This window comes from Streptomyces sp. NPDC048473 (genome assembly GCF_043200155.1).
In the GTDB taxonomy this organism is placed as follows: domain Bacteria; phylum Actinomycetota; class Actinomycetes; order Streptomycetales; family Streptomycetaceae; genus Streptomyces.
Genome location: NZ_JBICXE010000022.1, coordinates 111,308 through 157,625, shown reverse-complemented (window position 1 = coordinate 157,625; position 46,318 = coordinate 111,308). Strand labels below are relative to the sequence as shown.

The window sequence follows — 46,318 nt, the reverse complement described above, 5'->3', positions numbered from 1 at the left end:
TACTGCAGGGGGGACCCTGTGGGAGAGTAGGACGCCGCCGAACTCCTTTTACGGGAAAGCCCCGTGCCCTTGTGGCACGGGGCTTTTCTGCGTTCTGAGCGTCTAGGCTCGAACCATGCGCTACGAACTGGTCATCTTCGACAACGACGGTGTGCTCGTGGACAGCGAGCCGATCTCCAACACCATCCTGGCCGAGTACCTCACAGAGCTCGGTCACCCCACCTCGTACCAGGAGTGTCTTCGCGACTACATGGGGGCTGCCGTGCACCGGGTGCACGATCTCGTCGAGGAGAGGACCGGGGAGAAGCTGCCCGCGGACTTCGACGAGACGCTTCACTCGCGGATCTTCGCCGCGTTCCAGCGGGAGCTGGAGCCGGTGGCGGGTGTCGACGATGTGCTGGGGAAGCTTGTCGCCGACGGGGTCGCCTACTGCGTCGCGTCCTCCAGCAGCCATGAGCGGATCCGGGTCGGGCATCGCAAGACCGGGCTCGACCAGTGGTTCGAGGAGGAGTGGATCTTCAGCGCGGAGGATGTGGGGCAGGGAAAGCCGGCGCCCGATCTGTTCCTGCATGCCGCCGAGCGGATGGGCGTACCTCCCGAGCGGTGCGTCGTCATCGAGGACAGCCCGCTCGGAGTGGAGGCGGCCAGGGCCGCGGGGATGGATGTGTACGGGTTTGCGTCGATGATGCCGGCGGACCGGCTCGCCGGGGTGACCGGGCACTTCTCCGACATGAGCCAACTACGGGAATTGCTCGCCTGATCCATCTACCCACGGGTAGAGACTGGCCCTACGCTCGCGGCCATGACAGATGCTCGTTTGCGGCACGGCAGGGCCTCCCTCGCGTTGAGCTTCTTCGTACAGGGAGTCACCTTTGCTCTGCTCGTGACGCGGATTCCCGCCATCCAGGACCGGTACGGGATATCCGACGGGCTGCTGCCGGCGTTCCTGGCCGCGGTGCCGATCCTGGCCGGGGTGGGCAGCGTGGTCACCGAGAAGGTGGTCGCGCGGGTGCGGCCCGGGCTCGTACTGAGGTGGGCGCAGCCCGTTGTGCTGCTTGCGCTGCTCGGTGTCGGGGCCGGGAGCGCGCTGTGGGAGGCGGCCCTGGCGCTCGGCGTGTTCGGGCTGGCCGTCGGGGCGCTCGATGCCTCCATGAACATGATGGGGGTCAGTCTTCAGCGGGCGTACGGGCGTTCCATCATGCTCGGGTTCCATGCCGCGTACAGCCTGGGCGGGATCGCCGGGGCGTCCATGGCGTGGGCCGGGGCGCACTGGGATCTTTCGCTGCTGGTCTCGTACCTGCCGGCGGTTGTCGTGCTGTTGCCCGTCGCGTTCATCGGGAGCCGGTGGTACGCCGAGGGCGTGTCGGTGGACGAGGGGCCGGGGGAGCCGCAGGGGAAGGGGGCCGCCTCGGTCTCCTTCAAGTTGCTGATGCCGCTCTGTCTGGTGATGAGCTTCGCCTACATCGGGGACTCGACGGTCTCCAACTGGAGTGCCAAGTATCTGCAGGATGTGCTGGGGAGCTCGGAGCAGCTGTCGACCGTTCCTTACAACGTCTACATGGTGACGACGCTGCTGGGGCGTGCCGTCGGGGACTTCGGGGTGCGGCGGTTCGGGGCTGTGGCCGTGGTGCGGTCCGGGAGTGTGCTGGCTGCTGCCGGGTTCGGTGTGGTGGCGGTGGCCGGTGGGGCGTGGGTCGGGATGCTCGGGTTCACCCTGCTGGGGCTCGGCCTGTGTGTGATCGTGCCGCAGACGTTCGCCGCCGCCGGGCGGATGTTCCCCGGGGCGAGTGATACGGCCATCGCGCGGCTGAACATTTTCAACTACGTGGGATTCCTGGTGGGGTCGCCGCTGGTGGGGGCGCTCGGGGATGCCTGGAGCTATCGGGGGGCGATGCTGGTGCCGATGGTGTTGGTGCTGGCGACGCTCGTGTACGCCAAGTCGTTCGGTGCGGAGCCTGCCCGATACGGTGGCGGGCATGAGCGGCCGCACACAGTTGATGTGGGATGACGCAGTAACGGGATACGACTTCGGGGAAAGCCATCCGATGGATCCCGTCAGACTCGCCCTGACGATGGGGCTGGTGCGGGCGTTCGGGCTCGACGGTGCGGTGGATGTGGTGGCGGCCAAGCCCGTCGGGGACTCCACGCTGCGGCTGGTGCACCGCGAGGACTATGTGGCCGCCGTGCGCGCCGCCTCGGCGGATCCGAAGCACGCCGATCAGAACTACGGTCTCGGGACGGTGGACGATCCCGCGTTCGCGGGGATGCATGAGGTGTCTGCGCTGATCGCCGGGCAGTCGGTGGCGGCGGCCGAGGCGGTGTGGCGCGGTGACACCGCGCATGCCGTGAACTTCGCGGGCGGGCTGCACCACGCCATGCCGGGCGGTGCGGCGGGGTTCTGCATCTACAACGATCCGGCGCTCGCCATTGCGAGGCTGCTGGAGCTGGGTGCCGAGCGGGTCGCGTACATCGATGTGGATGTCCATCACGGTGACGGGGTGCAGGCGGCCTTCTGGGAGGATCCGCGGGTCCTGACCGTGTCGCTGCACGAGCACCCGCGCACGCTCTTCCCGCAGACCGGCTGGCCGGAGGAGACCGGCTCGGGTGCGGGTGAGGGCAGTGCGGTGAATGTGGCGCTGCCGGCCGGTACGGGGGATGCGGGGTGGCTGCGGGCGTTCCATGCGGTGGTGCCGGAGCTGCTGGCGGACTTCAGGCCGCAGGTGCTGGTGAGTCAGCACGGGGCCGATACGCATTTCGAGGATCCCCTCGCTCATTTCGCGGTGTCGCTGGACGCGCAGCGGGCGGTGATGGCGGCCTGTCACGATCTCGCCCATGAGTACGTGGAGGGCGGGCGCTGGGTGGCGCTCGGCGGGGGCGGTTATGCGGTGGTCGATGTGGTGCCGCGGTCCTGGACGCATCTGGTGGGGATCGCCGCGCATGCGCCGATCGCCCCGGAGGCGGTGATTCCGTCCTCGTGGCGGGACGAGGTCTATGCCCGGACCCGACAGTTGGGGCCGGCCCGGATGACGGACGGGCGTACTCCTTCCTGGAAGTCGTGGGAGGAGGGGTACGACCCCGCGGACCGGCTGGATCAGGCGGTGCTGGCGACCAGGCGGGCGGCGTTCCCGTTGCGGGGGCTGCTGACCTGAGGCGCGCGGGGGACGGTTGCGGTGCGGCCGTTTCCGTGCGGTGGTGAGGAAGGGTTACGCCAACTGTGGGGTGTATCCGGGCTTCTGGCCCCCCGTCTGGGTGATTGGGGGAGCATCGGTGGGGTGTTGAGCACCGGAGCGCTGCGTGCGCATCTGCTGGCGGCCCGGCTGGCCGGGCCCGTGGCCACATCGAGGGAAGTGAGTCTGCGGAGCTATCGGCTCTTCGCGGCCCGCGACCCGCGGGTGATGCTCGGCCTCGACCCCGAATGGGGCTGGAAGGAGCCCGATCTTCTTCGCCTCATGGCCGACAAATGCGGGGTTTCGGACAATCCTGCGCATGTCTCGGGCCCTGATGTGATCGATCCGGAGCGGACCCTGGCAGGTCTTGATGCCTTTGCCGTGCGGCTGTCGTATGCCGCGGTCCGGCGGGCGCCGGTGCTGTTCGGGACCGGTCATCCGCACCGGCTGCTCGGTTTCTACGCAGAGCTGGCAGACGCCATGTCGGCGGCCGGGTGCCCCGTACTCACCCCCGCGCAGGGGCAATGTATCGACATAACGACCCGGTTCGGCGTACGCACGCACAGCCTCGACTACGTACGAGGAGTCGCGATGGTGCGCGAACCCGGCGTGCGGGCTCCCGGTGGTGACACCGGCGCACATACCCATTCGCCGTTGCCGGTCCGGGTCGCTCTGGAGGCGGTCGCGGAAGGCTGCGGGCGGCTGCCGGAACTGGTCGTCGGGGACCACGGATGGGTCTGCGGGGCAGGTCAGCTGGGCATCGAGGCGATCGGTCTTGCGGATACGGACGATCCGGCGCTGTTCGTCGGGGAGGCCGAGGGGCGGGTGTCGGTCGCCGTTCCGCTCGACGACGGCGTGCGGGCCGCCTACTACCGGCCGCTCACTCGCTATGTACTCAATCGGGCGTGTCTGTCACAGTAGGCGGCCGATCGTCTCTCCTCTTCCCCACTCGCATCACACGCCCCTAACCTGGGGAGTGAGCGCACAACGACGAAGAGTCACCGGAGGGGAAGCCGGTGCGCGTCTCGTGCGGAAGGTACAGGTGGGTCATGGCTGCTGGCAGCGAGAGGCCTCTCAACGAGGTCAAGTTTCTGACTGTGGCGGAAGTCGCCTCGGTCATGCGGGTGTCGAAGATGACCGTGTACCGCTTGGTGCACAGCGGTCATCTGCCGGCGATCCGGGTGGGAAGGTCCTTCCGGGTTCCGGAGCAAGCGGTTCACGAGTATCTCCGCGAGTCCTTTGTGGGGGTGGAGTCCGCCTGAGGTTCACCTCGGATTACGCCCCTCACGCGGTGGCGGGTAGGCTAGGCCGACGTAGGTCGTGTGGGCCCAGACGCCCCGCACCAGTGAAGAAGAAGTGAGCGAGGGTAGTCGTGGGCTCTGTTATCAAGAAGCGGCGCAAGCGGATGGCCAAGAAGAAGCACCGCAAGCTGCTCAAGCGCACGCGCGTTCAGCGTCGCAACAAGAAGTAAGCGAACGCAGTTCGTGAATCCGCAGCCCTCCCGCCGACATGGCGGGAGGGCTGCGGTGCGTTGTGGGGCGGTACGTACGCACATTCGGGCCAAAGACTCGGCAGAAGGCCGCCGCGCGGTCATCACAGGGCAACATCCACCCGCTACGGTGACGGCCAGGGGAAACCTTTCGACGGAAGGCGCTGATCTTGGGGAAGGTCGTGCTGGTCACGGGAGCGGCCCGGCAGCTGGGCGGCCGCTTCGTGCGGCGCATCCAGCGTGATCCGGAAGTGGACCGGGTGATCGCTGTCGACGCGGTCGCGCCCGGACACCAGTTGGGCGATGCCGACTTTGTGACGGCGGACATCCGTCAGCCCGCGATCGCCAGAGTCCTCGCCGAGCACTCCGTCGACACGGTGGTCCATCTGGACGTCTCCGCCAAGGCGGTCGGCACGGGTGGCCGGACCACCGTCAAGGAGACCAACGTCATCGGCACCATGCAGCTGCTCGGCGCCTGCCAGAAGGCGCCGAGCGTGCGGCGGCTGGTGATCAAGTCCAGTACGAATGTGTACGGCTCCGCGCCCCGCGATCCCGCGGTCTTCACCGAGACCACCCCGCCCAAGTCCCTGCCGAGCGGGGGCTTCGCCAAGGACGTGGTGGAGGTCGAGGGGTACGTACGGGGCTTCGCGCGCCGTCGGCCGGACGTCGCCGTGTGCGTGCTCAGGTTCGCGAACATCCTGGGGCCGCAGGCGGATTCGCCGCTCGCCGACTACCTTTCGCTGCCCGTACTGCCGACAGTGTTCGGATACGACCCGAGGCTCCAGTTCGTGCACGAGGACGATGTCGTCGACGTACTGGGAATCGCCTCGCGCGAGCCGAGGCGCGGGACGCTGAACAGCGGCACCTTCAACATCGCCGGGGACGGCGTGCTGCTGCTCTCACAGTGCTCGCGACGGCTGGGGCGGCCGACGATGCCGTTGCTGCTGCCCGCCGTCACCTGGGTCGGCCAGGCGCTGCGTACGGTCGGCATGACGGACTTCTCGCCCGAGCAGATCCGGCTGCTCACCCACGGCCGGGTGGTCTCCACCGTCCAGATGCGCGAGACCCTGGGTTTCCACCCGCAGTTCAGTACCGCGGAGACGTTCGCGGAGTTCGCGCGCAGCCAGGGGCCGGGACTGCTGCCGCCGGAGGCGGTGGGCAGGGCGGTCGACCGGCTGGCCGCCATGCCGTTCGCCGGGGCGGCCGGCGATGTTCCGGGGATCACCGGGGCGGGCGACACACACCCGACCCCCAGCGCCAGGTAGAGGAGCGCACCGACGATGGCGGATGCCAAGGTCATTCCGTTCGACGACGACCGTTCGCGGCCGGGCGGCTCACCGCGCTCCGCGCGACGCCGGTCCGCAGGGGGCGCCAGCCGGGGCCAGGGGCCCTCGGCGGCCTCTGTGTTCGGGACTGCGGCCGTCAGTGCCCTGCCGGGGCAGCAGGACGCCTCGCTGCCGCAGCAGGAGCCCCAGCAGGCCGGACAGCCCCTGGAGGGGGCCGGGCGCGGTGGCTGGGACCGGCGGATCGCCGGCGGGCTCGCGTTTCTGCGGCGGCGGGTCACCGGTGAGTACGACGTCGACGAGTTCGGGTACGACAAGGAACTGACCGATCAGGTCCTGATGTCGATGCTGCGGCCGGTGTACGAGAAGTACTTCCGGGTCGAGGTGAAGGGCATCGAGAACATCCCGTCCGACGGCGGGGCGCTCATCGTGTCCAACCATTCGGGGACGCTGCCGCTCGACGGGCTGATGCTCCAGGTCGCCGTGCACGACAACCATCCGGCGGGGCGGCATCTGCGGCTGCTCGCCGCCGACCTCGTCTTCATGCTGCCGGTGGTCAACGAGCTTGCCCGCAAGGCCGGGCACACGCTGGCCTGTGCGGAGGACGCGGAGCGGCTGTTGCGTCGGGGCGAGGTCGTCGGGGTGATGCCGGAGGGCTTCAAGGGCATCGGCAAGCCGTTCGGCGAGCGGTACAAGCTGCAGCGCTTCGGGCGGGGCGGCTTTGTCTCCACGGCGCTGCGGGCCGGGGTGCCGATCGTTCCGTGCTCGATCGTGGGGGCGGAGGAGATCTACCCGATGATCGGCAACTCGAAGACGCTGGCGCGACTGCTGGGCTTTCCGTACTTCCCGATCACGCCGACGTTTCCCTGGCTGGGGCCGCTCGGGGCGGTGCCGTTGCCGACGAAGTGGACGATCCAATTCGGGGAGCCGATTTCCACGAGTGGGTATCCGGTGGAGGCGGCGGAGGATCCGATGCTGATGTTCAATCTGACGGATCAGGTGCGGGAGCAGATTCAGCACACGCTGTACAAGTTGTTGGTGCAGCGGAGGTCGGTGTTCTTCTGAGGGGCGTACCGGGGCGCCCGGGGGCGCTTTTGTCCTCAATCGCCGGACGGGCTTGGTTTTGCCGCCCGTCGGACTTGATCCGCGGCAGTGAGTGGGCTTGGAGGGCCCGTCCGGCGATTTGAGGGGTTGCGCTAGTCGTTCAGGTCCTCGCCGTTGATTCCCAGGCCGGGGAGCAGGCCGGGGAGGAGCGGGGGCAGGGTGACGTCCGGGGTGGGCGGGGGGCTGATCCGGCCGTCGGCGGACGGGGTGGTCCCCGGGGGTGGGGTGCCGAAGAGGCCGTCCGTGCCGCCGGTGATCAGGCCGCCGGCCGGGGTGCTGCCGGATCCGGACGGGTGGGGCGAGGCGCTGTCGCCCGTACGGCCCTGTGAGGCCCCCGGTGACGAGGGCGAGGACTGGTCCGTACGGGACGGTCCCGTGCCCTGCTCCGTTTCGTCCGACTGCTGCGAGCCGCTGCTCCTGCCCGGGGTGCGGGGCAGCAGCGACTGCAGCGGTTCGACCTCTTCGTCTATGGCGTCGAAGACCGAGCTGACCTGGTCGCCGACATCGGTCAGCTGTACGGGCAGCCGGTCGCGCAGGCTGCTCCAGCTGTCGCGGTGCGAGCGGGAGAAGGACTCCAGGGTCTGGATCGGGCCGATGGCGCCGTTCTGTTGATAGGCGGAGTGGAGCAGGCGGTGGCCCTCGGTGGCGTCGTGCGTCATGCCGTTGAGCGTGCGCCTGACCTCGCCGAGCTGTTCGTGGTCCAGATCGCCGGAGCGGGCGCGCTCCATCAGGCGGCGGGCTTCGCTGAGCCGGGTCGATGCCTGGTCGAGGTAGACCTCGCCGCGGTCGGCGTCGCCGCTGGCCATGCCGAGGTGGATGTCCTCCATGCCGCGCTTGAGTCCGTACAGCGAATCACCCGGCAGGGCGTCGGAACTGGCAGCGGCCACTCCGCCGAAGGCTCCCGCCGCCACACCGACGGTGAGTCCGCCGGCCGCGAGGCCCTTTGTCCAGCGTGAGCGCGGACGCAATTTCCGGAGCGGGGAGGCCCGGTGGGCCCCCTTGGTCCGCTGTTCGGGCACCGTAGGGCCCGCGGACGCACCGCCCTCGGCGAACATGGCTTCCATGGCGGCGACGAGCTGGGCTCGCTGCACCACTTTGACTTCGGGATCCAACTCCGGCCGCGGTAGCTCACCGAGGCCGTTCGCCAGGGCCAACAGCGTTCCGTGGTCGGCCGGTTCGGCCGGTTCCTCGGGCTGTACGGCCGCCGCACCGTGGAGTGACTGCTCCTCCAGGGCCTGGGCGAAGGCGTTCGCCCGCCGGTGTGCCGAAACGTTTGCGATCACTGGCGGCACCTCCTCTCGTCATGACGGTCGACTCCCCTGGGGGTCCGGAAGGTTGCACACCTTGAGCGCTTCCACACGAATGAGTGAGTGTCGGCGGACATGGGGTGACGACAGGGGGCCTGCAACCGGCACAACGAGGGATGCGGCACATGGGTTACGCACGAAGGATGATCGGACCAGTGCGTGATGAACATATTGCCGAGAGTGATTCGGCCTGGGGTGGGGTCAGCGGGCATCGTCCGGAAGGAGCCGTGCCAGGGTGCGGACGGCGCGGTACTGCAGGGTCTTGATCGCGCCCTCGTTCTTGCCCATGACCCGGGCGGTCTCGGCGACCGAGAGGCCCTGCAGGAAGCGCAGGGTCACGCACTCCTGCTGCTGGGGGTTGAGTCGGCGCACGGCCTGCAGCAGTGCGGCGTTGGAGAGGGACTCCAGGACGGAGTCCTCCGGGCTGCGCTCGACCTCGTTGGCGTCGAGCATTTCGCCGGTGGTCACCTCCAGCCGGAAGCGGCTGGACTTGAAGTGGTCGGCTACCAGGTTGCGGGCGATCGTGACCAGCCAGGCGCCGAAGTCGCGGCCCTGCCAGGTGAACGTGGAGATACGGCGCAGGGCGCGCAGGAAGGTCTCACTGGTGAGGTCCTCCGCTGTGGCCTTGCCGCCCACGCGGTAGTAGATGTAGCGGTAGACGGTGTCGCTGTACTGGTCGTAGAGGCGGCCGAAGGCGTCAGCCTCGCCGGCCTGTGCGCGCTCGACGAGATCCATCATGCGCGCGCTGTCGCTGTCGGCGGTGGGCCGGCGAACGGTGGACGTAGTAGTTGCGCCGCGGTTGCTGCGTCTTCCGACCGCTGCACCGCGTTCGGCCAGGGCGTAGCAAGGGCCGACAGGTGCAGGGGTGGCAAATGCGGGTACGGCGTACGCGGTGGGGACGAAGCCGCGCAAGCGGTCGGCGACCGTTGCGCGCAGCGTAGCCAGGCCCGAGGCGTCAACCCCGACGTGTGGGTACACGGGACTCCCAGAGGCAGAGCTTCCATCACGTGCAGTTCGAAACCGTCACTCGTCGTAGTGAGTGGTGGGTTCCGGAATGCGTCTGAGGAGAATAACGCTTCGTACAGGCAGTGCTACACCCAGTTGCGCAAATCATCGATTACGTCGTTTCTGTAGCGACTAATCGATGCATCAAGTAGCACATCGTGACCGATTATTGATCGGATTACTTCGCGATCTGCCTACGGGCGCGACGGGTTGTGGTCGGGTGCGAGCAATCCGACTGGCGGGCGCGGCCGGCGGGTAAGGGGTCCCGATTGGCGGCAGGCGTTCGGGCGTGGCTCGGCGGCCCCCGGCGGCCCCCGGCGGGACCGGGCGGGGCGCGAACGGATGTGCGTCAGCGTCAGCGGCGGCGGCGGTGCAGGGCGACGGCGGCCGCGGTGCCGCCCGCGAGGGCGCCGACGCCGGCCGCGGCCGGGATGCCGACCTTGGCCGCCTTGCGGCCCGTCCGGTAGTCCCGCAGTCGCCAGTCGAGCGCGCGGGCGTGCTTGCGGAGCTTGGAGTCCGGGTTGATCGCGTACGGGTGTCCGACCAGGGACAGCATCGGGATGTCGTTGTGCGAATCGCTGTACGCCGCACAGCGGTCGAGGTCCAGGCCCTCGGCCGCGGCCAGGGCGCGGACCGCCTCGGCCTTCGCGGGGCCGTGCAGCGGCTCGCCGACCAGGCGGCCGGTGTAGACGCCGTCGACGGACTCGGCGACCGTGCCGAGCGCGCCGGTCAGGCCGAGACGGCGGGCGATGATCGTGGCGGTTTCCACCGGGGCGGCGGTGACCAGCCAGACGCGCTGTCCGGCGTCGAGATGGGCCTGGGCGAGGGCGCGGGTGCCGGGCCAGATGCGGTCGGCCATGTACTCGTCGTAGATCTCCTCGCCGATGGACATCAGCTCGGAGACGCGGTGGCCCTTGACGATGGACAGGGCGCTGTCGCGGGCGTCCTGCATGTGCTCCGGGTCCTCGACGCCGGCCAGCCGGAACCAGGCCTGCTGCCAGGCGAACCGGGTCAGCTCGCGGCGCTGGAAGAACTTCCGCTTGTACAGGCCGCGGCCGAAGTGGAAGATCGCCGCGCCCTGCATCACGGTGTTGTCCAGGTCGAAGAAGGCGGCGGCCCGGTCGTCGCCGACGACGGGGAAGGGCGGTTCCTCGGTCGCGGTGAGGACAGAGGTGCCCTGGTCGGTGGCGGAGGACTGGTCGTCGGGGAGTTCGGAGGGGAGGGAGGACTTCCGCGCTGCCTCAGCTGCGGCCTCGCCTGCCAGCACGCTCCGTGCTGTCGCGGGGCGCCTGCGGGGTGTGAGCCATCCAAGAGCGGCCATGTCGTGAGCATAGCCAGTCTGTTCGGCCCTTCCCGACCTGCCGGGATGCCGTGCCGTGAACTCTCGGCTGCCGATTTGTTAAAAGGGCGATTCGGGGCGTATCGGATCAAGGGTGGAAGCATTCCCCTTCCGGCTCGGAGTGCCGGTCCCCTTCAGGCTCGGAGGGGCGGCCTTTTCCGGCGCAGAATGAAGGCATGAGTGCCCTGCTGCGACGTACGAAGAAGAAGCCCGCGGACCGGGTGGTGACCCTGGTCGGGAAGCCCGGATGTCACCTCTGTGACGACGCGAGGGCGGTGGTGCGGGAGGTCTGTGCGGAGACCGGTGTGTCCTGGGAGGAGAAGGACATCACCCAGGACGAGGAGCTGCACCGGGAGTACTGGGAGCAGATCCCGGTTGTCCTGATCGATAACGAACAGCACACGTTCTGGCGGGTGGACCCGGCGAGGCTGCGCAACGCGCTGCGTTCGTGAGGAAAACGCGGTTACCATCGTGGGCGTTTTGAGTGGTCTCGGGGGAGTGGCTGTGAGGAGTGTGTACCGCTTTGCCCCCTTCGGGCCTGCAACGGGCTGATGCGATCCTTGGTTCCGGGATCGCGCAACGAATGTGCGTGACCCCGGTCACTTTGACCGGACAAAACGGACACTATCTTTGTGCACGCGTTCACAAAGACATAGCCTGCATTCGACGGGGCGGCCTTGGGACATACGGCCGCCTGCAGCCCCGCTCATCCCGCAGGAGCACCGTGGCAACTGGCCGAAATCACCGACCGGCGACCCGTAGCCGAGGAATTCCCGAGGCCACCGTCGCCCGACTTCCGCTGTACCTGCGCGCACTGACCGCGCTCTCCGAGCGCTCGGTCCCCACGGTTTCGTCCGAGGAGCTCGCTGCGGCGGCGGGGGTCAACTCTGCCAAGTTGCGCAAGGACTTCAGCTACCTCGGGTCCTACGGGACGCGTGGTGTCGGGTACGACGTCGAGTATCTCGTCTACCAGATCTCCCGCGAGCTCGGGCTCACCCAGGACTGGCCGGTCGTGATCGTCGGTATCGGTAACCTCGGCGCCGCGCTCGCCAACTACGGCGGCTTCGCCTCCCGTGGTTTCCGGGTCGCCGCACTGATCGACGCCGACCCCGCGATGGCCGGAACGCCCGTCGCCGGGATTCCCGTGCAGCACGCCGACGAGCTGGAGAAGATCGTCGGCGACAACGGTGTGTCGATCGGCGTCATCTCGACCCCGGCCGGTGCCGCGCAGCAGGTCTGCGACCGGCTCGTCGCCGCGGGTGTCACCTCCATCCTGAACTTCGCGCCGACGGTGCTGTCCGTGCCCGACGGCGTCGACGTCCGCAAGGTCGACCTCTCCATCGAGCTTCAGATCCTCGCCTTCCACGAGCAGCGCAAGGCCGGCGAGGACGGGGCAGAGAGCAGCCCGGACCCGGCCGCACCGCCCGTGCGCGCCGCCACCGGCAGCCGGAAGGGACCCGACGGGGACATGCCCGCCGTGATGCCGGCATGAGTCTTCTTGTCGTAGGGCTGAGCCACCGCAGCGCCCCCGTCTCCGTACTGGAGCGGGCCTCGCTGGCTGCCGAGACGCAGGCCAAGCTCCTCCAGGACACCCTTGCCGCGGAGCCCGCGGTCGAGGCCGCCGTGCTGGCCACCTGCAACCGCATCGAGCTGTACGCCGACGTGGACAAGTTCCACGCGGGCGTCGCCGAGCTGTCCACGCTCCTCGCCCAGCACAGTGGCGTCGGACTGGACGAGCTCACTCCGTATCTCTATGTGCACTACGAGGACCGGGCCGTCCACCACCTCTTCTCGGTGGCCTGCGGGCTGGACTCGATGGTCGTCGGCGAGGGCCAGATCCTCGGCCAGATCAAGGACGCGCTGGCGCTGGGGCAGGAGATCCACACCGCCGGCCGGCTGCTGAACGACCTGTTCCAGCAGGCCCTGCGGGTCGGCAAGCGTGCCCACAGCGAGACCGGGATCGACCGGGCCGGGCAGTCGCTCGTCACCTTCGGTCTCGAACAGCTCGCGGCCGGTGCGGACGTCGCCGACTGGGCCAGGGGCAAGCGCGCCCTGGTGATCGGCGCCGGTTCGATGTCCTCGCTGGCCGCCGCCACCCTGGCCCGTACCGGTGTCGCCGAGATCGTCGTCGCCAACCGGACCCGGGCCCGCGCCGACCGGCTCGTCGAGATCCTGGGCCAGCCCGGCGGTACGGGAGTGGCCGCTCACGCCGTGGAGATGGCCGCGGTCTCCGACGAACTGACACGTGCCGATGTCGTCGTCTCGTGCACCGGCGCGACGGGTCTCGTGCTGACCGCCGAGGCCGTCGCCGGAGCGCTCGGCCTGGCCTTCGACCCCGCGTACGAGGCGCCCGCCGCGTCCGTCCCCGCGCCGCCCGCCGACCCCGACCGGCACGCCGCCTGGGTGGAGAACGGCACCGCCGGCACGGTGCGCCAGGCCGTCCGCCGGGCCACCGTGCCCGCCCAGGGCACCGGCCCCGTCCGCCTCGCCCTGCTCGACCTCGCCATGCCGCGCGACATCGACGGAGCCACCGCGCGCCTCGACGGTGTGCGCCTCGTCGACATCGAGTCGCTCGCCGAGGCGTCCGCGGACGCCCCGATGGCCGCCGATGTGGACCAGGTGCGCACCATCGTCGCCGACGAGGTCGCCGCCTTCGGTGCCGCTCAGCGCGCCGCCCACATCACCCCGACCGTCGTCGCCCTGCGCACGATGGCCGCCGGAGTGGTCGCGGGCGAGATCGCGCGGCTCGACGGACGCCTCCCCGACCTGGACGAGAAGCAGCGCGCCGAGATCACGCAGACCGTGCGCCGCGTCGTCGACAAGCTCCTGCACGCGCCCACCGTGCGGGTCAAGCAGCTCGCCAGCGAGCCCGGCGGCGCCGGGTACGCCGATGCGCTGCGGGAACTCTTCGACCTCGACCCGCAGACGGTCGCCGCCGTCTCCCGGGCAGACCTGAACGACCCGAATCGAGGGCGGTCATGACCGACAACTCACCCCTGGGCGCGGGGGCCACCACGCCGCTGCGGCTGGGGACCCGGCGCAGCAAGCTCGCCATGGCGCAGTCCGGCCTCGTCGCCGACGCGGTCAGCGAGGTGACCGGGCGCGCCGTCGAGCTCGTCGAGATCACCACGTACGGCGACACCTCCCGGGAGCACCTGGCGCAGATCGGCGGCACCGGCGTGTTCGTCGCCGCGCTGCGCGACGCGCTGCTGCGCGGCGAGGTGGACTTCGCCGTCCACTCGCTCAAGGACCTGCCGACCGCCCAGCCCGAGGGCCTCGTCCTGGCCGCCGTACCGGTGCGCGAGGACCCGCGCGACGTACTGGTGGCGCGGGACGGGCTGACCTTCGAGCAGCTGCCGTCCGGTGCCCGCATCGGCACCGGCTCGCCGCGCCGCATGGCGCAGCTCAACGCGTACGCCCGCAACCACGGCCTCGACATCGAGACCGTGCCGATCCGGGGGAACGTCGATACGCGTATCGGATTTGTACGAAGCGGGGAGCTGGACGCGGTGGTACTCGCCGCGGCCGGACTCAGCCGCCTCGGCCGGACCGGTGAGGTGACCGATTTCCTGTCGGTCGACACCGTCCTGCCCGCTCCCGGCCAGGGAGCACTGGCGATCGAATGCGCTGCGACCAGCGCAGACCTCGCCGCCGCGCTCGCCGAGCTCGACGACCCGTACACCCGGGCCGCCGTGACCGCCGAGCGTGCCCTGCTCGCCGCCCTGGAGGCCGGCTGCTCCGCACCTGTGGGTGCGCTGGCCGACCTCCTGGTCGACGGGCAGGTTGTCAACGAACTGCGCCTGCGCGGTGTCGTCGGTTCCACCGACGGTTCCTCGCTGGTACAGATGTCCACCACCGGTCCCGTCCCCACGTCGCACGACGACGCGGCGGCCCTCGGTCGCGAACTCGCGGCCGAGATGCTTGCCAAGGGTGCGGCCGGTCTTATGGGGGAGCGAGCACTTTGAGCCCCACCGGCCCCGCCGCATCCGACTTTCCTGTCCTGTCCGCAGGGCACGTCACCTTCCTCGGCGCCGGTCCCGGCGACCCGGGACTGCTGACTCTGCGCGCCGTCGAGGCGCTCGCGAGCGCGGACGTCCTTGTCGCCGAACCGGACGTTCTCGGCGTCGTTCGCTGCCATGCGCGGGCAGGCGTAAGCACGCCTGAGCTGGCGATTGTTGACGCGCAGTCAACAGCCGCCGGTGTTCCCGTTCTCAGGGATGCGGCCAATCTTGTCATGGAGGCAGCGAAGGGCGGCAGGCGGGTCGTCCGTGCCGTCTCGGGCGACCCGGGACTGGACGGGAACGCCGGCGCCGAGATGCTCGCCTGCGCCACCGCCGGTATCCCCTTCGAGGTCGTGCCGGGTGTCGCCAACGTCGTGGGCGTGCCCGCGTACGCCGGTGTGCCGCTGCGTGACGCGCAGGGCGCCGACGTCCGGTTCGTCGACGCCCGTACCGCCTCGGACCGCTGCTGGTCCGAGGTCGGCGCGAGCGATGCCACGGCCGTCATCTCGACGACCCTCGACTCGGTGGCCTCGGCCGCCGGTGAGCTGGTCTCGGCGGGCCGCAAGCCCGATACCCCGCTGACCGTGACGGTGGCCGGTACGACCACCCGCCAGCGCACCTGGACGGCGACCCTCGGGACGATCGCCCAGGTCCTGAAGCAGGCGAAGGTCCTCCCGTCGCCGGACGGGCACCAGCCCGTCATAGCCGTGGTCGGTGAGCGCAGCTCCGCCGCCCAGCGCGACCAGCTCGCGTGGTTCGAGTCCAAGCCGCTGTTCGGCTGGAAGGTGCTCGTCCCGCGTACCAAGGAGCAGGCGGCGTCGCTTTCCGACCAGCTTCGTTCGTACGGTGCCGTGCCGCACGAGGTCCCGACGATCGCCGTCGAGCCGCCTCGGACGCCCCAGCAGATGGAGCGCGCGGTCAAGGGCCTGGTCACGGGCCGCTACGAGTGGATCGCCTTCACCAGCGTCAACGCCGTGAAGGCCGTCCGGGAGAAGTTCGAGGAGTACGGGCTCGACGCCCGTGCCTTCGCCGGGATCAAGGTCGCGGCCGTCGGCGAGCAGACCGCCGCCGCGCTCGTCGACTTCGGTGTGAAGCCGGACCTGGTGCCGTCCGGTGAGCAGTCCGCCGCCGGTCTGCTGGAGGACTGGCCGCCGTACGACCCGGTCTTCGACCCGATCGACCGTGTCTTCCTGCCGCGCGCCGACATCGCCACCGAGACGCTGGTGGCCGGGCTCATCGAGCTGGGCTGGGAGGTCGACGACGTCACCGCGTACCGCACGGTCCGCGCCTCGCCGCCGCCTGCCGACACGCGTGAGGCCATCAAGGGCGGCGGCTTCGACGCGGTGCTCTTCACCTCGTCGTCGACCGTACGGAACCTGGTCGGCATCGCTGGCAAGCCGCACAACGTGACGGTCATCGCGTGTATCGGCCCGGCGACGGCGAAGACCGCGGAGGAGCACGGCCTGCGCGTCGACGTCCTGTCCCCGGAGCCTTCGGTGCACAAGCTGGCCGAGGCCCTCGCCGAGTTCGGCGCGCAGCGCCGGGAGGCGGCGAAGGAGGCCGGTGACCCGGTGACGCGGCCGAGCGAGCGGCGTCCGGGTGCGCGGCGGCGTCGTACGACGACCTGACCCGAGTGACGTGTGAGGACCGGGCGGTCCGGCTGCTTCGGCGGCCGGGCCGCCCGCCCGTTTTTCCGGCACGGGTGTCGGTAAGACGGTGATGTGTACGGGTCTAGTCTCGAAGCATGACTGTGTACGGAAACTTCCCCGGCTCCCGCCCCCGGCGGCTGCGGACGACCCCGGCGATGCGGCGCATGGTCGCCGAGACACGGCTCGACCCGGCGAACCTGATCCTGCCCGCGTTCGTACGCGAGGGCATCGACGCGCCCGTCGCCATCTCGGCCATGCCCGGCGTTCAGCAGCACACCCTGGACACCCTGCGGAAGGCCGCCGTCGAGGCGGTGTCGGCCGGGGTCTCCGGGATCATGCTCTTCGGCGTTCCCCTGGACGAGAAGAAGGACGCCCGGGGCACGGCGGGCACCGACCCGGACGGCATCCTCCAGGTCGGTCTGCGCGCGGTGCGCGAGGAGGTCGGTGACGATCTCGTCGTCATGTCGGACCTGTGCCTGGACGAGTCCACCGACCACGGCCATTGCGGTGTCCTGACCGCCGACGGCCGCGTCGACAACGATGCGACGCTGGAGCGGTACGCCGAGATGGCCCAGGTCCAGGCTGATGCGGGCGCCCATGTGGTCGGCCCCAGCGGCATGATGGACGGCCAGGTCGGCGTCGTCCGTGACGCGCTCGACCAGACGGGCCACGAGGACGTCTCGATCCTCGCCTACACGGTCAAGTACTCGTCGGCGTTCTACGGGCCGTTCCGCGAGGCCGTCGGCTCCGCGCTGAAGGGCGACCGCAAGACGTACCAGCAGGACCCGGCGAACGCCCGTGAGTCCCTGCGCGAGCTGGCGCTCGACCTCGAAGAGGGCGCCGACATGGTCATGGTCAAGCCGGCCGGACCGTACCTCGACATCCTCGCCAAGGTCGCCGAGTCGGTGGACGTGCCGGTCGCCGCGTACCAGATCAGCGGTGAGTACGCGATGATCGAGGCCGCCGCCGAGCGGGGCTGGATCGACCGGGACGCGGCGATCATGGAGAGCCTGACCGGGATCCGGCGGGCCGGTGCGCAGATGATCCTGACGTACTGGGCGACGGAGGTCGCGCAGCGGCTGGGGCGGCGCTGAGCGGCTGCCCCTTGGTGACGCCGGACCGATGAGTCCCCGTCTGTCCCGATGCTGGGGCGGGCGGGGACTCTTTTTGGTTCAATCTCTTGACGGTCATCCGATGTATTTATAGCTTTCGGCGCGGTAATCCCCGTACAACTCGCAGAAGTTGGGCGCAGACATTGGATGCCTGACTTTCGTGGAAGCCAACCCGATGTGACCGTCGATGAGGAGTGCCCGTGCGCGCCGTCCCAGGTTCCCGCCCCCGCCGCCGAAACCCGGCCTCAGCACTGACTGCCGTCGTGGCCACCGCCGCGCTGGGCGTCGGGCTGGCCGTGCTGCCCGTCGTGCCGGCCGCCGCCGGCGGCAGGAGCGGTGAGGCCGTCACCTTTCATGTCTCGCCCCACGGCAATGACCGGGCCAACGGCTCGGCCGCCAAGCCGTTCCGGACGCTGGAGCGGGCCCAGAAGGCGGTCCGTGCTTCGTTGCGCAAGGGGGTGCGGGAGCAGAGACCGGTCGACGTCGTGGTGCACGGGGGTACGTACCGGCTGCGGTCCTCCCTGAAGTTCAGCGCCGCCGATTCCGGTACCGCCAAGGCTCCGGTCCGGTACGCCGCGGCGCCCGGCGAGCGCGTCGTCATCAGTGGCGGCCGTTCGCTCGCACCTCGCTGGCAGTCCTATTCCGGCACGATCAAGGTCGCGGACATCGGAGCCGGCCTCGACTTCGACGGGCTCTTCGTCGACGGACAGCGGCAGACGCTCGCCCGCTACCCCGACTACGACCCGGATACGGCGATCCTCGGCGGGTACGCGTCGGACGCCATCTCCGCCGAGCGCGTGGCCCGTTGGAAGAATCCGACGACGGCGCTCGTACGCGGACTGCACGACGGGATGTGGGGCGGGAACTCCTTCAAGGTCACCGGTGTGAAGGCGGACGGCACACCTGAGCTGGCCTGGGTCGGCGACAACAACCGGGGCAGCGGCCTGCACGCCACGTACCGCATGGTCGAGAACGTCTTCGAAGAGCTCGACGCACCCGGCGAGTGGTTCTACGACAAGCCCGCCGGAAAGCTGTACTTCTATCCCCCGGCGGGCGTCGATCCCGCGCGGGCCCGTGTCGAGACGGCCGAACAGAACGAACTGATCCGGGTGGAGGGCAACGGGCCGGGCGACGCAGTCCGCCATCTGACCTTCTCCGGCTTCACGTTCACCCAGACCCACCGCACCCTGTTCAACCAGCCGTACGAGAAGCTCCAGCTCGGCGACTGGGCTCTGGCGCGGGTGGCCGCCGTCCATCTGAAGAACACCGAGGACGTCTCCGTACGCGACTCACGCTTCGATCAGCTCGGCGGCAACGCGCTCCTGATCGACGGGTACAACAGCCACGACGTCGTCTCGGGCAACGAGTTCAGCCACTCGGGGGCCTCCGATGTCGCTGTCATCGGCAACCCGGACGCGGTCCGCGAGCCCTCCACCTGGGACAACATGCGCAGAACCATCAGCGACACCACGCCCGGACCGAAGAGCGAGAACTACCCTCGCGACATCAGCATTCGCGACAACTACATGCACGACAACGGACAGTTCGAGAAGCAGACCTCCGGCGTGCAGATATCGATGAGCCGCCGCGTCACCGTCGACGGCAACACCCTCCACGACGGTCCCCGCGCCTGCATCGACATCAACGACGGCACCTGGGGCGGCCACCTCATCGAGAACAACGACATCTTCAACTGCGTCAAGGAGACATCCGACCACGGGCCGATCAACTCCTGGGGCCGCGACCGCTTCTGGCCGCTGACCGCCGACGACGCAACGAAGAAGTCGTACGCCGAGCTCGACGCGATGGAGACCACCGTCATCCGCCACAACCGGATCCGGCACTCCTCGCACTGGGACATCGACCTCGACGACGGCAGCTCGAACTACCTCATCGAAGACAATCTGCTGCTCAACGGCGGGGTCAAGCTCCGCGAAGGCTTCCACCGGACCGTACGCAACAACGTCTTCGTCAACGGCGGCGCGCACTTCCACGTCTGGTTCGCGGACAGTGACGATGTCGTCGAGAAGAACGTCTTCGTCACCGACACCCCCTACAGCCTGATCCAGGCCGACATGGCCAGGAGCAAGCCCGTCATCAACGACAACCTGTTCTGGAACAACGGCAAAGCCGTCCAGGGCCTCGACGACGCCTGGCGGGCGAACGGGCTGGACACCCGCTCGGTGATCGCCGACCCGAAGTTCACGGGTGCGTCCCCCTTCGCCGACCCGGCAAAGCTCGACTACACCGTCCAGTCCGACTCGCCCGCCCTGGCCCTCGGCTTCCACAACATCGCGATGGACGGCTTCGGCAAGGCGGGCTCACCCACCCCGCCGCCGCTCACCTGGCCCACGGAGACGCCTGGCACCGACACCCTCGACGCCCTTCCGGAACCGCTGCTGGGTGTGCCGGTGACCCGGATCTACTCCGACGAGATCAAGTCCGCCACGGGGCTGACCGACACCAACGGTCTGCATCTGGCCTCCGTGCCGAGCACCTCGGAGGCGTACCGGCAGGGGCTGCGTGCCAATGACGTCATCCGGGAGATCGACGGCCGGCCGGTCACCGACCGCAACAGCTTCTGGCTCGCGTACAACCAGGCCGCTCCTGGTGCCGATGTCCCGCTGAAGGTCTGGCGCAATCAGGCGTCCGCCGACGTGACCCTGCGCAAGCCCGTCGGCGGCGAGCAGATCAACAACACCTCCGGTGTCGTCTACAGCGGCACCGGCTGGGACTGGAAGAACAAGGGCCGGGGCGGCGCGGGCGGCTGGGTCGACGATGTGCACGCCACCCAGGCCGTTGGGGACTCCTTCGAGCTCGCCTTCAACGGGACCGCGATCGATCTCATCACCCAGGTCAATACCGATGAGGGCGAGATCGAGCTCTTCATCGACGGCCGGTCCGTCGGCACGATCGACAACTACAACGCCACGCGCGTGCATCAGAAGACCGTCTTCAGCAGCACCGGGCTGGCGCCGGGGGCGCACACCCTCAGAGGTGTCATGAAGACGGGCGACTACATGATCGTGGACAGTTTCCGGATTCAGTAGCCGGACAGAGGGGGGTGGGCCACCATGCCGGGGTGTCCGGGTCAGGGGGCTTGGGCCACCTATGCCGGGGTGTCCGGGCTTCGGCCCCACGCCGTCAGGATGCGGGCCGCCGCCCGGCCGAGGCCGGGGTCCTGGGTGAGGTCGCGCAGTACGTCGGTACGGGCATCGCTCGGGCCCGCCTCCGCGACGGCGGCCAGGGCGTTGTCCCGTACGAGGGGGTCCTCGTCCGGCTCCAGGGAGGCGGCGAGGGCCTCGTGGACCGCCGGGTCGTCGGCGTAGGGACCGAGCGCCTCGGCCGCGTACTGGCGGACCAGGTCCTCCGCGGGGTCGTTCAGGGCAGCCAGCAGGGCGTGGGCGGCGGTGTGGGCGGTGGCCGGGTCGGACGGGGGCCACAGGCGCAGGATCGTGGCGGCCTCGACGCGGGCGAGGTCGTACTCTTGCGGGTCTGCGACGACCGCGATCAGGAAGGGCAGCGCGTCGGGGGCATCGTCCAGTTCCGCGACGATCTCGCGCTTGCGGTCACTGGTGGCGGGCAGGGCGCGGAACTCCTGGATGAGGCGGTTGAGGCGGTCCGGCGACGGGTTCATGCGGGGTTCCTCTCGGGGCCGGTCGACCAGAGCCATGAATGTTACGTATGCGGTGAACGCCGTGCCGGGAGGCCCCCGTCGCCCGGAACCCGGGCTTCGGGATTCGAGATTCGGGATTCGGGCTTCGGACCCGGTGGTTCACTCGTGCGGGGTACGGGTCGGGGGTGCGGCCGGGCGTTGAGCTTCGGGATCCGGGCGTCGGGATTCGAGCTGCGGGATTCGGGTTCCGGGATTCGAGCGGCTTCTGTAACCGGTAGGCAGATAAGGGGGGTTGGGAAATCCTCCCCATCTCCCTGACCCGTCACGGCCAGCAAGTATGACTAATCGTGACCGACTTGCAGCGTGGCGTCGTGACTGCTTACGGTGCCGACAACGAAACGACCCCGACGCGGTGTTGGAAGCACCGGGCCGGGGTCTCACCTCAAGATCGGAAAAGGCGATCCTGTGGCTACCCAGAACTTTAGCCCTGCCCTGTGCGCGCCCGCATCCTCGGCTTCGTACCCGATGGCCAAGCCCGGTTACGGCAAGCGGTCCGCGCCGGATCAACATCCCCGTCGCGCCGATGACTTCGCGCTGCTGCCCGAGCGGGAGCGGTATGTCGCCGGGTTCGTCGACCACCTGCCCGACGGCGCGGCGATGAATGTGAAGGCCCTGGCCAAACAGCTGCCGCTCTACGGGCAGCAGGCCGTCAGCAGCGCCCTGACCGCCCTGTCGGTGGCCGGTCACCTCCGCCGTGTACGTCGCCTGGTGGGCGAGGGCGACCAGGTCCGCTGGGTCTTCCGCACGTTCTGGTCCCGCACCGCGCGCGACAACGAATGGTGGGCCGACTACCTCGCTGCCGAGGACAACCGGGCCGGGGTCGGGGCTGAGCCCGAGCCTGAACCGTCGACGATCACACCCCCGCCGCCCTGGGCCCCCATGGAGCCCCCGGTTCCGGCCCTCGACGAGTCGCTTCCGGCCGCCGTGCCGGTCGCACCCGCCGAGCCTGCCGTGCTCCCGCAGCCGGACTCGGGGTGCCCCTCGCCCGCGTACCTGGCATTGGCTCAACTCGGACGCGTGGACAACAGGTTGGCGCTCTCTGCCGCCGATTGCGAGGCGCTGGAGGGGCGCGCCACCGAATGGCTTGCGCGCGGCGTGAGCACGGGCTACCTCACCCAGGCCCTCACTGCCGGACTTCCCGCCCAGGTCGACTCGCCCGTCGGTTTCCTGCGCCGTCGGCTCAACGACAAGATCCCACCCGCTCTGCCCGCCACCCCGGACCCGGAAGCCCCTGCCGCTCCCGTCCGCCGCGTGATGGTGGAGTGCACCCGGTGCGGCGCCCCCGGCCGCCCCGACGCACTCCCCGACGGCCTCTGCCGCCCCTGCCGCCAGGCCGTCCATGGCTCAGCCGCCGCCCCGGATGCCGTCACCGAGCCCGCCATCGAACGTGACGTCCGCGCCTACGTGAGCGAACTCCGCGACCTGCTCAAGGTCCCCTGACGCCGCAGGGGTACGCCGCTGGAGGCTCAGGGCCAGTCGACCAGAGCCATGAACGTCACCCACGCGACGAACACCGTGCCGGGCGCGAGCACGGCGAGGCCGAGACCGGCCGGCGGCCTGCGTCGGCTGAACACCCAACTCGCGATCAGCACACCCAGCGCCAGTACCAGGCCGCAGGCGAGCACCGTCCACGCAGGGTCGAAGCTTGCGTCGAACCGGCCGGAGTCGGCCTCCGAGCAGGAGTCGCAGGCCATCGGCGAGAGAGCGCCGAAGACCAGGGCGAAGAACGCGAGCGGGAGCGTCACGATCGTGGAGATCAGTGACGCGATCCAGACGCGCGAGGGGCGGATGTTCGTGACTTCTTCGGGCATGTGTACGAGTCAACTCGGTGTCCGGGGACGCCGCATGAGTTGTCGTACTCAGTCCCACCAGAACGACCAGGTCTCCTGGTTCAGCAGTATCTTCTCGGCGTACACATCCAGGTCGTACGGCGGGTTCTGGTCGATGGTGTCCGGGCAGAACGCGAAATGCTCGGCGGCGAGCGCCCGTGCCTCGGCGATGGTGGTGGGCGGCCGCCCGACGGAAACGGTCAGGGTGTCGAAGCCGAGCGCCACGACCCGTATGCCGAAGCGGTCCTCCCAGGAGCGGAGCACGGCGCAGAGCCGGGCCACGTCGTCCTCGTAGTTGACCGGTCCCGACCAGCCGATCGCCGCCGGTATGTCCGCACTGCGCCGGGCCGGGACCAGCGCCAGCCGCGCGCCGGGGAACCATCCGCCCGGTTCGGTGAACTGGTCGGCCATCTCGGCCGCCAGGTCGTCCGGGGAGTCGGGCCCGTCTGCGGACGGGCTGGGCGCCAGGCCCGGCCATTCGCCGTCGGCGGCGTCGAGTTCTTCGGGCGCGCAGTCCGCCCAGTACTCGCCGAGCACCTCCTCGGCGTCGTGGTCGCCGGGGTACGACGTCCTGTCCGGGGCGAGATCCCAGGTATCCGGCCACTGGCCGCGTATCCCGCCGTCTATCAGCACGGGCAGAAGCCCGACCGGCCGCCCCTCGGCGCGCATCGCGGTCCATGTCCCGGGGGACGCGGGCTCGTCGGTGTACCAGAGCAGCGGCTCGTGCCACGGCTCGTCGATCGTCGCGTCGACCAGTGAGCCGGGCGGTAGTTGGAGCCCGGAGGTGGCCAGTGAAGGAAGCGGGTTCGGGAGCGTCGCCATGACTGCGACTCTAGACGCGGCCACTGACAACGGTGGGGCGCGGCCGGCCGGCGGCAATCGGAACGGGTCGGACTACGGGTGTGCGTGAACGACGGCGAACGCGGTGCGCGCAGTGGTGCCGTCGGGCAGCGGCGCCTCTGCGGTGACGTGGCCGAGTGCCTGCCCACCGGCGTCATGGCCGGGCTGGAGAACGCGGTTGATGTGGATGGTCAGCCGGCGTCCGTCGGATGCCGTCTCCACGAGGAGGTCCGTACCGCTCGGGTCGTCGGTCACGGTCGTGGAGGCGATCGCCGCCGTGGCGCCGGTCCCCGCGAACCAAACGGTGACGGATGGGTCGGGGGTGTCGCTCGTGCCCTGCATCTGCGCCTCGGCCTCGCCGACGATCAGCGCGAACAGCTGGGCGACGAGGACCGGGTCACGCGTCCCGTCGTACACCCACCGCTGCCCCAGAACCCCGTGCTCGGTAGTGCCGATGAGCGCTTTGTCGGCGCCCGCGATCGGTGCGCCGCGGTAGCTGAACGGCACCTGGTACGTGACCGGTTGGTCCCCCGACGTGTCGGTGACCGCCATGAACTCGATCCCCACCTCGCCCTTCGGGTCGTCCAGCCGGAATCCGCCGGTCTTGGCCAGCTCGGGCTGCTGCCCCTTGCCGCGGTACCAGGGCTGTGCGGGCAGCCAGGAGGAGAGGAGTTCCAGCTTGGTGGGCGTCAGGGTGGTGTGGTGGATGACAGCCATGGCGGTGGTATCCCTCCCGTGGGATCAGACGAGTCGCCGGTCGGCGGCGAAGCCGGCGAAGGCCGCCCAGGTGGTGGGCGCGACGGTGAGGATGGGGCCGTCGGGGTTCTTGGAGTCGCGGACGTGGATGGCGGCGGGGTGTGCCGCGATCTCGACGCAGGCCCCGCCTTCGCTGCCGCTGTAGGTCGACTTGCGCCAGGTGTATGCGACTTCGAGGCATTCGCCGCCGTCACTGCCGCTGTAGCTTGACTTGAACCACTTGCGTGCGGTGTTCATTGCTCTCCTAGCAGCCGGTCCAGCAGGTCCCTCGTTTCCTCGGTGTTGAGGGCCTGCGTTCGCAGCATCGCATACCTCTGCGCGAGGATGCTGATCTCGTCGGGATCGGAGATGAGTTGGCTGCCGCGCTGGCTTTCGGTGTAGGCGATGCGCTGATAGTCCGGAGTTTCCACCAGGATGAACGGCCCGTCGAGTCCTGCGTGAGTCCGCCGGGACAGTGGCATGACTTGGAGGGTGATGCCTGGCAGATCTGCGCAGGCACGGAGGTGACGCAAGGTCTCCCTGTACACCTCGTTTCCTCCGAGGCGGTTTCGGAGAACGGCCTCGGAGATGACGAAGCTGGTGGTCGGGGGCACTTTGCGGCGCAAAATCTCCTGACGCTTCAATCGCTTGCCGACATGGGCGTCGATCTCTTCCCTGCTGAACGTGGGGACTCGGCTGTCGAAGACGGCTCGGGCATAGTTCTCGGTCTGAAGCAGACCCGGCAGAACCTGGTTTGCGAAGAAGCAGAGAGCGAGTGCGTCTCGCTCCAGGTCCATGTACTGCTCCGCCCACGCCGGGATCAGGTCGATCTCCGGCATGTTGTCCACCGCCGTCTCCAGCGCACCCTTGGCCTCCAGCAGATGGTCCAATTGGCGGGCCAGATCAGGCAGTAGCGCGCGTCTGCCCTGCTCGATGGAGGCGATCGTCTCCACCTGGTGGCCCACCCGGCCCGCGAGTTGGGCCTGGGTCAGGCCGGCCGCCACGCGGAACACGCCGACCAGTTTGCCCACGAGTTTCATTGCCGACGCGTTCTTGCGCTGCCGCTTCCTGGGGTGCATACGGTTCGAACTCCCACCTACGTGCGTACGTCACGCGCGCACGACCCGTACAAGAAATCTGTACGGGTGCGCATACTGCGGCAGCGTAGTCACAGAGTGTGACTCTCGTTCCATGAACGAGACGATGCAACTCTCGCTGCTGCGCAAGCGGTTCTACCGGCGCGAACGTCGATCGGTGCCTGCTGCACGGGAGTTCGTACGAGGAGCTGTCACCGACTGGGGGTTCGGCGCGCGGCTGGATGACGTGCTGCTGTGTGTGAGCGAGCTGTCCACCAATGCGCTGGTGCACGGGGTGCCGCCGGGTCGGGGGTATCTGGTGCGGCTGCTGCTGCGTGAGGAGGGGAAGTTGCTGCGGGTCGAGGTCCACGACAGTGGGGACGGGCAGCCGGGGGTGCGGGAGCCGGACGGGGAGTCGGGGCGCGGGCTGGTGATCGTGGCGGCGTTGGCGGATGTGTGGGGCGTGGGGGAGCGGAACCCGGGCAAGGTGGTGTGGTGCGAGTTCGGTTAGGGCTGTTGCTCGGGCTGCGGCTCGGGCACGGTGAACTCGACGGCCTCCCGGACATCCGCGTCCGGGTCCTGGGCGAGGCGGTCGAGGAGTTCCGTCACGCCCGGTGTCGACCAGTTGGCGACGGCCTCGACGAGGGCCACACGGACCTGCGGGTCCGGGTGGTCCGCGAGGTGGGCCAGCTGATCGACCGGCCCGCGTCGGCGCAGGCCGAACCAGTGGAGGGTCTCGGTGAGCGCCGAGGGATCACCGGGGTCGCCCGCTGCGGCGATCCGGCGCAGGAGGACCGGGGCCGCGGGTGCCGGGCCGTCGAGGGGGTGCGGTCGCCGTCGGCGCAGGCGCTGTGAGCCGTACTCGCCGCGCACCCTGCAACCGAAGCAGGTGCAGGGCGTCCTGCCGTTGGAGTTCGGGAAGTAGCGCCAGCCGGTGACCTGCTTGACGGTGCGGAGGCGGTGCACTTCGCGTTTGGTGACCGCTCGGGGGACGAACACTTCCCAGCCGCGCGGGTCGTCCAGGGCGGCTGTGCGGCGGACGGCCTCGGCGGCTGTGGTGGCCGAGGGGTGGTGGTTGTAGCGGCCCACGGTGACGGGTTCGTCGTCGGGCAGTCGTATGTGTACGGCGACGAGACCGCGTGGGCCGCCGTGCCGGGCCAGTTCGCGCAGCCACTGGTGGGTGAGGGTGTACGAGGGGAGGACGGGGAAGCAGTAGAGGCCCCGTGAGCCGTCGCGGCCGTGGCTGGTGGCCCGTATTCCGGAACGGCGGATGCGCGCCGCGTTCGCTGTGGGTGTCAGGTGCACGAACATCGCCATGCGGCCGATGCTAACCGGGGGCGGGCTTGCCCGGGTTCCTGCGGTGGTTCAGCCAGGCGGCCGCGAGTACGACGAGTGCGGCGCCGAAGACGGTGACCGGAACCCATATCTGCCAGTGGAGCGGGGAGGTGGAGTCGTACGCCCAGCCGTTGCCCGCGAAGATCGTGTCACCGGCGGACACCTTGGCGCCGCTGATCTCGCCGGCCGCTGTACGGCCGTCCCCGAACGCCCACGATCCGTAGCAGTGGGAGGGCCCCTGTTGTGCGCCGCCTTCCACGCACTCTGTGATGGTGCGGACGGTGGCGGACTCGCCTGTGATCAGTTTTCGGGTGCTGCTGCCGACCCATACTGCGACGAGGAGCGGCAGGAGGGCCGCCAGGGCCAGCGGATACAGCAGTGTGCCCTGCGATTTCAGGCGGGCTAATCGGGTTCTGTGGTGCTGTTGTTCGCGCGCCTCGTGCATGACTGTCCCCTTGAGTGCCTGAACGTACGCGTTCCCCTACCCGCGGGGCGGGCAGGGGAACGCGCGTCCGCAGACGGTTATGTAGCGGTCGGCACCGCCTCGCGTGCCGCCGGTGCCTGGGGCCGTCCCTCGGCCTGTGTCCTGCCGAGCCGGTGGAGGCGGGCCGTGCACACGATGCCGATCGCCGAGATGACCATCAGCATGACGGCCGGCGGCCAGTAGTGACCGCCCGCGGCTGCCGCGAGGGAGACCGCGGCGAGGGGTGCGAGGCCGCCGAAGATCATGTTGCAGATCTGGTAGGAGAGGGAGATGCCGGTGTAGCGGACGTGCGGCGCGAAGCCCTCGACGAAGATCGACGCGATCGGCCCGTACAGCGCGGACATCACCAGGCGCATGGCCAGCATCATCAGCCAGATGAGGAGGACGCTGCCGGTGCCCAGCACCATGAACTGCGGCAGGGCCAGGACGACGACGCCCACGAGGCCGGCGATGACGACCTTGTGCGATCCCACCCGGTCGGCGAGCCACGACAGCCAGGGGGTGACGAGGAGTTCCAGGAAGGCCGCCAGAGTGAGGCCGTTGAGCAGCATCGACTCCGACAGATGGAGGTCGCCGGTGCCGTACGAGAGGAGGAAGCTGGTCACGACGTAGTAGCCGCCGGTCGCGGTGGCCAGGGCGAAGACACCGATGAGGACCGTCCGCCAGGACTTCTGGAAGACCTCCACCACGGGAAGTCTGGTCTCTTCCTCCCCGTCCTTCGCCTGTTTCGCCTGCTGTTCCTTGCGCACCTCCTCCATGACCGGGGACTCCTCCAGCTTGACCCGGACGACCAGCCCCACGATCACCAGCACGGCGGAGGCCAGGAACGGCACGCGCCAGCCCCAGCTCATGAACGCGTCGTCACCGAAGAGGTTCATCAGGCTGAAGGCGCCGGTCGACAGCAACGCGCCGACCGAGGAGCCGAGTTGGGCGAACGAGCCGAAGAACGCGGCCTTGCCGCGCGGGGCGTTCTCCACGGCGATCAGCACCGCGCCGCCCCACTCCCCGCCGATCGCGATGCCCTGGACCAGGCGCAGCACGATCAGCAGGATCGGGGCGAGCGCGCCGACCTGGGCGTACGTGGGCAGCAGGCCGATGGAGAAGGACGCGACGCCCATCATCACCAACGTGATGACCAGGGTCTTCTTGCGTCCGACGCGGTCACCGATGTGTCCGAAGACGATGCCGCCGAGCGGGCGCAGCAGAAAGCCCACGGCGAACGTCGCGAAGGCGGACAGGGTCCTGAGGTACGGCGACATGTCCGGCGGGAAGAACACGTCGTTGAACACGATCGCCGCGGCGGTGGCGAACGCGTAGAAGTCGTACCACTCGATGGAGGTGCCTGCCAGCGCCGCGAAGGCGGCTCTGTACGGGCTCTGCCCGGTGGTGGACTGCGGGGACGAGGACACGTGGGCCTCCGGGGGCGGGAGGAGCGGCGGAAGGGGAGGGGGAGGGGGAGCGGAGTGAAGTGGGGCGGCGGGTCAGCGGCCGGGGGCCGCCCAGGCGCGGGTGCCGCCGATCCAGGTCTCGCGTACGCCGATGGAGGGGAGTTCGGCCGGGTCGGCGGTGAGCGGGTCGCCGGCCAGGACGACGAAGTCGGCGAGCATGCCGGGGGCCAGGGCGCCGACGGCATGCTCGCGGTGCAGGGCGCGGGCGGCCGAGACGGTGTGCGCGTGCAGCCCGTCCGCGACGGGCATCCGCAGCGAGGCGTCGCCGAGGACGGTGCCGAGTACGGTGCGCCGGGTCGCGGCGGCGGAGACGGCCTCCAGCGGGGCGGGCGGGGCGACGGGCGCGTCCGAGCTGAAGACGACGGGGACGCCCGCGGCCAGGCAGGTGCCTGCCGGGTTGTAGCGGTGACCCAGGTCGCCGACGGCGGTCAGTGTGCCGTCGCCGGTGCGCAGGTGGTGCTGGGGCTGCATGACCGGGACGACGCCCAACCGGCCCATGCGGGCGATCTGTTCGTCGGTGGGCAGGCCGGAGTGCTCGATGCGGTGGCGGATGCCGGGGCGCTCCCGGTCGGCCTGGGCCTTCTCGACGGCGTCGAGAACCATGCCGATGGCGTACGGGGACTGGGCGTGGGTCGCGGTCTGGAGCCCGGCGCGGTGGGCGCGGCCGACGAGCTCGGCGTACTCCTCGGCGGAGTGGTAGAGCTGCCCGTGGTGGCAGCAGTCGGCGGCGTAGCCCTCGGGGAAGTACGCGGTCCAGCCGCCGAGGGTGCCGTCGGCGTAGAACTTGACGCCCTGGACGCGGAACAGGTCGTCGCCGAAGCCGTTCACGACGCCGAGTTCGAGCGCGGTGTCCAGGAGCGCGGAGGTGAGGTAGGCGGAGACGCGCAGGCGCAGTGAGCCGTCGGCGCGGGCGCGCAGGTACGTCTCCATCTCGCGGCGGGACGCCTGGGCGTCGCCGACGGTGGTGACTCCGGCGGCCAGGAAGACCTCCTGGGCGCGCTGGAGGTGGTCGGCCATGATGTCGTCGGGCTCGGAGAGGTGGAAGTTCGGGCCGTGGTTGCCGATCTTCACGCCGCCGGGGCCGGTGAGCAGGTCGCAGGCGGCGTCCCAGAGCTGCCCGTCGGGCTGACCGGAGGCGGACCGGCCGATGCTGCCGCCCTCGGGGTCGGGGGTGCCCGCGGTGACACCGCAGGTGCGCAGGGTGTGGGAGTTGACGACGCCGCCGTGGCCGGAGGCGTTCATCACGTAGACCTCGCGGTCGGTGGCGACGCGGTCGAGGTCGTGGCAGGTGGGGTGGCGGCGTTCGGCGAGGCGGCGGTGTTCGTAGCCGAAGCCGCGCACCGGAACCCCGGCGGGCAGTTCGCGGGCCGCTTCGGTCAGGACGGCGACGAGCGTCTCGATGTCCGGTACGCGCTCGGGGCGGCAGTCCACCCAGGCCAGGGCCTGTCCGTACATCACGGGGTGGCAGTGGGCGTCGACGAAGCCGGGGTGGACGAGGCCGCCGTCGAGTTCGAGGACATCGTCGGCCCGGCCGCCGAGTGCGGCGCGGGCGTCGTCGGTGGTGCCGATGTGGACGACCCGGCCGCCGCGGACGGCCAGTGCCTCGGCGCGTTCGGCGGTACCGGGGGCGGCGACGGCCGCGCCGGTCACGAGGAGAGTGCGGTCGGCGTCGTCGAGGTGGTGGTGCATGAGGGGGGCCTGCTTTCGACCTGGGACGTCCATGAGGGAGGCCGTACACACGGAGAGTCCGCGACGGCTGATTCGTTCGCCTGGACGATATGCGGCAGACGTTATCTTGCCTAGACCCCTCGTTCACCAATTTTTCGGAATGTTGCGCTGGATTTCGCTTACGTATCGTTCGATGTGGTGGCCCGGGGGCGGTCAGGGAGTGGGTGCGCCGAGGTCGTACCGCTCCTTGACCAGCTCCAGGTGGACCCAGCTCTCCACGGCGCGCACGCCCGTGCACGCCCGCATGTCCTCCAGTGTGTCGCGCACCGCCGCGAGCGACTCCGCGCTGATCGTCCCGACGAGTTCCGCGCGCCCCATGCAGGCGGAGAGGAACGAGACCCGGTCCCAGCCGCCGATGTGCCGCGCGACGGTGTCCCGCTCGCCGTCCAGGCGTACGGCGAATCCGCAGAGGAAGCCGAGCCCGAGCAGCTCGGGGCGGACCAGTGCGAGCACCTTGGCCACGCCGCCGTCGAGCAGGCGCAGGGTGCGGGCGCGGGCGGCGCCGGGTGAGAGCCCGACGCGTTCGGCGAGTTCGGCGAAGGGCAGCCGCCCGTCGCGCTCCAGCTCGTCCAGGATCAGCCGGTCCGTCGCGTCCAGTTCCGGCACATCGGGCCGGCCTGCCAGCAGGTACGGGTCCTTGAGGTGCTGGAGGGAGATCAGCGGGTCCACGGAGTCGACGCCGTTCAGTGAGCGGACCGACTCGATGGCCCGGTCCAGCTCCGCCAGCCCCTCGGTGCGCAGCTCCGCCATGATCGCGCGGCTGCCCGCAGTGAGGGTGACGAACGGCGCCTGCGGCATGGCGGCGATCGCGCGGGCCACCGGCTCGGCCGGTCCGCTCGCGCCGATCGACAGATGGGCCGAGGCGGTCAGGTTCCGTACAGCGGGATGGACGACGGCCACCACGCGTACGCCGCCGCCCGCGAGCAGTCGCTGCACGCGGGCGCGGGTGGCGGGGCGGGAGAGCCCGACGCGCTGCGCCAGCGTCTCGTACGTCAGGCGGCCGTCCGTCTGCAGTTCACGGACGACGGCCAGATCGGTCCGGTCCAGATCCACCTGGGTGCTTCCCCTCGGTTCGATTGCCCGGGGCGGGCGCACCCGGGGCGGGGCCCATTCTTGACCACCAGGGCGCGGGGGCTTCCGGGTGCGGGCTGAGTGACGCGTGACACTGACGTACGCATCACTATCTCTGGACAATTCTGTCGGATGAAACGTAGGTTCAGCGCGGCCGAGGCGAACGAATCTGCATTTCGCTGTGGCTGAAGGTCCAGAGGAGCTTGTGAAGCTTGAGGAGGATGGGATGAGCCGGCCGCCCCTGGTGGTGTTCACGGACCCCGAGGAACTCGATGTCGGTCCGGGGGTGCGGCTGCTGGCCGAGGCGGGGTTCGACACCCGGGTGGTGGGCAGCCGCGACCCGGACGTGATCGCGGCGGCCGCACGCGACGCCGTCGCGCTGATCGTCGGCTACGCGCCGGTGGACGCCGCGCTGCTCGACCGCCTCCCCGGTGTGCGGATGCTGGCCACCATGTCCGCCGGGTACGACATGATCGACACGGCGGAGGCGCGAAGGCGCGGTGTGTGGGTGAGCAACCTTCCGCATTCCGCGACGGAGGATGTCGCCGTACACGCGCTCGCCTCCGCGCTCTGTCTCGTACGCGCGCTGCCCCAGGCCGACGCCACCGTGCGCGGCGGGGGCTGGAACACCGAGTTCGCCGAACTGCCGCGCAGGGCCGGTGAGCTGACGCTCGGCCTCATGGGGTTCGGACGTATCGCGAGGGTCCTGGCCGGGATCGCGGGCCCCGTCTTCGGTCGCGTCGCCGCGTACGACCCGCACGCCGGCGCGGCCGGGTGGCCGTCCGGCGTCGAGCGGCTCGGCCGGGACGAGCTGATCGCCTCCTGCGACGTGCTCTCGCTGCACACCCCGCTGACCGAGCAGACCCGCGGCATGGCCGACGCGGAACTGCTCGCCCGTATGCGGCCGGGCGGCTATCTGGTGAACGTCGCCCGCGGTGAACTCGTCGACCCGGCCGCGCTGCTGGCCGCCCTGGACAGCGGGCGGCTCCGGGCCGCGGCCCTGGACGTGTTCCCGGTCGAGCCTCCGGCGCCGGACGACCCGCTGCGTGCCCACCCGCGCATCCAGCTCTCCCCGCACAGCGCGTATCTGTCCGACACCTCGCAGCGGGCGTACGTGTGCGCACCCGCCGAGAACGTCATCGCCTGGCACCGCACCGGGCGCCCGCTGACCCCCGTGGTCGCCCCGACCCCCGAAGGAGCCCCCTCGTGACCGCACTGCCGACCGCCCTGGACGCGGACCGTGCCGAGGAGACCCGGCTGCGCCGCGAACTCGCCGCTGTCTACCGGCTCGTGGCGCACTTCCGGATGACCGACCTGATCTTCACCCACATCTCGCTGCGGCTGCCGGGGCCCGACCATCACTTCCTGATCAACCCCTACGGCCTCCTCTTCGAGGAGATCACCGCCTCCAACCTGGTCAAGATCGACCTGTCGGGCCAACCGGTCGAGCCCACGCCCCACCCCGTCAACCCCGCGGGCTTCGTCATCCACAGCGCGATCCACGCCGCGCGCGAGGACGCGCACTGCGTCCTGCACACCCATACCAGGGCCGGGTGCGCGGTCGCCGCTCAGCGCGACGGGCTGCTGCCGCTGAACCAGATGTCGATGGAGTTCTACAACCGCGTCGGCTACCACGACTACGAGGGCGTGGCCCTCAACCTCGACGAGCAGAAGCGCCTTGTCGACGACATCGGCAACCACCCGGCACTGATCCTGCGCAACCACGGTCTGCTGACGGTGGGCGGGAGCGCGGCCCAGGCCTTCCTGCGCATGTACTACCTGGAGAAGGCCTGCGAGATCCAGGTCACCGCCCAGGCGGGCGGCGGACCGCTGACCCTTCCCCCGGCCGAGACCTGCGAGTACACCGCCCGACAGCTCGCGGGCGACGCGGACGCGGACACGGACCTTCAGGACGATGCCGCGTACGACCTGGCCTGGGCGGCCATGCTGCGGCTGCTGGACCGGGTGGCTCCGGATTACCGGGACTGATCCGGAGGATCTCCAGGGGCCGGGACAGGGGCAGGGGCCGGGGGCTGCGCCCGGTCGCGTGTGCTCCGAGCAGGTGGTTGCTGAGAACGGCTCGGCGTTGCCGGTCTCCATCCGGTCGGTCACCCGTGCGACGGCCTTGGGGTCGCCGCACGGGACCTCGCGGTAGATGTCCGTCCGGCCGGGTCCGGGGGCGGCGCACTCGTTGATGGCGAGGTACCGCGTGCCGTAGGACGGGTTCACGCTCGGGGTCGGCGCGGCGGTGGGACTGCTGGGATTCCTTGTCCGACGCGCGGTACCCCGTCGCCCCTTCAGGTTTCGATCTCAGACCCTGCGATCTACTGCCTTTGAGGGGACGGCGCGTCGGTGCTTCGGTACCCGAGGGATCAGTAGGTGAGGGCGTCGGCCATGTCGCTCTGCCAGTAGGTGACGTAGCCCTTCTCGTCCCAGTAGGTGTTGGCCGGGAGCGTCAGCTCGTCCGGGGCGGTGCCCGTGGAGCCCGAGGCGTCCTTGGCGGAGAAGTGCACCGTGAGGTGGGTGGCCTTGTGCTGGTCCTTCATCTCGGTGTCACCGGTCAGGCCGATGGCGGCGTACGCGGACTGGCCCGGGTCGAGCGTGACCACGGCCTGCGGCTGGCTGTCTTCGATGATGCGGAAGACGGCCTGCGCGTCGTCGAACTGGAGCTTGGGCGCGTTGTACGCATCGCAGATGCGGGAGCCCGTGTTGGTCATGGTGAGCAACAGGTGGTTGATGGGGCGGCTCACCTTGCTGACAGTGACCTTGGTGTTCTCGCCGATGCAGGTGGCGCGGCCGCTGTTGCCGGTGTTTCCGGTGGCGCCGGTGTTGTTCTTCTGGCCGCCCGTGGCGCCGGTGGAGCCCTTGGATGTGGAGGCGGCGTTCTTGGCGGGGGCGTTGGACTTGCTGTCGGCGTCCTTGCCCGTGTCCGGCGTGGCGTCGGCCGGGGACTGCTGGTCGGCGGTGCTCCCTGCCGGAGCCGCCGCTCCCGCCTTGCCGTTGTCACCGCTGCCGTTGTCGCTGCATGCGGTGAGCGAGAGGGCGGCCAGGAGGGCGGTCGCGGCGAGGGCGGTGGTGCGGATGCGGTTGCTGCGCATGGTGGTGGTACTCCCCGTGTGTGTTGTTGAGGTTGTTCAGTCAGTGGTGGCAGATCAGGATCATGACGATCGTGCTGGTCACGATCACTACGCCGATCGCCACGGCATCGATCAGCTCGATGCGGAAGTGAGTTCGCACTGCGTCGTCCCGGTGGTCTCTGCGGTGTGGTCACAGACTGCGGGACGGCGGATTCCGGCCGCAACGCCGACCGGCTCATTGGGGACGCTGGAATGCTTGCGCGTACTGTGACCTGGGCAGATTCCACGTCCCTGGAACGGTGTTCCGGGACGAACCAGGAGGGGGAACGCCGCAGTGGCGACGCCGGAGGCCGAAGAATTCGCGGCTCTGCTGAAGGAACTGAAGGACCGTTCAGGACACAGCTACGGGGTTCTCGCCAGACGACTGCACGTCAGCACGTCGACGCTCCACCGTTACTGCAACGGTGACGCCGTGCCCAATGAGTACGCGCCGGTGGAGCGGCTGGGACGGCTGTGTGAGGCGAGTGCGGACGAGCTGGTGGAGCTGCACCGGCGGTGGATCGTGGCCGATGCGGCAAGACGGCGTCCTGCGTCTGTTCCTGAATCCGTTCCTGAATCCGTTCCTGATTCCGAATCCGTTCACGAGCCGGGAACTGCGGCTGTGGCGGCGCCTGAGGACCGGTACGAGGATGACGGCGACGCGCCCGCCCCCGCCCCCGCCCTCGCCCTCGCCCCCGAGATCGTGACCGCCGGGGCGAGCCGGCCCCGGCGGTTCTGGTCCTCCCCGCGAACGCGCGTCCTGCTCGCGGCCGTCGCCGTCGTCGCGCTCACCGTGCCCACCACGATCATCGTCAGCAATCTCTCGGGTACGGACACCGGCGGCCTCAGCGATGCTCCCGCCATGGAGGGCGTACCCGTACCGCCCGGCTACGACGATGGCGCGTCCGCGTCGCCCAACAAGCCGGACCCGTCGGGCAAGCCCGGCAAGTCCGGTGCCGCGACGACCCCGTCCCTGAGGTCGTCGGCCGACTCTGTCTCCGCGTCCACCGGGCACGGCGCGGGAGCGGGAGAAGGTCCGGGTGCGCAGACGGGCGGGGGCGTACCCCTGAACGCCACCATCAGCTCGTACAACTGGGAAGCGCCCTGCGGCCAGTACTACGTACTGGACCAGAAGCCGGACGACGTACCTCCGCCTCCCGCGCCGCAGGACACCCGTGGCTGGGCGAGGGCGCTCGGCGGGGTGGACGGCGGCCACATGCTGCTCGAACTCACCGTGCAGGGAGGGTCCGGGCAGGCCGTCGTACTGCACGGACTGCATGTGCGCGAGCTGTCCAGGAACGCGCCGCTGCCGTGGTCGGCGTACTCGATGGGGGAGGGCTGCGGGGGCGGCATCACACCGCAGTCCTTCGACATCGACCTCGACGACAGCCGGCCGGCCCTCACACCGGTTGCGGGGGAGCAGGCGGGCAAGCCGGTGCCGCCGAAGGACTTCCCGTTCCGGGTGACCTCCACCGATGTGGAGGTGTTCGACCTCGACGTACATGTCGAAGGGCATGACGTCAGCTGGTACCTGGAGCTGGAGTGGAGCAGCGGCGGCCGTGAGGGGACGCTGCGCATCGACGACGGCGGGAAGCCGTTCCGTACGAGCAGCACCAAGACGCGGCCGGCGTACACCTACCGACACGACACGGCCCAGTGGGTGACCAAGTAACCGGTCACCGCACCGGGCCGATGCGTGCGGGCGCCGACAGGACTCAGAGGCGCTCGGGGGTCCTGATGCCGAGCAGTTCCATGCCCCGGTGCAGGGTGCGGGCGGTGAGGTCCGAGAGGAAGAGACGGTTCTCGGCGACATCGCCCGGAACCTCGGGCTTCAGCACCGGGCACTGGTCGTAGAACGTCGTGAAGAGCGACGACAGCTGGTAGAGGTACGAGGCCAGCTTGTGCGGCTCGTACGCGGCGGCGACCTCGGCCACGACCTCGCCGAACTGGTCCAGGTGCAGGCCCAGCGCGCGCTCGGCCGGGGCCAGCTCCAGCTCCGGGTGCGGCTGGGACTTGAGCTCGCCCGCCTTGCGCTTGATGGAGCGGGACCGGGCGTGCGCGTACTGGATGTACACGCTCGTGTCGCCGGTCAGCGACACCATCTGGTCCAGGTCGAACTTGTAGTCGCGGGCGGCCGACGTCGACAGGTCCGCGTACTTCACCGCACCGATGCCGACCTGCGTGGCGCGCTCGGTGATCTCTTCCTCGCTGAGGTCCTTCGCCTTTTCGCGCACGACGGCGGACGCCCGGTCGATCGCCTCGTCCAGCAGGTCCTGCAGCCGGACCGTCTCGCCCTCACGGGTCTTGAACGGCTTGCCGTCCTTGCCGAGCACCGTGCCGAAGGGGAGGTGCACGGCCTTGACGTCCTCGTTCAGCCAGCCGGCCCGGCGGGCGGTCTCGAAGACCATCTTGAAGTGCAGGGCCTGCCGGGCGTCCACGACGTACAGCAGGGTGTTCGCCTTGAGGTTCTGCACCCGGTCGCGGATCGCGGAGAGGTCGGTCGCCGCGTAGCCGTAACCGCCGTTCGACTTCTTGACGATCAGTGGCGCCGGGTTGCCGTCCGGACCCTTCACGTCGTCGAAGAAGACGCAGAGCGCACCCTCGGAGCGGACGGCGACGCCCGACTCCTCCAGGATGCGGCAGGTCTCCTCCAGCATGGCGTTGTAGCCGGACTCGCCGACGATGTCGGGGTCCCGGATCTCCATGTCGAGCTTGTTGAAGACCGAGTAGAAGTAGATCTTCGACTCGTCGACGAAGCGCTGCCACAGGGCGAGGGTTTCCTCGTCACCGGCCTGGAGGGCCACGACCCGGTCCCGGGAGCGGGCCTTGAACTCCTCGTCGGAGTCGAAGAGCACCCGTGAGGCCTTGTAGAGCCGGTTCAGGGAGGACATGGCGGCTTCGCCGTCCGCCGTGCCGCCGTCGCCCTCGTGGTTCAGCTCGCCCGGGTGCTCGATCAGGTACTGGATGAGCATGCCGAACTGGGTGCCCCAGTCGCCGATGTGGTGCCTGCGGACCACGGACTCGCCCGTGAACTCCAGGATCTGCGCCATCGCGTCGCCGATCACCGCGGAACGCAGGTGGCCGACGTGCATCTCCTTGGCCACGTTCGGCTGCGCGTAGTCGATGACCGTGGTGCCCGCGGCGCTGTTGTACGGGACACCGAGCCGGCCCTCGTCGTCCGCGTCACGCGCGGCGAGGGTCTCGATGATCGCCCTGTCGCTGAGCGTCACGTTCAGGAAGCCGGGGCCGGAGACCTCGATCTCCTTGATCAGGCCGCCCGCCGGGATCGCGGCCGTGACCTGGGACGCCAGTTCGCGCGGGTTGCCCTTGAGCTTCTTGGCGAGGGCCAGGATGCCGTTGGCCTGGAAGTCGGCCCGGTCGCTTCGTCGCAGCAGCGGGTCCGCGGTGCCGGCATCCGGCAGAGCTGCCGTCAGGGCGTCCGCCAGCTGCTGCTGGAGCGTGGAAGCGAGGGAATTGACCGAGGCCATGAGCTGGCTGCCGTTTCCGTAGGGGTACAAGGGATCACACCCAGTATTCCACGGCGAGTAAAGCCGTTTTCGCGCTGCCGGTGGGACCTGGGAGAATGGGCGGTGCCCCTACGAGTCCCACAAGGGTGTTCCTACGAGTCCTACAAGAGAGAAGGACGTGCAGACCGTGGCTCAGAGTCAGAGCAGCACCGAGACCGACTGGGTCTCCCGCTTCGCGGACGATGTCATCGCCGAATCGGAGCGTCGTGCGCCTGGCAAACCGGTCGTCGTCGCGTCCGGTCTCTCCCCGTCGGGCCCGATCCACCTGGGCAACCTCCGTGAGGTCATGACCCCGCACCTGGTCGCCGACGAGATCCGCCGCCGGGGATACACCGTCCGGCACCTGATCTCCTGGGACGACTACGACCGCTACCGCAAGGTTCCGAACGGTGTCCCGGGTGTCGACGAGTCCTGGGCCGAGCACATCGGCAAGCCGCTGACCTCGGTGCCCGCCCCGGCCGGGTCCACGCACCCGAACTGGGCCGAGCACTTCAAGGCCGCCATGACCGCCGCGCTGGACGAGCTGGGCGTCGAGTACGACGGCATCAGCCAGACGGAGCAGTACACGGAGGGCGTGTACCGCGAGCAGATCCTGCACGCGATGAAGCACCGCGCCGACATCGACGCCGTCCTCGACCGGTACCGGACGAAGAAGGACCCGGCGGCGGCAGGTGCGGCAGGTGCCAAGGGCGGTAAGAAGCCGCAGCAGCAGAAAAAGGTCGACGAGGCCGAGTTGGAGGCCGAGGCGGGCTCCGGCGCGGCCGGCGAGGACGACGGCAGCGGCGGCTCGGCCGGCTACTTCCCGTACAAGCCCTACTGCGGCAACTGCGAGAAGGACCTCACGACCGTCACGTCGTACGACGACGACAGCACCGAGCTGAACTACACCTGCACGGCCTGCGGTTTCGCCGAGACCGTCCGGCTGAGCGAGTTCAACCGCGGCAAGCTGGTCTGGAAGGTCGACTGGCCGATGCGCTGGGCGTACGAAGGCGTGATCTTCGAGCCGAGCGGCGTGGACCACTCCTCGCCGGGCTCCTCGTTCGTCGTCGGCGGCCAGATCGTCCGCGAGGTCTTCGACGGCGTGCAGCCGATCGGCCCGATGTACGCCTTCGTCGGCATCTCCGGCATGGCGAAGATGTCCTCCAGCAAGGGCGGCGTGCCGACCCCGGCCGACGCGCTGAAGATCATGGAGGCGCCGCTGCTGCGCTGGCTGTACGCGCGCCGCAGGCCCAACCAGTCCTTCAAGATCGCCTTCGACCAGGAGATCCAGCGGCTCTACGACGAGTGGGACTCGCTGGCGCGCAAGGTCGCCGACGGTTCGGTACTGCCGGCCGACGCGGCCGCGTACGCGAGGGCCATCGGCACGGCCGCCGGTGAGCTGCCGCGTACGCCGCGCCCGCTGCCGTACCGCACGCTCGCTTCGGTCGTCGACATCACGGCCGGGCACGACGAGCAGACGCTGCGCATCCTGAGCGAGCTGGACCCGGAGAACCCGCTGACCTCGCTGGACGAGGCCCGGCCCCGTCTCGACCGTGCCGAGAACTGGATCACCAGCCAGGTACCGGCCGAGGCCCGCACGATCGTCCGCGACGAGCCGGACAAGGAGCTGCTCGGCTCGCTGGACGAGCAGGGGCGGGAGTCGCTGCGGCTGCTCCTGGCAGGGCTGGACTCGCACTGGTCGCTGGACGGGCTCACCACGCTCGTCTACGGCGTGCCGAAGACCCTGGCGGGCCTGGAGCCGGATGCCAAGCCGACGCCCGAGCTGAAGGCCGCGCAGCGGTCGTTCTTCGCGCTGCTGTACCGGCTGCTGGTCAGCCGGGACACGGGGCCGCGGCTGCCCACGCTGCTGCTGGCCGTGGGGGCGGAGCGGGTGCGGAGGCTGCTGGGCGCGTAGTTGCCCTTTGTTGCGTAGGTGCCTTTTGTGCGGAGGGCCGTCACCCGGTGATTCGGGTGACGGCCCTCCGTCGTTGCCGGTTGCGTCCTCGAACGCCGGACGGGCTGGGCGGGTGTCCTACGCGATGTGGTTCTCCGCCATCTCGTTGTCGAAGCGCTGCTTGAACCCCGGCAGGAGGCGGCGGAGCAGGGCCGCGCTGCGGGGATGCCTGACGTTGTGGCCGTCCGAGAGGTGTATGTCGAGGACCTCCGCACTCGGGTAGTCCTGATGCGCGTGCGTGTACGCGGTGAACACCTCGTACGCGATCTTGCTGAACTCGACTTCGGCCTCGGCCCATTCGGACGGGTCGGGCTCCTGCTGCTGCACGGGCTGTGGTTCCGGCTCCGGCACCTCCGGCCGGGGCTCCGGCTGGGGTTCCGCGGCGCGGGGGCCCGGGACGGCGCCGATGGTGCCCACGTTGCCCAGGGGGCGGGTGCGGCCGCCGGGGCCCGACGGGACCATGACCGGGGTGGGCTCCAGGCCCTCGACGTACGTCGGGTTGTACGCACTCTCGAACGCGTCGTCAGGCACCTGGGGTGCCGCGAACCACGGGCTCTCGTGCGAGCCGGGGCCCTCCGGGGGCCACTCCTCGGCGGCGGCCGGGTCGGAGGGGTGGGTGTGCTGCTGCTGTTGCTCGTACTGCTGGGGGTGTTGCTCGGCGTACGGCAACTCGGGCTGGAAATCGCCTGTTTCGGCCGGGGCCAGGGCGGGGGGCAGCAGGGCCGGTTCGATGCCTGCGGCGGCGAGGCCGGCCGGACCGGTCTCGGCCAGCGGGACGCCGTACTTCGCCAGGCGCAGCGGCATCAGGGACTCGACGGGTGCCTTGCGGCGCCAGTTGCGGCCGAAGCGCGCCTGGAGGCGGGCCTGGTAGATGAGCCGGTCCTGTTCGAGCTTGATGACCTGCTCGTACGACCGGAGCTCCCAGAGCTTCATCCGCCGCCACAGCCGGAACGTCGGTATGGGGGAGAGCAGCCAGCGGGTGAGGCGCACGCCCTCCATGTGCTTGTCGGCCGTGATGTCGGCGATCCGGCCCACGGCGTGCCGGGCGGCCTCGACGGAGACCACGAACAGCACCGGGATGACCGCGTGCATGCCGACGCCGAGCGGGTCGGGCCAGGCCGCGGCGCCGTTGAAGGCGATCGTCGCGGCGGTCAGCAGCCAGGCCGTCTGGCGCAGCAGCGGGAACGGGATGCGCAGCCAGGTCAGCAGCAGGTCCAGGGCGAGCAGGACACAGATGCCCGCGTCGATGCCGATCGGGAAGACCAGCGAGAAGTTCCCGAAGCCCTTCTGCAGGGCGAGCTCGCGCACCGCCGCGTACGAACCCGCGAAACCGATCGCGGCGATGAGCACCGCACCGGCGACCACGAGCCCGATGAGTATCCGGTGGGTGCGTGTCAGCTGCATCGCGGCCACCCGCGTTCCCCTCCCCGTTTCCCGTATCCGACGTCCTGCGCTGCTGCTCCGCTTTGACGCCCTGTTCCGACTTCTGGCGGGCACAGCCTGGCACATGAGGGCGTGGCGTGCTGCGCGGGGAGGGGCGAAGCCCGGTACTCGAGGGAGGACCGGGCTTCGTGAAACTGCTTCTGGGCAGGGGCGTTGGGGCAGGCCCTGCGCGTCAATACAGCCGGCTCGTCTTCCAGCTTGTCTTCTAGCTGGTCTTCTTGTCCGTGGCCTTCTCGCTGGGCTTGGTCGAACCGCTGGGCTTGGCCGACCCGCTGGGCTTGTCCGACCCGCTCGGTGCGTCCGACTTCGTGTCGGCGGTGGCGACCGAGGCCACTGCCTCCTTGGCCGCCTTCTCGGCGCCCTTCAGGATGTCGTCGGCGGACGGAGCCTTTGCGCCCGCGTAACCCGCACCGTTGTAGGTGAGCGTGACGACGACGTTCCCCGTGCGGGCCACGACCGTTGCGTACTTGAAGTCCTCACTCGTCTTGGTGAGGTCGTACGTGATCTTGGTCGCCTGCTCGCCGATGCCGGTGACGGGCGCCTCGACGACCTTCTTCGCGCCCTCGGTCGCCTTGGCCTTGGCGACCTGCTTCGCGAAGTCCTGCTGCGCCCGCTTGGCGCCGCTGCCCAGGGCCTGGTCCGAGTCGAAGCGGGTGAAGCCGACGTCGAGCCAGCGGTACTGGGAACCCTTCACGCCGTTGTCGTCGAGGCCGTTCCAGGAGCAGCCGACGCGGTACGCGGTGTCGCTGGAGTTGGCAGGCGTGCCGCCCTTGGACTTCGCCTTGGGGACCAGGGAGGTGACCGTCTTCGTGGTGATCGACTTGCACGGGTCGGGCAGCGCGGCGAACTTCGCCGGCTCGACACTCGCTTCCGACTTCTTCGTGCTCGGCGCGGCGGACGACGAGGACGAACCCGAGTCCTTCTTGTCGCCGGAGTCCGACGAGCAGCCGGCGACGACGAGCATCACCGGAACGGCGGCGCAGGCGAGTATGCGGGAGAGTCGCGGGGCTGAACGGTGCATGGTTCCTTCACTCGGGTGGCGCGGCGGGCGGGCTGCCAGGTGGTCGGGGGCGCGGTCGGGCGGGTGGTCGGGCGGGTGTTCCGGAGGGCCACGGTACGACGGACGGCGACCGGATGCCGCCTCGGCCGGGGACTCGGCGGGCGCGGGCGACGCCGGTTCGCGGCGCCCGGGGCGGGGCTATTCGCTGAACTTGTCGACCAGCTTCCGGGCCAGCGACTGGGCCTTGTCCTGCAGTTCCTTGCTGTCGGGGACCACGGTGGAGACGGACGGCTGCTCGGTGTACTCGACGGTCACGATGACGTTCGATGTGCGGAATACCACGCTCACCGTCCGGTTCTGTGCGGCGGAACCTGCCCGAGTGAGCAGATCGTCCAGAAATGCACCGTCTCCGAGGTCGTCGAGAGTGCGGGGCAGAAGGCTCTCGTCGGCGCTGCCGGCGCTGCCGTCCGTACCGCCGTCGGTGTCGCTGCCTTCACTGCCTTCGCCGCCGTTCTCGTCGGAGCTCTCGCCTGCGGGCTCGTCCGCGTTCCCGTCCGTGTTCTTGTCTTCGGAGGCCGGGCCGGACAGGGCGTGCGAGGCGGAGTCCGACGCGCTGTCCGACGTGGAGTCCGAGGCGGGGAGCGTCTGCTTCTCCGCGTCCTTCGTGCTGCTGGGTGTGGCGGAGTCCGAGGTCAGACCGGCGGCGGTCTGCTTCTTCGTGTACACCTCGCGGGCGCGGTCGTCGTCGCTCACCGAGGGGTCGTAGGACACGACACGCTCGAAGTCGATGAAGAGGGTGTGCGAGGAGACGGGGGCCTCGGACTTCCATCGGCAGCCGACCCGGCGGTCGGTGTCGTAGGTGACGGTGGCTGTGCCCTCGAACACCTTCTTCTGCTGGTCCTCGGGGAGTTCGGCAGCGCCCGGGAGCAGTTCCTTCAGCGTGGACGGCACAACGGCGCGGCAAGGGTCGGGAAGAGTGCGGTACTTGCCGGGGGCCGCCGCGGCGACGGTCGCCTCGCCGGGCTTGCTGTCGGGGGCGGAGCCACCCGTTCCGGTGCTGGCACTGCAGCCGACGACAAGCGCTGCCAGTAGCGCGGTGCCGGGTACGTACGCCATTCGTCGCACGGTCCTGGGCTCCCTTCGTGCGAAAAACGGTTGCCGCTCGATGGCGACCGGTGGACACAATGTGTATCGCACGCGCAGCTGTGAATGCCGGTCGACCGACTCATTTGCCGACCTTGGCACCGGTTTTGCGCTTTCAGGCTTTTCGGGGGAATCGAGGAATTATGTCGTATGTAGAGGTGTCGGGCGCGAAGGTTCCCATCCGCATGTGGGCCGACCCGGCCTCGGTCGAGGACGTCGCGATGCAGCAGCTGCGCAACGTGGCCACCCTGCCCTGGATCAAGGGTCTCGCCGTCATGCCGGACGTCCACTTCGGCAAGGGGGCGACGGTCGGTTCGGTGATCGCGATGCACGGTGCGGTCTGTCCGGCGGCGGTCGGCGTGGACATCGGCTGCGGAATGTCCGCAGTGAAGACGTCTCTGACGGCCAATGACCTGCCGGGCGATCTGTCCCGGTTGCGGTCGAAGATCGAGCAGGCCATTCCGGTGGGCCGCGGCATGCATGACGAGGCCGTGGACCCGGACCGGCTGTACGGCATCTCGGCCAAGGGATGGGACGACTTCTGGGGGCGGTTCGACGGGGTGGCCGATGCGGTCAAATTCCGTCAGGAACGTGCCACGAAGCAGATGGGAACGCTCGGATCGGGTAATCATTTCATCGAGTTCTGCCTCGATGAGTCGGGTTCGGTCTGGCTGATGCTGCACTCCGGATCGCGGAACATCGGCAAGGAGCTGGCCGACTTCCACATCGGGCAGGCGCAGAAGCTGCCGCACAACCAGGACCTGATCGACCGCGACCTTGCCGTGTTCATCGCCGACACCCCGCAGATGGCGGCGTACCGGAACGACCTGTTCTGGGCGCAGGAGTACGCGAAGCACAACCGCGCCATCATGATGGCGCTCTTCCAGAACGTGGTCCGCAAGGAGTTCAAGAAGGCCAAGGTCACCTTCGAGCCGGTCATCTCCTGCCACCACAACTATGTGGCGGAGGAGCGGTACGAGGGCATGGACCTGCTGGTCACGCGGAAGGGCGCGATCCGTGCGGGTTCCGGGGACTTCGGGATCATCCCGGGTTCGATGGGCACCGGCTCGTACATCGTGAAGGGTCTCGGAAACGAGAAGTCCTTCAACTCGGCCTCGCACGGCGCCGGCCGGAAGATGAGCCGGAACGCTGCGAAGCGGCGCTTCTCGACGCGGGACCTGGAGGATCAGACGCGGGGCGTGGAGTGCCGTAAGGACTCCGGCGTCGTGGATGAGATTCCGGCCGCGTACAAGCCGATCGAGCAGGTCATCGAGCAGCAGCGGGACCTGGTGGAGGTCGTCGCCAAGCTCAAGCAGGTTGTGTGCGTGAAGGGCTGAGGCCTTTTGCGCGCTGCTGAACGGAGGGCCTCCGGGCGGAAGGACCTCTGAACCGAAGAGCCCCGGACGCGGGTGGTGTGTCCGGGGCTCTTCCGGTCTCCGGGGTCCTTTCGGTCTCCGGGGCCCTTTCGGGTCTTCGCCGCGGTCAGGCGGTGCGGTGGACCTTGGCGTTGGATGCCTGGGCGCGGGGGCGGACCACCAGGAGGTCGATGTTGACGTGGCTGGGGCGGGTGACGGCCCAGGTGATGGTGTCGGCCACGTCGTCGGCGGTGAGGGGGGCCTCGACGCCCGCGTACACCTTTGCCGCCTTCTCGGTGTCGCCGCGGAAGCGGGTCGTGGCGAACTCCTCCGTCTTGACCATGCCGGGGGCGACCTCGATGACGCGGACCGGGGTGCCGACGATCTCCAGGCGGAGGGTCTCGGCCAGGATGTGCTCGCCGTGCTTGGCGGCCACATAGCCGCCGCCGCCCTCGTAGGTGGCGAGGCCCGCGGTGGAGGAGAGGATCACGACCGTGCCGTCGCCGCTTTCGGTGAGGGCGGGGAGCAGGGCCTGGGTGACGTTGAGCGTGCCGATGACGTTCGTCTCGTACATCTGGCGCCAGTCGGCGGGGTCGCCGGTGGCGACGGGGTCGGCGCCGAGTGCGCCGCCCGCGTTGTTGACGAGGACGGCGAGGCTACGGAACGCCGTGGCGAACTCGTCCACCGCATTGCGGTCGGTGACATCCAGGGCGTAGGCCGTTGCCTGGTGGCCCGCCTCGTTGATCTCGGCGGCGAGCGCCTCGATGCGGTCCTTGCGGCGGGCGGTCAGGACTACGCGGTAGCCGGCGGCGGCCAGCTGTCGGGCGGTCGCGGCGCCGATGCCGCTGCTCGCTCCGGTGATGACGGCGATCGGGATGGCGGCCATGACGGACTCCTCGGGCAGCTGATCGGTACGGGGCCAGGATAGGCAGGCGCGCGGTCAGTGGTCGCGGGGGGCATACATGATCACGGCCATGCCACCCAGGCAGATCAGCGCGCCGATCACGTCCCAGCGGTCGGGACGGTAGCCGTCGGCGACCATGCCCCAGGCGATTGAGCCCGCGACGAAGACACCGCCGTACGCGGCGAGGATGCGGCCGAACTCGCCGTCCGGCTGGAGCGT

The 46,318-nt window shown here is 69.7% G+C and carries 43 protein-coding genes (1 of these 43 only partly in view); 22 read left to right on the top strand and 21 right to left on the bottom strand.

Annotated features, from left to right (window positions below; translation table 11 throughout):
• Positions 1 to 115 precede the first annotated feature (115 nt).
• From ACGFU7_RS29820 to ACGFU7_RS29785, 8 genes are all read left to right on the top strand, one after another.
• Positions 116 to 760 (top strand): HAD family hydrolase, encoded by a 645-nt coding sequence (locus ACGFU7_RS29820; protein ID WP_393699789.1) that lies wholly within the window; start codon positions 116 to 118, stop codon positions 758 to 760.
• A 42-nt stretch (positions 761 to 802) separates the two neighbouring features.
• Positions 803 to 2,008 (top strand): MFS transporter, encoded by a 1,206-nt coding sequence (locus tag ACGFU7_RS29815; protein WP_393699787.1) that lies wholly within the window; start codon positions 803 to 805, stop codon positions 2,006 to 2,008.
• Positions 1,977 to 3,149 carry an acetoin utilization protein AcuC gene (locus tag ACGFU7_RS29810; protein ID WP_393699785.1) on the top strand — a complete coding sequence of 391 codons (1,173 nt, stop codon included), beginning with the start codon at positions 1,977 to 1,979 and terminating at the stop codon, positions 3,147 to 3,149. Before ACGFU7_RS29815 ends, ACGFU7_RS29810 begins: the two co-directional genes overlap by 32 nt.
• 123 nt (positions 3,150 to 3,272) lie before the next feature.
• The gene (locus tag ACGFU7_RS29805; RefSeq protein WP_393699783.1) at positions 3,273 to 4,088 is read left to right on the top strand and encodes a phosphatase; all 816 of its coding nucleotides are present in this window, start codon (positions 3,273 to 3,275) and stop codon (positions 4,086 to 4,088) included.
• 128 nt (positions 4,089 to 4,216) lie between these two features.
• A complete protein-coding gene (locus ACGFU7_RS29800) occupies positions 4,217 to 4,429 on the top strand; it encodes a helix-turn-helix domain-containing protein (RefSeq protein ID WP_014046653.1) in 213 nt (70 codons plus the stop codon).
• 110 nt (positions 4,430 to 4,539) lie between these two features.
• The gene (locus tag ACGFU7_RS29795; protein WP_003948845.1) at positions 4,540 to 4,638 is read left to right on the top strand and encodes a 30S ribosomal protein bS22; all 99 of its coding nucleotides are present in this window, start codon (positions 4,540 to 4,542) and stop codon (positions 4,636 to 4,638) included.
• Positions 4,639 to 4,826: 188 nt separating this feature from the next.
• The gene (locus ACGFU7_RS29790) at positions 4,827 to 5,921 is read left to right on the top strand and encodes an NAD-dependent epimerase/dehydratase family protein (protein WP_393699782.1); all 1,095 of its coding nucleotides are present in this window, start codon (positions 4,827 to 4,829) and stop codon (positions 5,919 to 5,921) included.
• Positions 5,922 to 5,936: 15 nt separating this feature from the next.
• Positions 5,937 to 7,004, top strand: coding sequence for a lysophospholipid acyltransferase family protein (locus ACGFU7_RS29785; protein WP_393699780.1), 1,068 nt, complete (start codon positions 5,937 to 5,939; stop codon positions 7,002 to 7,004).
• Between the two features lie 131 nt (positions 7,005 to 7,135).
• Here the strand turns inward: ACGFU7_RS29785 and ACGFU7_RS29780 are convergent, their stop codons facing one another.
• The 3 genes from ACGFU7_RS29780 to ACGFU7_RS29770 form a co-directional block, all read right to left on the bottom strand.
• On the bottom strand, positions 7,136 to 8,326 hold the full coding sequence (locus ACGFU7_RS29780) for a DUF5667 domain-containing protein (RefSeq protein ID WP_393699779.1): 1,191 nt from the start codon (positions 8,324 to 8,326) through the stop codon (positions 7,136 to 7,138).
• A 225-nt stretch (positions 8,327 to 8,551) separates the two neighbouring features.
• Positions 8,552 to 9,328: an ECF subfamily RNA polymerase sigma factor, BldN family gene (locus tag ACGFU7_RS29775; RefSeq protein WP_030928170.1), complete on the bottom strand. Its 777-nt coding sequence runs from the start codon at positions 9,326 to 9,328 to the stop codon at positions 8,552 to 8,554.
• Between the two features lie 382 nt (positions 9,329 to 9,710).
• Positions 9,711 to 10,676, bottom strand: a complete 966-nt coding sequence (locus tag ACGFU7_RS29770; RefSeq protein ID WP_393699777.1) for an HAD family hydrolase — start codon at positions 10,674 to 10,676, stop codon at positions 9,711 to 9,713.
• Between the two features lie 194 nt (positions 10,677 to 10,870).
• On the opposite strand from ACGFU7_RS29770, the gene ACGFU7_RS29765 reads away from it, so the two are divergent.
• The 7 genes from ACGFU7_RS29765 (at position 10,871) to ACGFU7_RS29735 (ending at position 20,506) form a co-directional block, all read left to right on the top strand.
• Positions 10,871 to 11,146, top strand: coding sequence for a glutaredoxin family protein (locus tag ACGFU7_RS29765; protein ID WP_393699775.1), 276 nt, complete (start codon positions 10,871 to 10,873; stop codon positions 11,144 to 11,146).
• Positions 11,147 to 11,418: 272 nt separating this feature from the next.
• Complete coding sequence (locus ACGFU7_RS29760; protein WP_393699774.1) at positions 11,419 to 12,186, top strand: redox-sensing transcriptional repressor Rex; 768 nt, start codon at positions 11,419 to 11,421, stop codon at positions 12,184 to 12,186.
• Positions 12,183 to 13,676: a glutamyl-tRNA reductase gene (locus ACGFU7_RS29755; RefSeq protein ID WP_393699772.1), complete on the top strand. Its 1,494-nt coding sequence runs from the start codon at positions 12,183 to 12,185 to the stop codon at positions 13,674 to 13,676. The genes ACGFU7_RS29760 and ACGFU7_RS29755 overlap by 4 nt, the downstream gene beginning before the upstream one ends.
• Positions 13,673 to 14,659: a hydroxymethylbilane synthase gene (gene hemC, locus ACGFU7_RS29750; RefSeq protein WP_393699770.1), complete on the top strand. Its 987-nt coding sequence runs from the start codon at positions 13,673 to 13,675 to the stop codon at positions 14,657 to 14,659. The genes ACGFU7_RS29755 and hemC overlap by 4 nt, the downstream gene beginning before the upstream one ends.
• The gene (locus ACGFU7_RS29745; protein WP_393699769.1) at positions 14,656 to 16,323 is read left to right on the top strand and encodes a uroporphyrinogen-III synthase; all 1,668 of its coding nucleotides are present in this window, start codon (positions 14,656 to 14,658) and stop codon (positions 16,321 to 16,323) included. The genes hemC and ACGFU7_RS29745 overlap by 4 nt, the downstream gene beginning before the upstream one ends.
• A gap of 116 nt (positions 16,324 to 16,439) precedes the next feature.
• A complete protein-coding gene (gene hemB / locus ACGFU7_RS29740; RefSeq protein ID WP_393699767.1) occupies positions 16,440 to 17,438 on the top strand; it encodes a porphobilinogen synthase in 999 nt (332 codons plus the stop codon).
• A 218-nt stretch (positions 17,439 to 17,656) separates the two neighbouring features.
• On the top strand, positions 17,657 to 20,506 hold the full coding sequence (locus tag ACGFU7_RS29735; RefSeq protein WP_393699765.1) for a right-handed parallel beta-helix repeat-containing protein: 2,850 nt from the start codon (positions 17,657 to 17,659) through the stop codon (positions 20,504 to 20,506).
• A gap of 59 nt (positions 20,507 to 20,565) precedes the next feature.
• Here ACGFU7_RS29735 and ACGFU7_RS29730 read toward each other — a convergent pair whose 3' ends face one another.
• Complete coding sequence (locus ACGFU7_RS29730; protein ID WP_393699764.1) at positions 20,566 to 21,093, bottom strand: HEAT repeat domain-containing protein; 528 nt, start codon at positions 21,091 to 21,093, stop codon at positions 20,566 to 20,568.
• Between the two features lie 444 nt (positions 21,094 to 21,537).
• Between ACGFU7_RS29730 and ACGFU7_RS29725 the strand changes: the two genes are divergently transcribed.
• Positions 21,538 to 22,572: a MarR family transcriptional regulator gene (locus ACGFU7_RS29725; protein WP_393699763.1), complete on the top strand. Its 1,035-nt coding sequence runs from the start codon at positions 21,538 to 21,540 to the stop codon at positions 22,570 to 22,572.
• Positions 22,573 to 22,598: 26 nt separating this feature from the next.
• Here the strand turns inward: ACGFU7_RS29725 and ACGFU7_RS29720 are convergent, their stop codons facing one another.
• From ACGFU7_RS29720 to ACGFU7_RS29700, 5 genes are all read right to left on the bottom strand, one after another.
• Complete coding sequence (locus ACGFU7_RS29720; RefSeq protein WP_393699761.1) at positions 22,599 to 22,943, bottom strand: hypothetical protein; 345 nt, start codon at positions 22,941 to 22,943, stop codon at positions 22,599 to 22,601.
• A gap of 48 nt (positions 22,944 to 22,991) precedes the next feature.
• Complete coding sequence (locus ACGFU7_RS29715) at positions 22,992 to 23,783, bottom strand: DUF4253 domain-containing protein (protein WP_393699760.1); 792 nt, start codon at positions 23,781 to 23,783, stop codon at positions 22,992 to 22,994.
• A gap of 72 nt (positions 23,784 to 23,855) precedes the next feature.
• A complete protein-coding gene (locus ACGFU7_RS29710) occupies positions 23,856 to 24,518 on the bottom strand; it encodes a 1,4-alpha-glucan branching protein (RefSeq protein ID WP_393699758.1) in 663 nt (220 codons plus the stop codon).
• A gap of 24 nt (positions 24,519 to 24,542) precedes the next feature.
• Positions 24,543 to 24,794 carry a DUF397 domain-containing protein gene (locus ACGFU7_RS29705; RefSeq protein WP_393699756.1) on the bottom strand — a complete coding sequence of 84 codons (252 nt, stop codon included), beginning with the start codon at positions 24,792 to 24,794 and terminating at the stop codon, positions 24,543 to 24,545.
• A complete protein-coding gene (locus tag ACGFU7_RS29700; RefSeq protein ID WP_393699802.1) occupies positions 24,791 to 25,576 on the bottom strand; it encodes a Scr1 family TA system antitoxin-like transcriptional regulator in 786 nt (261 codons plus the stop codon). Before ACGFU7_RS29700 ends, ACGFU7_RS29705 begins: the two co-directional genes overlap by 4 nt.
• Positions 25,577 to 25,727: 151 nt before the next feature.
• On the opposite strand from ACGFU7_RS29700, the gene ACGFU7_RS29695 reads away from it, so the two are divergent.
• Positions 25,728 to 26,123: an ATP-binding protein gene (locus tag ACGFU7_RS29695; RefSeq protein WP_393699755.1), complete on the top strand. Its 396-nt coding sequence runs from the start codon at positions 25,728 to 25,730 to the stop codon at positions 26,121 to 26,123.
• Here the strand turns inward: ACGFU7_RS29695 and ACGFU7_RS29690 are convergent.
• The 5 genes from ACGFU7_RS29690 to ACGFU7_RS29670 all read right to left on the bottom strand — a co-directional run bounded on the left by ACGFU7_RS29690 (position 26,120) and on the right by ACGFU7_RS29670 (position 31,660).
• A complete protein-coding gene (locus ACGFU7_RS29690) occupies positions 26,120 to 26,929 on the bottom strand; it encodes a HEAT repeat domain-containing protein (RefSeq protein ID WP_393699753.1) in 810 nt (269 codons plus the stop codon). The two genes, ACGFU7_RS29695 and ACGFU7_RS29690, sit on opposite strands and share 4 nt — an antisense overlap.
• A gap of 10 nt (positions 26,930 to 26,939) precedes the next feature.
• Positions 26,940 to 27,392: a hypothetical protein gene (locus ACGFU7_RS29685; RefSeq protein WP_393699751.1), complete on the bottom strand. Its 453-nt coding sequence runs from the start codon at positions 27,390 to 27,392 to the stop codon at positions 26,940 to 26,942.
• A gap of 77 nt (positions 27,393 to 27,469) precedes the next feature.
• Positions 27,470 to 28,840, bottom strand: coding sequence for an MFS transporter (locus ACGFU7_RS29680; RefSeq protein ID WP_393699749.1), 1,371 nt, complete (start codon positions 28,838 to 28,840; stop codon positions 27,470 to 27,472).
• A 72-nt stretch (positions 28,841 to 28,912) separates the two neighbouring features.
• Positions 28,913 to 30,568 (bottom strand): amidohydrolase, encoded by a 1,656-nt coding sequence (locus tag ACGFU7_RS29675; protein ID WP_393699747.1) that lies wholly within the window; start codon positions 30,566 to 30,568, stop codon positions 28,913 to 28,915.
• Between the two features lie 192 nt (positions 30,569 to 30,760).
• Positions 30,761 to 31,660: an Lrp/AsnC family transcriptional regulator gene (locus ACGFU7_RS29670; RefSeq protein ID WP_393699746.1), complete on the bottom strand. Its 900-nt coding sequence runs from the start codon at positions 31,658 to 31,660 to the stop codon at positions 30,761 to 30,763.
• Positions 31,661 to 31,904: 244 nt separating this feature from the next.
• Here ACGFU7_RS29670 and ACGFU7_RS29665 point away from each other — a divergent pair, with 244 nt between their 5' ends.
• Positions 31,905 to 32,888 carry a C-terminal binding protein gene (locus ACGFU7_RS29665; protein WP_393699744.1) on the top strand — a complete coding sequence of 328 codons (984 nt, stop codon included), beginning with the start codon at positions 31,905 to 31,907 and terminating at the stop codon, positions 32,886 to 32,888.
• Positions 32,885 to 33,667 (top strand): class II aldolase/adducin family protein, encoded by a 783-nt coding sequence (locus ACGFU7_RS29660; RefSeq protein ID WP_393699743.1) that lies wholly within the window; start codon positions 32,885 to 32,887, stop codon positions 33,665 to 33,667. Before ACGFU7_RS29665 ends, ACGFU7_RS29660 begins: the two co-directional genes overlap by 4 nt.
• 383 nt (positions 33,668 to 34,050) lie before the next feature.
• Here the strand turns inward: ACGFU7_RS29660 and ACGFU7_RS29655 are convergent, their stop codons facing one another.
• A complete protein-coding gene (locus tag ACGFU7_RS29655) occupies positions 34,051 to 34,776 on the bottom strand; it encodes a DUF4232 domain-containing protein (RefSeq protein WP_393699741.1) in 726 nt (241 codons plus the stop codon).
• A 313-nt stretch (positions 34,777 to 35,089) separates the two neighbouring features.
• On the opposite strand from ACGFU7_RS29655, the gene ACGFU7_RS29650 reads away from it, so the two are divergent.
• Positions 35,090 to 36,466, top strand: a complete 1,377-nt coding sequence (locus ACGFU7_RS29650) for a helix-turn-helix domain-containing protein (RefSeq protein ID WP_393699739.1) — start codon at positions 35,090 to 35,092, stop codon at positions 36,464 to 36,466.
• 43 nt (positions 36,467 to 36,509) lie between these two features.
• On the opposite strand, the gene argS is transcribed toward ACGFU7_RS29650, so the two are convergent.
• Positions 36,510 to 38,282: an arginine--tRNA ligase gene (gene argS, locus ACGFU7_RS29645; protein WP_393699800.1), complete on the bottom strand. Its 1,773-nt coding sequence runs from the start codon at positions 38,280 to 38,282 to the stop codon at positions 36,510 to 36,512.
• A gap of 157 nt (positions 38,283 to 38,439) precedes the next feature.
• On the opposite strand from argS, the gene lysS reads away from it, so the two are divergent.
• Positions 38,440 to 40,215, top strand: coding sequence for a lysine--tRNA ligase (lysS, locus tag ACGFU7_RS29640; RefSeq protein ID WP_393699737.1), 1,776 nt, complete (start codon positions 38,440 to 38,442; stop codon positions 40,213 to 40,215).
• A gap of 117 nt (positions 40,216 to 40,332) precedes the next feature.
• On the opposite strand, the gene ACGFU7_RS29635 is transcribed toward lysS, so the two are convergent.
• The 3 genes from ACGFU7_RS29635 to ACGFU7_RS29625 all read right to left on the bottom strand — a co-directional run bounded on the left by ACGFU7_RS29635 (position 40,333) and on the right by ACGFU7_RS29625 (position 43,813).
• Entirely contained in the window at positions 40,333 to 41,667 is a 1,335-nt protein-coding gene (locus ACGFU7_RS29635; RefSeq protein ID WP_393699735.1) for a DUF2637 domain-containing protein, read from the bottom strand.
• Between the two features lie 235 nt (positions 41,668 to 41,902).
• Entirely contained in the window at positions 41,903 to 42,718 is an 816-nt protein-coding gene (locus ACGFU7_RS29630; protein ID WP_393699734.1) for a DUF3558 family protein, read from the bottom strand.
• A 177-nt stretch (positions 42,719 to 42,895) separates the two neighbouring features.
• On the bottom strand, positions 42,896 to 43,813 hold the full coding sequence (locus ACGFU7_RS29625) for a DUF3558 domain-containing protein (protein ID WP_393699732.1): 918 nt from the start codon (positions 43,811 to 43,813) through the stop codon (positions 42,896 to 42,898).
• A 170-nt stretch (positions 43,814 to 43,983) separates the two neighbouring features.
• On the opposite strand from ACGFU7_RS29625, the gene ACGFU7_RS29620 reads away from it, so the two are divergent.
• Positions 43,984 to 45,177 carry an RtcB family protein gene (locus ACGFU7_RS29620; protein ID WP_393699731.1) on the top strand — a complete coding sequence of 398 codons (1,194 nt, stop codon included), beginning with the start codon at positions 43,984 to 43,986 and terminating at the stop codon, positions 45,175 to 45,177.
• 145 nt (positions 45,178 to 45,322) lie between these two features.
• Here ACGFU7_RS29620 and ACGFU7_RS29615 read toward each other — a convergent pair whose 3' ends face one another.
• Together ACGFU7_RS29615 and ACGFU7_RS29610 are read right to left on the bottom strand one after the other, a co-directional pair.
• Positions 45,323 to 46,081 (bottom strand): SDR family NAD(P)-dependent oxidoreductase, encoded by a 759-nt coding sequence (locus tag ACGFU7_RS29615; protein WP_393699729.1) that lies wholly within the window; start codon positions 46,079 to 46,081, stop codon positions 45,323 to 45,325.
• A gap of 54 nt (positions 46,082 to 46,135) precedes the next feature.
• Positions 46,136 to 46,318, bottom strand: the 3' portion of a protein-coding gene (locus tag ACGFU7_RS29610) for a YnfA family protein (protein ID WP_393699728.1). The gene runs 153 nt beyond the window's last position; the window shows 183 of its 336 coding nt (coding positions 154–336); its start codon lies beyond the right edge, outside the window; its stop codon occupies positions 46,136 to 46,138.

Coding starts and splice junctions, on each gene's coding strand:
- ACGFU7_RS29770 (WP_393699777.1), bottom strand. CDS start 10,676: ATGGCCGCTCTTGGATGGCTCACACCCCGCAGGCGCCCCGCGACAGCA.
- ACGFU7_RS29710 (WP_393699758.1), bottom strand. CDS start 24,518: ATGGCTGTCATCCACCACACCACCCTGACGCCCACCAAGCTGGAACTC.
- hemB (WP_393699767.1), top strand. CDS start 16,440: ATGACTGTGTACGGAAACTTCCCCGGCTCCCGCCCCCGGCGGCTGCGG.
- ACGFU7_RS29615 (WP_393699729.1), bottom strand. CDS start 46,081: ATGGCCGCCATCCCGATCGCCGTCATCACCGGAGCGAGCAGCGGCATC.
- ACGFU7_RS29655 (WP_393699741.1), bottom strand. CDS start 34,776: ATGCGCAGCAACCGCATCCGCACCACCGCCCTCGCCGCGACCGCCCTC.
- ACGFU7_RS29720 (WP_393699761.1), bottom strand. CDS start 22,943: ATGCCCGAAGAAGTCACGAACATCCGCCCCTCGCGCGTCTGGATCGCG.
- ACGFU7_RS29665 (WP_393699744.1), top strand. CDS start 31,905: ATGAGCCGGCCGCCCCTGGTGGTGTTCACGGACCCCGAGGAACTCGAT.
- ACGFU7_RS29810 (WP_393699785.1), top strand. CDS start 1,977: ATGAGCGGCCGCACACAGTTGATGTGGGATGACGCAGTAACGGGATAC.
- ACGFU7_RS29800 (WP_014046653.1), top strand. CDS start 4,217: ATGGCTGCTGGCAGCGAGAGGCCTCTCAACGAGGTCAAGTTTCTGACT.
- ACGFU7_RS29685 (WP_393699751.1), bottom strand. CDS start 27,392: ATGCACGAGGCGCGCGAACAACAGCACCACAGAACCCGATTAGCCCGC.
- ACGFU7_RS29675 (WP_393699747.1), bottom strand. CDS start 30,568: ATGCACCACCACCTCGACGACGCCGACCGCACTCTCCTCGTGACCGGC.
- ACGFU7_RS29700 (WP_393699802.1), bottom strand. CDS start 25,576: ATGAAACTCGTGGGCAAACTGGTCGGCGTGTTCCGCGTGGCGGCCGGC.
- ACGFU7_RS29695 (WP_393699755.1), top strand. CDS start 25,728: ATGAACGAGACGATGCAACTCTCGCTGCTGCGCAAGCGGTTCTACCGG.
- ACGFU7_RS29815 (WP_393699787.1), top strand. CDS start 803: ATGACAGATGCTCGTTTGCGGCACGGCAGGGCCTCCCTCGCGTTGAGC.
- ACGFU7_RS29705 (WP_393699756.1), bottom strand. CDS start 24,794: ATGAACACCGCACGCAAGTGGTTCAAGTCAAGCTACAGCGGCAGTGAC.
- ACGFU7_RS29785 (WP_393699780.1), top strand. CDS start 5,937: ATGGCGGATGCCAAGGTCATTCCGTTCGACGACGACCGTTCGCGGCCG.
- ACGFU7_RS29630 (WP_393699734.1), bottom strand. CDS start 42,718: ATGCACCGTTCAGCCCCGCGACTCTCCCGCATACTCGCCTGCGCCGCC.
- hemC (WP_393699770.1), top strand. CDS start 13,673: ATGACCGACAACTCACCCCTGGGCGCGGGGGCCACCACGCCGCTGCGG.
- ACGFU7_RS29765 (WP_393699775.1), top strand. CDS start 10,871: ATGAGTGCCCTGCTGCGACGTACGAAGAAGAAGCCCGCGGACCGGGTG.
- ACGFU7_RS29690 (WP_393699753.1), bottom strand. CDS start 26,929: ATGGCGATGTTCGTGCACCTGACACCCACAGCGAACGCGGCGCGCATC.
- ACGFU7_RS29620 (WP_393699731.1), top strand. CDS start 43,984: ATGTCGTATGTAGAGGTGTCGGGCGCGAAGGTTCCCATCCGCATGTGG.
- ACGFU7_RS29715 (WP_393699760.1), bottom strand. CDS start 23,783: ATGGCGACGCTCCCGAACCCGCTTCCTTCACTGGCCACCTCCGGGCTC.
- argS (WP_393699800.1), bottom strand. CDS start 38,282: ATGGCCTCGGTCAATTCCCTCGCTTCCACGCTCCAGCAGCAGCTGGCG.
- ACGFU7_RS29730 (WP_393699764.1), bottom strand. CDS start 21,093: ATGAACCCGTCGCCGGACCGCCTCAACCGCCTCATCCAGGAGTTCCGC.
- ACGFU7_RS29755 (WP_393699772.1), top strand. CDS start 12,183: ATGAGTCTTCTTGTCGTAGGGCTGAGCCACCGCAGCGCCCCCGTCTCC.
- ACGFU7_RS29625 (WP_393699732.1), bottom strand. CDS start 43,813: ATGGCGTACGTACCCGGCACCGCGCTACTGGCAGCGCTTGTCGTCGGC.
- ACGFU7_RS29820 (WP_393699789.1), top strand. CDS start 116: ATGCGCTACGAACTGGTCATCTTCGACAACGACGGTGTGCTCGTGGAC.